The organism is Brevibacillus sp. HB2.2, from assembly GCF_013284275.1.
Classification (GTDB): Bacteria; Bacillota; Bacilli; order Brevibacillales; family Brevibacillaceae; genus Brevibacillus; species Brevibacillus brevis_D.
Window position 1 is genome coordinate 55,190 of record NZ_JABSUV010000010.1, and the last position, 57,671, is coordinate 112,860.

At 47.0% G+C, this 57,671-nt stretch carries 52 protein-coding genes and 2 riboswitches (2 of these 54 running past the window's edge); of the genes, 10 read left to right on the plus strand and 42 right to left on the minus strand.

Annotated features, from left to right (window positions below; all coding sequences use genetic code 11):
* The 6 genes from ribD to HP401_RS09400 form a co-directional block, all read right to left on the minus strand.
* Window positions 1-596: the 5' portion of a bifunctional diaminohydroxyphosphoribosylaminopyrimidine deaminase/5-amino-6-(5-phosphoribosylamino)uracil reductase RibD gene (gene ribD, locus HP401_RS09375; protein WP_173604835.1), read on the minus strand. 511 nt of this gene lie to the left of the window's left edge; only the first 596 of its 1,107 coding nucleotides appear in the window; the start codon lies at window positions 594-596; its stop codon lies beyond the left edge, outside the window.
* Window positions 597-727: 131 nt separating this feature from the next.
* A riboswitch (FMN riboswitch) is annotated at window positions 728-872 on the minus strand.
* A gap of 113 nt (window positions 873-985) precedes the next feature.
* Window positions 986-1,134, minus strand: a riboswitch (FMN riboswitch).
* A gap of 67 nt (window positions 1,135-1,201) precedes the next feature.
* Window positions 1,202-1,870: an HAD family hydrolase gene (locus HP401_RS09380; protein ID WP_173604836.1), complete on the minus strand. Its 669-nt coding sequence runs from the start codon at window positions 1,868-1,870 to the stop codon at window positions 1,202-1,204.
* Between the two features lie 154 nt (window positions 1,871-2,024).
* Window positions 2,025-2,957: a c-type cytochrome gene (locus tag HP401_RS09385; protein WP_173604837.1), complete on the minus strand. Its 933-nt coding sequence runs from the start codon at window positions 2,955-2,957 to the stop codon at window positions 2,025-2,027.
* A gap of 159 nt (window positions 2,958-3,116) precedes the next feature.
* Window positions 3,117-4,496 carry a sigma-54-dependent transcriptional regulator gene (locus HP401_RS09390; RefSeq protein WP_173604838.1) on the minus strand — a complete coding sequence of 460 codons (1,380 nt, stop codon included), beginning with the start codon at window positions 4,494-4,496 and terminating at the stop codon, window positions 3,117-3,119.
* A 7-nt stretch (window positions 4,497-4,503) separates the two neighbouring features.
* Window positions 4,504-6,690 (minus strand): ATP-binding protein, encoded by a 2,187-nt coding sequence (locus HP401_RS09395; protein WP_173604839.1) that lies wholly within the window; start codon window positions 6,688-6,690, stop codon window positions 4,504-4,506.
* Window positions 6,687-7,682, minus strand: a complete 996-nt coding sequence (locus tag HP401_RS09400) for an ABC transporter substrate-binding protein (protein ID WP_173604840.1) — start codon at window positions 7,680-7,682, stop codon at window positions 6,687-6,689. The genes HP401_RS09395 and HP401_RS09400 overlap by 4 nt, the downstream gene beginning before the upstream one ends.
* A gap of 191 nt (window positions 7,683-7,873) precedes the next feature.
* Here HP401_RS09400 and HP401_RS09405 point away from each other — a divergent pair, with 191 nt between their 5' ends.
* Window positions 7,874-8,863: an aldo/keto reductase family protein gene (locus HP401_RS09405; protein ID WP_173604841.1), complete on the plus strand. Its 990-nt coding sequence runs from the start codon at window positions 7,874-7,876 to the stop codon at window positions 8,861-8,863.
* Here HP401_RS09405 and HP401_RS09410 read toward each other — a convergent pair.
* From HP401_RS09410 to HP401_RS09440, 7 genes are all read right to left on the minus strand, one after another.
* Complete coding sequence (locus HP401_RS09410) at window positions 8,860-9,741, minus strand: LysR substrate-binding domain-containing protein (protein WP_173604842.1); 882 nt, start codon at window positions 9,739-9,741, stop codon at window positions 8,860-8,862. The genes HP401_RS09405 and HP401_RS09410 overlap by 4 nt on opposite strands.
* A 207-nt stretch (window positions 9,742-9,948) precedes the next feature.
* Window positions 9,949-10,593: a hypothetical protein gene (locus HP401_RS09415; protein WP_173604843.1), complete on the minus strand. Its 645-nt coding sequence runs from the start codon at window positions 10,591-10,593 to the stop codon at window positions 9,949-9,951.
* A gap of 18 nt (window positions 10,594-10,611) precedes the next feature.
* On the minus strand, window positions 10,612-11,505 hold the full coding sequence (locus HP401_RS29665; RefSeq protein WP_207145698.1) for a hypothetical protein: 894 nt from the start codon (window positions 11,503-11,505) through the stop codon (window positions 10,612-10,614).
* A gap of 262 nt (window positions 11,506-11,767) precedes the next feature.
* A complete protein-coding gene (gene yunB, locus HP401_RS09425) occupies window positions 11,768-12,493 on the minus strand; it encodes a sporulation protein YunB (RefSeq protein WP_064201352.1) in 726 nt (241 codons plus the stop codon).
* A gap of 67 nt (window positions 12,494-12,560) precedes the next feature.
* A complete protein-coding gene (locus HP401_RS09430) occupies window positions 12,561-13,715 on the minus strand; it encodes an MFS transporter (protein WP_173604844.1) in 1,155 nt (384 codons plus the stop codon).
* Window positions 13,716-13,984: 269 nt separating this feature from the next.
* Window positions 13,985-15,895, minus strand: a complete 1,911-nt coding sequence (locus HP401_RS09435; protein ID WP_173604845.1) for a stalk domain-containing protein — start codon at window positions 15,893-15,895, stop codon at window positions 13,985-13,987.
* Window positions 15,896-15,920: 25 nt separating this feature from the next.
* Window positions 15,921-16,955 (minus strand): S1C family serine protease, encoded by a 1,035-nt coding sequence (locus HP401_RS09440; RefSeq protein ID WP_173604846.1) that lies wholly within the window; start codon window positions 16,953-16,955, stop codon window positions 15,921-15,923.
* A 362-nt stretch (window positions 16,956-17,317) separates the two neighbouring features.
* On the opposite strand from HP401_RS09440, the gene HP401_RS09445 reads away from it, so the two are divergent.
* On the plus strand, window positions 17,318-17,797 hold the full coding sequence (locus HP401_RS09445; RefSeq protein WP_173604847.1) for a cysteine dioxygenase: 480 nt from the start codon (window positions 17,318-17,320) through the stop codon (window positions 17,795-17,797).
* A 17-nt stretch (window positions 17,798-17,814) separates the two neighbouring features.
* Here HP401_RS09445 and HP401_RS09450 read toward each other — a convergent pair whose 3' ends face one another.
* Window positions 17,815-19,131 carry a globin-coupled sensor protein gene (locus tag HP401_RS09450; protein WP_015893065.1) on the minus strand — a complete coding sequence of 439 codons (1,317 nt, stop codon included), beginning with the start codon at window positions 19,129-19,131 and terminating at the stop codon, window positions 17,815-17,817.
* Between the two features lie 124 nt (window positions 19,132-19,255).
* Window positions 19,256-20,047: a hypothetical protein gene (locus HP401_RS09455; protein ID WP_173604848.1), complete on the minus strand. Its 792-nt coding sequence runs from the start codon at window positions 20,045-20,047 to the stop codon at window positions 19,256-19,258.
* 389 nt (window positions 20,048-20,436) lie between these two features.
* Here HP401_RS09455 and corA point away from each other — a divergent pair, with 389 nt between their 5' ends.
* Window positions 20,437-21,372 carry a magnesium/cobalt transporter CorA gene (corA, locus tag HP401_RS09460; RefSeq protein WP_064201348.1) on the plus strand — a complete coding sequence of 312 codons (936 nt, stop codon included), beginning with the start codon at window positions 20,437-20,439 and terminating at the stop codon, window positions 21,370-21,372.
* Here the strand turns inward: corA and HP401_RS09465 are convergent, their stop codons facing one another.
* Window positions 21,373-22,467, minus strand: coding sequence for an HD-GYP domain-containing protein (locus HP401_RS09465; RefSeq protein WP_015893069.1), 1,095 nt, complete (start codon window positions 22,465-22,467; stop codon window positions 21,373-21,375).
* A 160-nt stretch (window positions 22,468-22,627) separates the two neighbouring features.
* On the opposite strand from HP401_RS09465, the gene HP401_RS09470 reads away from it, so the two are divergent.
* Window positions 22,628-23,641 carry a DUF2804 domain-containing protein gene (locus HP401_RS09470; RefSeq protein WP_173604849.1) on the plus strand — a complete coding sequence of 338 codons (1,014 nt, stop codon included), beginning with the start codon at window positions 22,628-22,630 and terminating at the stop codon, window positions 23,639-23,641.
* Window positions 23,642-23,713: 72 nt separating this feature from the next.
* Here HP401_RS09470 and HP401_RS09475 read toward each other — a convergent pair whose 3' ends face one another.
* The 5 genes from HP401_RS09475 to HP401_RS09495 all read right to left on the minus strand — a co-directional run bounded on the left by HP401_RS09475 (window position 23,714) and on the right by HP401_RS09495 (window position 27,596).
* Window positions 23,714-24,016: a YunC family protein gene (locus HP401_RS09475; protein WP_015893071.1), complete on the minus strand. Its 303-nt coding sequence runs from the start codon at window positions 24,014-24,016 to the stop codon at window positions 23,714-23,716.
* A 100-nt stretch (window positions 24,017-24,116) separates the two neighbouring features.
* Window positions 24,117-24,356: a DUF6154 family protein gene (locus HP401_RS09480; protein WP_015893072.1), complete on the minus strand. Its 240-nt coding sequence runs from the start codon at window positions 24,354-24,356 to the stop codon at window positions 24,117-24,119.
* Window positions 24,357-24,403: 47 nt separating this feature from the next.
* Window positions 24,404-25,858, minus strand: coding sequence for a bifunctional metallophosphatase/5'-nucleotidase (locus HP401_RS09485; RefSeq protein ID WP_173604850.1), 1,455 nt, complete (start codon window positions 25,856-25,858; stop codon window positions 24,404-24,406).
* Between the two features lie 35 nt (window positions 25,859-25,893).
* Window positions 25,894-26,718, minus strand: coding sequence for a sulfite exporter TauE/SafE family protein (locus tag HP401_RS09490; protein ID WP_015893074.1), 825 nt, complete (start codon window positions 26,716-26,718; stop codon window positions 25,894-25,896).
* Window positions 26,719-26,738: 20 nt separating this feature from the next.
* Window positions 26,739-27,596 carry a DUF72 domain-containing protein gene (locus HP401_RS09495; RefSeq protein WP_173604851.1) on the minus strand — a complete coding sequence of 286 codons (858 nt, stop codon included), beginning with the start codon at window positions 27,594-27,596 and terminating at the stop codon, window positions 26,739-26,741.
* A 52-nt stretch (window positions 27,597-27,648) separates the two neighbouring features.
* On the opposite strand from HP401_RS09495, the gene HP401_RS09500 reads away from it, so the two are divergent.
* Window positions 27,649-28,155, plus strand: a complete 507-nt coding sequence (locus HP401_RS09500) for a M67 family metallopeptidase (RefSeq protein ID WP_173604852.1) — start codon at window positions 27,649-27,651, stop codon at window positions 28,153-28,155.
* Here the strand turns inward: HP401_RS09500 and HP401_RS09505 are convergent.
* A complete protein-coding gene (locus HP401_RS09505) occupies window positions 28,086-29,489 on the minus strand; it encodes an aspartate kinase (protein ID WP_142497054.1) in 1,404 nt (467 codons plus the stop codon). The two genes, HP401_RS09500 and HP401_RS09505, sit on opposite strands and share 70 nt — an antisense overlap.
* A 187-nt stretch (window positions 29,490-29,676) precedes the next feature.
* On the opposite strand from HP401_RS09505, the gene HP401_RS09510 reads away from it, so the two are divergent.
* A complete protein-coding gene (locus HP401_RS09510) occupies window positions 29,677-30,429 on the plus strand; it encodes a polysaccharide deacetylase family protein (RefSeq protein ID WP_015893078.1) in 753 nt (250 codons plus the stop codon).
* 60 nt (window positions 30,430-30,489) lie between these two features.
* Here the strand turns inward: HP401_RS09510 and HP401_RS09515 are convergent, their stop codons facing one another.
* From HP401_RS09515 to HP401_RS09525, 3 genes are all read right to left on the minus strand, one after another.
* Window positions 30,490-32,031, minus strand: a complete 1,542-nt coding sequence (locus HP401_RS09515; protein WP_173604900.1) for a flotillin lipid rafts scaffold protein FloT — start codon at window positions 32,029-32,031, stop codon at window positions 30,490-30,492.
* A complete protein-coding gene (locus HP401_RS09520) occupies window positions 32,031-32,570 on the minus strand; it encodes an NfeD family membrane protein (RefSeq protein ID WP_173604853.1) in 540 nt (179 codons plus the stop codon). Before HP401_RS09520 ends, HP401_RS09515 begins: the two co-directional genes overlap by 1 nt.
* 87 nt (window positions 32,571-32,657) lie before the next feature.
* Complete coding sequence (locus HP401_RS09525; RefSeq protein ID WP_173604854.1) at window positions 32,658-34,094, minus strand: aminotransferase-like domain-containing protein; 1,437 nt, start codon at window positions 34,092-34,094, stop codon at window positions 32,658-32,660.
* A gap of 152 nt (window positions 34,095-34,246) precedes the next feature.
* Here HP401_RS09525 and HP401_RS09530 point away from each other — a divergent pair, with 152 nt between their 5' ends.
* Window positions 34,247-35,188: a DMT family transporter gene (locus HP401_RS09530; protein ID WP_173604855.1), complete on the plus strand. Its 942-nt coding sequence runs from the start codon at window positions 34,247-34,249 to the stop codon at window positions 35,186-35,188.
* Window positions 35,189-35,240: 52 nt separating this feature from the next.
* Here HP401_RS09530 and HP401_RS09535 read toward each other — a convergent pair whose 3' ends face one another.
* The 7 genes from HP401_RS09535 to HP401_RS09565 all read right to left on the minus strand — a co-directional run bounded on the left by HP401_RS09535 (window position 35,241) and on the right by HP401_RS09565 (window position 45,106).
* The gene (locus HP401_RS09535; protein WP_026133939.1) at window positions 35,241-35,705 is read right to left on the minus strand and encodes an NUDIX domain-containing protein; all 465 of its coding nucleotides are present in this window, start codon (window positions 35,703-35,705) and stop codon (window positions 35,241-35,243) included.
* 16 nt (window positions 35,706-35,721) lie between these two features.
* Window positions 35,722-36,258: a suppressor of fused domain protein gene (locus HP401_RS09540; RefSeq protein WP_173604856.1), complete on the minus strand. Its 537-nt coding sequence runs from the start codon at window positions 36,256-36,258 to the stop codon at window positions 35,722-35,724.
* Between the two features lie 243 nt (window positions 36,259-36,501).
* Window positions 36,502-39,549: a cadherin-like beta sandwich domain-containing protein gene (locus HP401_RS09545; RefSeq protein WP_173604857.1), complete on the minus strand. Its 3,048-nt coding sequence runs from the start codon at window positions 39,547-39,549 to the stop codon at window positions 36,502-36,504.
* Between the two features lie 513 nt (window positions 39,550-40,062).
* Window positions 40,063-42,660, minus strand: coding sequence for an ABC transporter permease (locus HP401_RS09550; protein ID WP_173604858.1), 2,598 nt, complete (start codon window positions 42,658-42,660; stop codon window positions 40,063-40,065).
* Complete coding sequence (locus HP401_RS09555) at window positions 42,657-43,340, minus strand: ABC transporter ATP-binding protein (RefSeq protein ID WP_016739677.1); 684 nt, start codon at window positions 43,338-43,340, stop codon at window positions 42,657-42,659. The genes HP401_RS09550 and HP401_RS09555 overlap by 4 nt, the downstream gene beginning before the upstream one ends.
* 85 nt (window positions 43,341-43,425) lie before the next feature.
* Window positions 43,426-44,427, minus strand: a complete 1,002-nt coding sequence (locus HP401_RS09560) for a sensor histidine kinase (RefSeq protein ID WP_173604859.1) — start codon at window positions 44,425-44,427, stop codon at window positions 43,426-43,428.
* Complete coding sequence (locus tag HP401_RS09565) at window positions 44,420-45,106, minus strand: response regulator transcription factor (RefSeq protein WP_173604860.1); 687 nt, start codon at window positions 45,104-45,106, stop codon at window positions 44,420-44,422. Before HP401_RS09565 ends, HP401_RS09560 begins: the two co-directional genes overlap by 8 nt.
* Before the next feature lie 299 nt (window positions 45,107-45,405).
* On the opposite strand from HP401_RS09565, the gene HP401_RS09570 reads away from it, so the two are divergent.
* Window positions 45,406-45,723 carry a hypothetical protein gene (locus tag HP401_RS09570; RefSeq protein ID WP_173604861.1) on the plus strand — a complete coding sequence of 106 codons (318 nt, stop codon included), beginning with the start codon at window positions 45,406-45,408 and terminating at the stop codon, window positions 45,721-45,723.
* A 117-nt stretch (window positions 45,724-45,840) separates the two neighbouring features.
* Here the strand turns inward: HP401_RS09570 and sufB are convergent, their stop codons facing one another.
* From sufB to HP401_RS09610, 8 genes are all read right to left on the minus strand, one after another.
* Complete coding sequence (gene sufB / locus HP401_RS09575; RefSeq protein ID WP_015893091.1) at window positions 45,841-47,238, minus strand: Fe-S cluster assembly protein SufB; 1,398 nt, start codon at window positions 47,236-47,238, stop codon at window positions 45,841-45,843.
* A gap of 39 nt (window positions 47,239-47,277) precedes the next feature.
* Window positions 47,278-47,715: a Fe-S cluster assembly sulfur transfer protein SufU gene (gene sufU / locus HP401_RS09580; protein WP_007726380.1), complete on the minus strand. Its 438-nt coding sequence runs from the start codon at window positions 47,713-47,715 to the stop codon at window positions 47,278-47,280.
* Complete coding sequence (locus tag HP401_RS09585) at window positions 47,702-48,928, minus strand: cysteine desulfurase (RefSeq protein WP_007726378.1); 1,227 nt, start codon at window positions 48,926-48,928, stop codon at window positions 47,702-47,704. The genes sufU and HP401_RS09585 overlap by 14 nt, the downstream gene beginning before the upstream one ends.
* Window positions 48,928-50,226 carry a Fe-S cluster assembly protein SufD gene (gene sufD, locus HP401_RS09590; protein ID WP_173604862.1) on the minus strand — a complete coding sequence of 433 codons (1,299 nt, stop codon included), beginning with the start codon at window positions 50,224-50,226 and terminating at the stop codon, window positions 48,928-48,930. Before sufD ends, HP401_RS09585 begins: the two co-directional genes overlap by 1 nt.
* 21 nt (window positions 50,227-50,247) lie before the next feature.
* A complete protein-coding gene (gene sufC, locus HP401_RS09595) occupies window positions 50,248-51,036 on the minus strand; it encodes a Fe-S cluster assembly ATPase SufC (protein ID WP_015893095.1) in 789 nt (262 codons plus the stop codon).
* Between the two features lie 527 nt (window positions 51,037-51,563).
* A complete protein-coding gene (gene pckA / locus HP401_RS09600) occupies window positions 51,564-53,147 on the minus strand; it encodes a phosphoenolpyruvate carboxykinase (ATP) (protein ID WP_173604863.1) in 1,584 nt (527 codons plus the stop codon).
* Between the two features lie 291 nt (window positions 53,148-53,438).
* On the minus strand, window positions 53,439-54,581 hold the full coding sequence (locus tag HP401_RS09605; RefSeq protein WP_041749625.1) for a M20 peptidase aminoacylase family protein: 1,143 nt from the start codon (window positions 54,579-54,581) through the stop codon (window positions 53,439-53,441).
* 58 nt (window positions 54,582-54,639) lie between these two features.
* Window positions 54,640-54,981: an SCP2 sterol-binding domain-containing protein gene (locus tag HP401_RS09610; protein ID WP_173604901.1), complete on the minus strand. Its 342-nt coding sequence runs from the start codon at window positions 54,979-54,981 to the stop codon at window positions 54,640-54,642.
* A 143-nt stretch (window positions 54,982-55,124) separates the two neighbouring features.
* Here HP401_RS09610 and HP401_RS09615 point away from each other — a divergent pair, with 143 nt between their 5' ends.
* Window positions 55,125-55,316, plus strand: coding sequence for a hypothetical protein (locus tag HP401_RS09615; RefSeq protein WP_173604864.1), 192 nt, complete (start codon window positions 55,125-55,127; stop codon window positions 55,314-55,316).
* 169 nt (window positions 55,317-55,485) lie between these two features.
* Here HP401_RS09615 and HP401_RS09620 read toward each other — a convergent pair whose 3' ends face one another.
* Window positions 55,486-55,878, minus strand: coding sequence for a VOC family protein (locus tag HP401_RS09620; RefSeq protein WP_007726371.1), 393 nt, complete (start codon window positions 55,876-55,878; stop codon window positions 55,486-55,488).
* A gap of 22 nt (window positions 55,879-55,900) precedes the next feature.
* On the minus strand, window positions 55,901-56,341 hold the full coding sequence (locus HP401_RS09625; RefSeq protein ID WP_007726368.1) for a hypothetical protein: 441 nt from the start codon (window positions 56,339-56,341) through the stop codon (window positions 55,901-55,903).
* Between the two features lie 306 nt (window positions 56,342-56,647).
* Between HP401_RS09625 and HP401_RS09630 the strand changes: the two genes are divergently transcribed.
* On the plus strand, window positions 56,648-57,671 hold the start of the coding sequence (locus HP401_RS09630; RefSeq protein ID WP_173604865.1) for a methyl-accepting chemotaxis protein. It continues 1,031 nt past the right edge of the window; 1,024 of the gene's 2,055 nt are visible here — the first part of the coding sequence; it begins with the start codon at window positions 56,648-56,650; its stop codon lies beyond the right edge, outside the window.

Genomic DNA, 57,671 nt, shown 5'->3' on the forward strand with positions numbered 1-57,671 from the left:
AGAATCGTCCCTACCCCAACGAGGATCGCATCGTGCTGCCTGCGCAATTCATGCACCTCTGCCCGAGCCTCTGCACCAGTAATCCATCGACTGTGTCCCGTGAACGAAGCGATTTTCCCATCCAATGTACTGGCCGTCTTTACCGTCACAAATGGACGCCTTGTTTGGATGTAATGGAAAAAGACTTCATTGAGCGCCTTCGCTTCCTCTTCTCTCACGCCCACCGCTACTTCCACTCCTGCTGCCCGCAGCATCTCCATTCCTCTTCCCGCCACCAATGGATTCGGATCGAGCGTCGCTACAACGACACGACGTACAGCAGCTGCAATCAACGCCTCTGCACACGGCGGTGTCTTCCCATAGTGACTGCAAGGCTCCAAGGTCACGTACACGGTCGCACCTTGCGCTTTTTCCCCGGCCATCCGCAGTGCGTGCACCTCAGCATGGGGCTCTCCTGCTCGCAGATGCGCTCCCATTCCGACGATGGTTCCATCTTTCATAATCACAGCTCCGACCATGGGATTCGGACTGGTTTGACCTCGTGCCGATCGTGCCAATTCCAGCGCCAGATCCATGTACTTGCTGTCCTGTTCCATACCGCACTCCTTTCTGTTCCATCATTCCAGCCAAACAACACAAAAAGCCCTTGAAACCTCAAAGCGTTTCAGGGCATAAGGAAAGAAGCCTTACCTCATCCGTTTTCCAAAAAAACAAATGAAGAAAGCAAAAAAATCTTCTTCCATCCGGACTGTACCGTCGGCTCTGGACTTTCACCAGATCAGTCGCTGCAAGTGTGGTCAGCGAGTCGCGGGCTCAGACGTACATACGCCATTACCGCCGGTCAGGAATTTCACCTTGCCCTGAAGATTGTCGCTATGAAGTTTTATGAAAAATAAAAACGCCCATGAATATTATGCTCAGGGCGTTCAGAAAGAAGCCTTGCTTCTACCGTTTTTTGAAAAAAAACAGCGAAACAGGCCGTTCCAAATACCTTCTCCCATCCGGACTGTACCGTCGGCCTTGGATTTGCACCAAGTCAGTCGCTATCAACTGCTTACGATAGCGAGTCGCGGGCTCAGACGTGCGTTCGTCATTACCGCCGGTCGGGAATTGCACCCTACCCTGAAGGCTGGTATTCAGTTAGGCAAAGTATAGCATACTTTTCGCGATAGTCTGTAATCATTTATGGGAGAAGTGCACTTTACCCTTGCTCGCACATTTCGAGGACCGTCAGTAGTTCTTTTAAGTCTCTAATGTATGCCCTTGGCACAACACCATTTCGCTCCATGTCCTGCTCGTTCCCTTGATAGGCAATAAAAGCAACTTGTCCGTCGCACGCCGCCTTACCATCGATCCACGAATCCCCGATCATCGTCCAAGCTGAAACAGGCCAATCCGGCTTGCGGCTGCGAATATAGTGAATGCCCGATGGAGATGGCTTCAAGGTCGTCATCTGCTCGCGGGCGACGATTTCGTCAAAGTAGGAGGCGATCCCCGTCTCGTTCAAAGCCTCCTCCGCAGCGGCATAAGCGTTGTTGGTCAGAATATATAGCTGATAGCGGTTCTTCAATTCTTCTAACACTTCTACCGCGTGCTGCTCCAGCACAGCGCCATGCATCCCTTCCTTCTCGATCGCGGTTACCGCATCCCACATCGCTTGCTCCAGCTCTCTCGTCATTTGCTCTGCTTTTCGCCCGATCTCAATGAGCTGTGATGCCGTATGCTTTTCCCACTCAAGCGTGGGAGAAACGATCCCATTGTCCACCCATAGCTGAAAGATGGCCCGCTTCATCTCTGCGAAGTTGATCCTGGATTGCAATAAGGTATTGTCCATATCGAAAATAATGCCTTTTTGAAAGATTTTACTCATTTTGGGTCTCCTTTTTTGATAATACGCCATGCTGGTTCAAGAATGACGGAATAATCTGGTGGCTGCTCCTCCCATTTTATCAAAAAGAGGACTACCCCTCCGTCATTTTATAACTTTTGGGACAGTCCCCTTTCTGGGGTTCGGTATTGAGTTCCTATTGCTTCTTCTTGGCGCTGTCTACTTCATACGGTACATCCTTTGGAACGCCTCCAGCTGGCCAGTCTTGTGCCTTTTTGACAAAGTCCGGACGCGGCTTGGACAAAATATAGGCAGCTAGGTCCGCTGCTTCTTGATCGGTTAACGAGCCTTGCTTAATACCGCCCATTTCCCCTAGAGGCATATTGCGCTGAATGTAGCCAGCAGCTTTGGAAATACGGGCCATACCTGCACCAATATTGAAGGAGTTATCCCCCCATAGGGCTGGTCCAGAGTTTGGTCCTGTACCTGAACCATCAGCTGCGTGGCATTGTAAACACGATTTTTGAAAGAGGGCTTCTCCATTTGCCACATTCGGTTGAGGTACGCTCTTCATATCATTTTTCTCTATCCACGGGCGCTCTTTAATGCCTACTGGTACATCTGTTGAGATATACGACAGATAGGCTACCATCGCTCTCATTTCATCGCTGTTATAAGGCAATGGCTTTCCGTTCATGCTTCGTTGAAAACAACCATTGATGCGATCTTCAATGGTAACCACTTTGCCAGACCTTGGAATGTACTGGGGATAGACTGCGGTGACACCCGTTAAAGGGGAGGTCGCATCCATTCCGGCATTACCGTGACAGCTAGAGCAGGAGAGCTTATTCCCTGTGTATTCAGGGATCACTGTGCTCGTTTCATTCATTAACTTATGTCCATACTTAATCGATTCTCCCAATGGCCCTTCTGGCACCTTGTCCATACTAGGCGGGGTGTAGGAATCTAGATTGATTGCTCCCGATGCCCCACTCGCTGTTTTATCTTTGGCCTCACTCGCTGTTGAGGTGGGTTGGGCGGTCTGCTGTGTAGCGCAGCCAGCAAAGACCAGCATCGCCACTACAACCATGGACAGCTTCTTCCAGCCTGTCTTCTCTTTTTTGATCATAGGTCTCACTCCTCCATGTTGATCGTGTATTCACTAGGGTAAGAGTAGCAAGAGGCGTGCCAAGCCATAAAAGCAGGAAAACGAACGACTTGGCGCTTCCAAAGAGCAAGAAAAAGAAAAGACCATGCCAAAATGTCATGGTCAGTCCGCGACAAAATGTCACGGTCGCAGCTCATACTCTTCGATTTTTCGATACAGATTACGTACGCTGATCCCCAGCTTCTCAGCTGTCTTGGTCTTGTTCCATTGGGAAACGTCCAGCACATGCTTGATATGTTCTCGCTCTACATTTTTCAGTAAAAATGCCTCTTCCTCGCCCGTTTCTGCTGATGTAGTGAGCTTTCGATCTGACGGGTTGTGTGGTACTGGCTGTTCATGCGGAAAGAGATCCTTGTCGTCAATCTCCTCTCCTTTTGCCAAAACGACAGCGCGTTCGATCATATGAGCCAACTCCCGAACATTCCCCGGGAATGAGTAGGCCAAAAGAGCTGCCTGCGCTTTCACAGAAAGCGGTTTGACCGGATACTTACGCTTGAGGCGATTCAAAAAGAAAGCAGACAGTGGCAAAATGTCCTCTCTTCTCTGCGTGAGAGGTGGAATCGTTATATCCATGACATGCAGCCGGAAATAAAGATCGGATCGAAACGTTCCTTCTTCCACTTTCTTTTCCAGATCCGCATTGGTAGCAGCGATGATCCGCACATCCACCTTGTGCAAAATCGGGCTCCCTATTCGGCGAAATTCACCGGTTTCCAGAAAACGGAGTAGCTTGACCTGCAAAGGAAACGGCAAATCCCCTACTTCATCCAAAAAGAGCGTTCCTTGATGGGCAATCTCTACCAGTCCCTTTTTCTGAGCAGTTGCGCCTGTAAAGGCTCCCTTTTCATGCCCGAACAGTTCACTTTCCAGCATCGTTTCTGGTATTGCTCCCAAATTGATCGGTACGAATGCCTTTGATGCTCTCTCACTATACTCATATATGAGTCTCGCGATGACATCCTTCCCTGTCCCGCTTTCCCCTTTCAAGAGAACGAGAAAATCCGTACTGGCTACTCGCTTGGCAGTAGCTAGGACCTCTTTTAGCTTCGGGCTTTCCGCAACGATTTCAAACGTCGTTTTCCCATTTGTCGATAGCGCTTCTCTCAACTGTTGATTTTCCTCGGTTAACTGCTGTTTTTCGACGGCCTTGGAAATCAAAACCTCCAATTCATTGAGGTTGTAAGGCTTTGTCAAATAATCATAAGCGCCCCGTTTCATTGCTTCGATCGCTGTTTCGATGGTTCCGTGTCCCGTCACAACAATGATTTGAATCGCAGGAGAGGTTTCCTTGCACCATTGCAGAAAGGAGAGACCGTCCATCCCGGGCATTTTCAAATCAAGCAATATGACATGAATCGTTTCGCTGGTTACTAGCTTCTGTGCGCTGACTCCGTCAGATGCTTCCAGCGTGGTATATCCCTTTCTCTTCAATCGACTGGTTAATAGATGGCGGAAATCTGCTTCGTCATCAACAATGAGTATACGTGTGTCAGTGTGCATCTTTTGTTCATTCCCCCTTTGCCGACGGCAGGATGACCGTAACAGTCGTGCCTATGTTTGGCGTACTTTCGATCTCGATTTCTCCGCCTAAATTCGTCACAATCCCATAGCAGACCGATAACCCGAGACCAGTTCCTTTTCCAGGAGGCTTGGTTGTATAAAAGGGCTCCAAAACATGTGGCAAATCTGCTGCGGGTATACCGCATCCATCATCTCTGATCCACAGACGGAGTCTATCAATCGATGGAGAATCCGTTGCTATCTCAATAGTTCCTCGTTCCTCGGTCGCGTACAGCGCATTGGTTAACAAATTGAGCAAAATCTGCTGAAGCTGTCCAGGGGTAGCAAGAAGAAACGGTGCTGAGGCCGACAGAGACTGGTTCACCGTTACCTGTTTGACACGTATTTCATGGGACAGAAGAATGAGAATGTCTGATAGGACTTGATGAATATTTACTGCTTCTACGATAACGGGTGATTTCCCCGAAAAGTGGAGCAATCGGGTCGTGATTTCCTTGCAGCGGTTAATTTGTTTGTCCATCGTGTCCAAGTATTGGGTAAGCTCTCCTGTGTCCTGTAAATCTCGAATATCCTCTTCCACCAGACGGTCTCGCAAGTCTTGTCCATACAACGACAGAATACCTAATGGATTATTAATTTCATGAGCGATGCCCGACGCCAAGAGTCCAATAGCAGCGAGCTTATCTGCTTGTGCGATTGCGGCTTCTAGCTCTCGTTTCTCCGTGATGTCCTCGATAACCTCTAGAAAAGCAGACGACTCTTTCTCCGGATGCAGAGGGAAAACCTGATGGCGATAAGAGCGGACACGTCCATCCGGATCGACTCTAGACGAAATAAGGTCAGTCTGCTTTTCGTTTACCATTTGTCGCGTTCGGAGCATGCAACTATTGCATGAACTGAATTGCTGACCAATCGTCAGGTGGCAGTCTTTCCCTAGGGGATTCGCCGCATCCTGGAACCACGCCGACGCTGTTTGGTTAATCCAGCGAATGCGAAAAGATTCATCTACGAGAATCAGCCCCATCCCCATACCACTGACGACAAGATCAAGCCGTTTCTTTTCATCCAGAAGCTGATTGGTCTTCGTCTCCAGACTCTGTGCCATTTCATTGCAGGACGCTGCTAGTCTGCCAATTTCATCTGAGGTCGTCACTGGTATTCGCACGGATAAGTCGCCACCTGCGATTTTTTGCACAGCGGATTCGATCTTTTCCATTAATCGGCTAAACGAGACAGAAAATACAATGCTAATCCCCAACACGATAAGTGCGATGAATAAGGTCGTAAAAAGCAGAGACTGTTCCAATTTTGAAAAGGCAGCAAACGCCATTTGGCTCGACTGCTCCAGCATAATGACCCAATGTGTGACAGAAGAGCGCATGGCATAGTTGACCATGACATCTCCATTGGAAGCTTGATACGTACGGATAACAGGCTTGTCTGTTCGATCTGGTAGTTTCCAGGGGGGAGGAACCGCTTGTTCATAATAGGTCAAGGAGCCATCAGAAGGCTTGCCCAGCATAAACGGATCTGCAAACCGATCGCTTTTCCCATCTGTGACAAACAAATATGCCTCGTTTTCATATCGAGCTCGCAGCGTGACTTGTTCGAGCAGCTGCTTTACATTGAGCTTTGCGTACATGCCGCCTTTTACACCGTTAGCAGATACATGAGGGATCGCGACCGTTACCAGCAGCTTCCCTTCCGCTGATCGGACAATGCTTCCAATGTAAGACTTTCCCGACTGGATGGTGGGAAGAAGTTGGGTGTCCTGCTCCCTGGTTGTGTCCAGTCTTTGGTGCTTCCAGCGATTCAGCAAAAACTGCGGCTCTCCATCCTGATGAAAAAGCGCGACCTCCTCCATGTAAGGGGAGGTTTTCAATAACGTATTCAACAAAAAATAAGCATCTTCATCGCTAGGGCGCTCATTGAGAAAACGCTGCTGAACCACCTGCATGGATTGGGAAGTATGTAAAAAAAGCATATCCAACTGCGCCAACGTATTTTCCACGTAGATCTGATTGGCTCTGTCTACCTCTTCTCGAACCTTTTCTTTACTGGTATGGAAATTGATTGAACCAAGAATCAGAAAAGGGATGATGGACATGCATAGTCCAAACAGGAGCATCTTTGTCTTCAGTCGATTGATGCGCGGTAGTCTGCTCCTCCTCATTTGTTCTTCACCCCATACCATTCCTGTGCCAGTGACCACTGTTGATCGGTTACGGTAATCGGGAGCTTGGACAGGGAAGTCGCATTGACAACGAATCGCACGTCATCCGGCCATTCGATAGACAGAGCGGTAGGCGGCACTCCATCCAACACCCGCGCCACCATATGAGCAGCCTGCATGCCTTGTGCATGAAAAGAAACGCCGTAAGCGGCATACAAACCAGCCTTCACCTGCTCGGGGTAAGAGCCCATGACAAACAATTGCTTCTCGATCAAAAGAGGCAAGCAATCGGTAATCGCGTCTTCCAGAACATAGCTAGGTAAAGGAAGCATGGCGTCGTATTCTCCTGGAGAGAGCCTACTAAGCAATAGCTCTAAATCTCTTGGGGAAGCAACCTGCTCCACCTGCAAGCGAACACCGAGCAAGGAAGCAGCTGACCTTGCTTCTACGATGGCTTGCTCTGTCGTAGGAGCATGAGAATCGGCAATGATCAGGATGCGCGTGGCGTCAGGCAACAAACGAGTTGTCAGCTCCAACCTTTTCCCAATCACATTCATTTGGCCATTGCTGATTCCACACGTAACCGTCCCCTCTGTCTCAACAAGTGGTAGCTCGACCAATGAAGCAACACCAATAAAAACGATAGGAACCGTCGTTGTCTCCTGTTGAATCAAAAAGGTCTCGTGCGCCCCTGTCGTGACGACGACATCAGGCTTTTTGGATATCAAATCCTGGACAAGGGAGCGCTCCTCTTCAAGAGTTCGAGCCGTATTCAAATAAACAGGCGCATACTGAACACGTACTCCTTCACCGAGACCTAACGATTGTAATCCCGTCTTTAATCCCGCTACTTTATCTTTTCGATCCTCATTGGCAATCACAATTCCTATCGTGTACAGATCGACGTCCTGTTTTTGCTGACAACTGGACCAATCGAGCAGAGTTCCTGCCACTAATATGAGGAGAAAGAGGATTTTCCTTTGTTTCTTCATAGGTATCACATCCATCTCTCATCATAGCGGCAAATGATTGCAGAAAATGTGAATAATTAACAAACCTTGGTCTAGAATACGGAGTGCTCCGAATCATATATTTTTTATATTAATCATGATGATTTTATATATTTTTCATATGTAATGATACTTGTTATAATCTGTTTAATTTTGGAAGGGGGAAGGACTACATGGGATATCGGAGACTTGGCAAAAGCGGCTTATTCGTAAGCGAGATTGCATTGGGAAACTGGATCACCCACGGTGCTCAAGTAGATGACACCACTGCAAAAGCCTGCGTACATGCTGCGTTAGACGCTGGAATCACCACGTTCGATACTGCTGATGTGTATTCGGAGACGAGAGCAGAATCGATATTGGGTGAGTCTTTAAAGGGGATTCGTCGTGAAAGCATTGAGTTGTGCACGAAGGTTTTCCATCCGACCGGTACCGGAAAAAACAATCGGGGTCTCTCCCGCAAACACATCATGGAAGCCTGCCACGCTTCCCTTGGCAGATTGCAAACGGATTACATTGACGTCTATTATGCACACCGTTTTGATCCATCTACATCGCTGGAAGAAACATTTTTGGCCTTTTCCGATTTGATTCGGCAGGGAAAGGTTCTCTATGTAGGCGTAAGTGAATGGACAGCAGAGCAAATAAGACTGGGTGCCGCTTTGGCAAAGGAATATCGTGTTCCTTTCGTAGCCAGTCAACCTCAGTATTCCATGCTGTGGCGTGTGATTGAAGCCGAGGTCATTCCAGCGTGCGAGCGTGAAGGAATCGGACAAATTGTCTGGTCTCCACTGGCGCAAGGCATTCTTTCCGGAAAATATACACCTGACAAGCCAATACCCGAGGGCTCCCGAGCAGCTTCGACCGCCGGATCTCCCTTTTTCGATAAACTGGTCGGACAATGGCTGCAAAAAGAAGTTCTACAGGTAATAGAGCGAATCAAGCCGATCGCACAAGAAGCCGGTTTGACGCTTCCGCAACTTGCCGTTGCATGGGTTCTTCAAAACCAGCATGTATCCTCCGCTATTATTGGCGCCTCGAACCCCGAACAGATCAAAGAAAACGTCAAAGCTGCAGGAGTCAAACTAGATACGCAGATCATGCAGCAAATCAATCACCTATTAGCTAGCGTCGCAGAGTTTGACCCTAAGAAAACGGGCTAAGATGTCGTTTCTTCCATCACATCCAGAAAGTTTGCCAGAACAGGCTCGCTTCTATCTGTTTTCCAAGCGGCATAGAGTGGGACTGGAGGTGGCTCTTCCATAAATGTTCGGAACACCACATCACTGCATTGGAAAACAGATACCGAAGAAGGAACAATGGAAATACCCATACCAGCAGCTACCAGATTAACAATCGTATACATTTGAACAGCTTCCTGCACGACGCGAGGTAAAAATCCATGTTGCCTGCAAAAGTTTAGAATGAAGTCGTGAAAAGAAGTCCCCATCCGATGCGGAAACAAAATAAAGGGCTCGTCCGCCAATGCCTGTACAGAGAGAGCTGGCTGTAAGGCAAGGGGATGATTCTTGGGCAGTACGGCAACAAGTGTTTCGTTGGTAAACAAGCGAAAAGTGATATGGATGGACGGTTCTGCCACACGAAGGAAGCCAATATCAATTTTTCCATCCTCTAAAGCTTTCCGTTGCTCGGCGGATGTCATTTCTAATAGAGATAGCTCCACCTCGGGAAAACGCTCCCGAAATCCCTTTATGACGTTGACCAGCATACCACCCACTGCCGAATCTACAAAGGCAATGGACAAATGTCCAATTTTCCCTTGGCTTGCCCGTCTTGTTCTCGTAACGGCTTGTTCCAACTGGGAAACAATTCTCCTAGATTCCTCCAAAAAAATCGCGCCTGCTGCCGTAAGACGAACCTGTCTCTTGGTCCGCTCCAACAGCTTCACGCCAAGTTCTTCCTCAAGACTTTGAATTTGTTGAGTCAAAGGAGGTTGCGTCATATTCAATTTACTCGCAGCGCGATTGAAATGCAGTTCTTCTGCTACTGCAATAAAGTAGCGTAGTTTTTTCAAGTCCATAGACGCGATTTTCCTTCCTAATAAGTGATCTCGTCAATTCATAGACCCAACCATTTTTACTCGGTAATCGTATTCGTGTCAAACCCTCTCTTTTTCATGTTCCTTCACGACAAAAAGCGACAGCAGTGCACTGTCGCTTTTTCTATTCAGTCATTATGGTGAGCTTGTCAGCGGCTCTTAGCGTTCGATGCCCATTTCCAGCGATGATCAATCAGTAATTGAGCGCAAATATATTCCCTCCGTAGAACAAATCCTTTGGAGTAGCTCAGTGTATTTATCATCACCCGAATATAAAGGTAACGAAAAATCAAAATTTGACCATATACAAATCTTCATATCTTCAAAAATAAAAACGGTAGGGACTTTCTCACGAAGCCCTAATTCAAGGAATAATTCAAAATCATGCAGATTATTTATTTTCATACTCATACTATCAGATGCTTTCAATTCCGAATGAATCTCTTTAACCCTTAATTTTTTATTCTCACTATCTAGAGCAACTGCCGCTATTTCCACGTTTACATTAGGTAATGTTGTTTCAATCCAAACCGAATTGTACGCCCAAAGTTTACGGAATACCTGTTTAAATTTCTCTTCTTCTCTTAGATAGGAATGAATTAAGGTAGGTTTATCATTCGTCATATCAAAAAAGATATTTACCTGTTCAAAAACAGTTTGATTTTTTATTTGCAAGGGGAATCTATCTAGAGTAAAACTTTTTTGTGGGAACCGTTCCGCCACAAGATGGCTATGATCTAAGAGAGCCGTATCACACTCTATATCTTTTTCCATATCCTCTGATGGAGACCATTTCTTTCCCCATATGCCCTCAACTATCTTAGTGATATTCATCAAATTTCCTCCTCAAGCTTATTCTCGAAGGATTTTACCTGTATCATCCAATGTAGCCTTTCGATTACCTTTACTATCTCTAAGTTTCCATGCACTTCCACCATGAGGCTTATTGCCCCGATCTTTTTGAATACTCCAACCGGTTTTTTCATTTTCTCTGGTTTTTCCATCTATTCTCTTATCAAACTGACCTAAATCAACACCATCACCTTTATCATTTAAAAGCCTTTTAGGAATATCATAGTAGTATATTATTCCTTTTGCATAAAGATAGTTAAAAGCTTCTACAATTTCATCAGCCATCGCAGTAAATGAATCTTGAAATGCTTCTATTATTTCGTCAAACTTTGGCTCTATTTCATCCCAATAGTATCCGACAACTGCTCCAGCACCAACAGCAATTAGTACTCCAATAATATCTCCAATAGGTAATGGCCCATCAGCTGCGGCTGCTGCTATACCCCCACCAACTGCCATAAACGAATAGTAGACTGGTCTAGGTAATTTTAATCTATCAAGTTTAGTAGATAGGATATCCAATGGATCGGCTTTTAGCGCTGTTTTATTAGGCATTTTTCCCATTTTATTATTGACTTTCTCAACCTTTCCTATCACTTCCTCATGATAATCTAATAAACTGGAATCACCAGTCTCACTTTGTTTTACCATAAAATCTACAAATTTTTGTTGAGCTTCAGGAGTAAGACTATTAAACACTTTTTTAGCAAGCTCTGCCTCAGATAGTCCTTCTGCAGCTTCCATACTTTTATCTAATTTATATAAAGATTCTATCACATCATTTCTTTTTGCTGAGTTACTTGCATCATGCATCGCCATAGTTGGTGTCAATACATTGAATAGTAAAGCAGTAGTTAAAGAGGATGCTACTAAGATATGCTTTTTCTTTTGCATAAAATTTCTCCTTTTAGTACTCCGGCAAAAGGGTGTAACCTGCATTAACTTGTTCGATTCTATATGCCAGGTACATTTAATAATTTTCCAAATAAAGGTAACATATTTCAATTGTTATAATTTGTCATTTTCTGCGCAATAAAAAAGTTTATATATTCTGATTTTCACAAATTCAAGTGTTGTCCTAGATTAGTGTTTACAATCCATACTGAGTGCACAAAAAAGCGACAGCAACGCGCTGCCGCTTTTTCCTATTCAGCGATTACGGAGTGCTGTTCGGTGTATCACCAGGGATCCGCGGTACATCCGGCTTGCCTTCCGAGTTGTTATACAAATACGTCGGCACATCGCCAATGATCAAGGAATGGGTGATCGGGATTTTCGTCGTGACCGTCTGCTCCTCAGTCGCAAAAGGGATGACGATGCGCAAATCTACCTCCACGAAAATATAAACCGTCGCCAGCACCATGTTGATGCCTGCTTCCTTCAGCTCTGTCTCCAGCTTGGTCTTGACCGAACCAATGGGCACGAAAGTCACTGGCAAATTCGGCCCCATCGATGCCAAAAAGGAGTTTCCTGTAGCTAAACCAAGCGGGATCGTGCGGTCTACTTTTTCTTGCTCGAACTCTTGGAGCTTGTTCTGGACTCTTGCTGTTGTTTCGCCCACGATTCTTGCATATTCCTTGAAGTTGAACTGATACGCCTGAATCTGCCCCTTGTTGTTCTTCTCGATTTTGACAATCTGATTGAAGTCGACGCCTTGCTGCGAAATCCGCTTGGTTACAGCATCTGTGATCGCTTCTTTCGCCAATTGCTCGGCTTTTTGCGTCGCCAGGATTATGAGAGTGGGCTCCAATCGATTTTGCAAAAACACAAGGGTCTGTATCGTCAAAACAAAAAAGATAACCAACGCGATCAAAAACGCTCTCGTACGTGAAAGCGGGTTTCTCCAACGCCGACGGGGTCGAAATACGGCCAATCCCGACACCTCCCAACTGGTACATCCTATGGTTAGAGGGTGGAAAAAAGACTACGTGTATCGAGAGGCCGGATTTCTATTTTTTGGGGGTAAAAGCAAGATACAAGCCAAATCCGATTAGTCCTGCGACAAACATCAATTGGGCAAAGACCAGCATCCCAAATAAAGTGAAGGCACCCACAAAGAATGGAGCCATGAGAAAACCCGCAAAGAACCCGCTTCGACTCAAGAGCCCCTGCACCCCCATCACCTTGCCGCGCAGCTCGTTTTGGGCTTGCTGCAAAAGTGTGCTCTCATACACCTGTGCTGCCCCGGAAAAAAGACCCGCGAAAACCAAGAGCAGAAGCACAAACACAGCATGGTTTGCCGCGAATGCTCCTACAATCCCCACGGAACAAACAGCATAAGTGACAAGCATCCCATTCACCAGCTTTACCCGCAAACGAGCTGCCACATAGGAGCCAATCAAGCCTCCGACACTCATCGCCGTCCACATTAATCCGTGCAGAGTAGCATCACTACCACGCAATTGATCCGCCAAAAAAGGCAACCCGTAATTATACGCAGACGTACTGAGCGATACGAGAAAAGCTAACAGACTAATCGTCAGAAGCACGGGTGTTTCCCGCAAGTAGCGAAGGGTGACACGAAAGCCGCTCGATGCTTTTGACGCAGCTGGCGCATTGTCCCCCTTCTCCTCCCAACGAAGTTTCGTCAGAATCCATGCAGAGAAAAGAAAGCTGGCGGCATCCAAAACGATCACAATCGTATAGCCATAATGATCTGTCAGCCATCCTCCCAGCATGAAGCCTATGATGCCTACCAATGACTCCAGCCTGACCTTCAAGCCATTGACCTGAACCAGTTGCTCACTCCCAAAAATTTGCGGCATGGATGCCTGAAAGCTAATATGAAACAGCGTATACAGCATGCCATTGAGAAAAGCCGCTGCGATTAATACGTACGGCGTCGGATAAAAAGCGATGGCCACAATAGCAAGACCTGCCCCCATGTCGCTTGCGATCATGGTACGCCTTCTGTCCATTCGATCGGCCAATATGCCTGCCAAGGGACTAAACAGCATCCCTCCTAGTTGTCTTGCCACAAAAAAAGCGGTCATCCAATAAGCACTATGTTCAAATGTAAAAATCAACGCGCTACACGCGATCAAATTCATCCGTGATCCCAAGGACGACAACGCATTGACATACAAATACCATTTGTGATTCATCTGCTTCCAAACCTCCCGATCATGACAGGTGGTTTGAATCAACGCCCCCCTCTAGTGGGTGCGTACACTGATTATGGCAGTTGACATGCGCATGCCTCCTCAAAATTGAAATAAGAAGCTCATTTGTCCGGAACATTCTGACGGGGGCGCTTCCCCAAATCGTCCTGTACGGCATTTGCTGCCGCACTTCCATGATAGGTGGTCTATAGGCTAGTTGTCGACAAAAAAACGGCTGCCATCCCGACAGCCGTTCAGCCTTACTTCCTTTATCATTTTGTAAACGTAAGAGAATTCGCTACTTTTTGCAGACGCTCTTCTGCGGCCTTTGTTTTAGCTGAATCCACCAGCGACCAATACAGTAAATACGTACTGTTTCCTTTTTCGATAAAGTAGAGGGTGCGTTCGAAGCCTACGCCCGCTTCGTTTCCTTGGACATGCAGCTTGTGAGCAGGCTTACCTGCCAGCGTCGTCTCTTTATTTTCTTGAAGGGTAAATTTGATTGCTTTGCTCTCCTCAATGTTTTTGATGACGAGATCCTTTACGGCGCTCAATTTACCGGGGATTGCCTGGAAAGTAAAATCTCCACCCAAAAATGCATAATACCGTCCTCCGTTCTCTCCCCCTGTTTCCTGCCAATACTCTGGAATCTCCAGTGAATACGTGGCATTCTTGTCTTTGATGATGACCGTCTTATTCTTGTCGATTTGATCATCATCCGCGATTTGCCCAAGTGATGGATTCATTTTCGAGGGATCGATGGATAAAGACTGCTTGATCGTACGCGTGAGGTCGGTTATTTCCTCCGTAGGCTCATCCTTCATATACGCGATCGTAATCAAATACTTGTACTTGCCTTTCGTGAAAAATAGATATTGATACGTATACCAGGTCGTTCCATCCAAGAAGCTGTATTCCTGTTCCTTTGCGGCCTCGCCTGCAATCGAGGTAGATCCTACTTCTGGACTGACCTTGATATAGTTTTCGTTTATATCTTCCCGATTGCGCTTTTCATGGTCCTTGACCCACTCGTCCAGCGTAAGACCTTGCTCCTTGGAGGTAATCTTGATCTTCATCCACTCTGTACCTGCATCATTAGAGAAGAGCATGTCATCACTGTAGTTCGGAGTCCACTCCGCTGGTACTTTTACTTTTAAGGCAAAGTCATCGTTCTTGTACCAACGGTAGTTTCCTTCCACTGTGGACAAGTCCTTCACTGACTTTTCACCGGTCGGAAAGTCTAGGGTGAAGCTATCTAACAAGCTTTTGTAGACACTGTATTTCGCAGGATTGCGGAAGTCGACCTCGTTCTCTAGCGTGAGCGTAACGTAATAGATGTTGCTCCCTTTTTGATAGGCTCGTTCTTCATTCATACTGCCTTCAGAAGACTTCGTGATCAGACGTGCATACGGCTGTTTTTCATTGGCTATGTATTCTTTTGACAGGATAGAATTTTCCGTCATGTCAGCCAAGCGGGTTAATAATCCGTTGCCTGAAAGATTCTCCGGTTGGTTCGTCTCAATGCTAACATCGAGCCAATAGGTTGCTTCCTTGGCGTCTTTGAACAGGACGTAATTCCCTTGGAAGCTCTGATGCGCTTGAATCATGCCAGTCGGGTACTTCATCGACCAGCCATAATAGCTATCACCAATCTTTGTTTTGCCCACATCACTATCGAGAGAGCTGTCCGCCTTGGGAGCATCTCCTTGCTTTGCCCCCATGATGCTTACGTCTTTTGTCTTGGCATCGATTACAATCGTAAGTCCCAATCCTTGGGTAAGTACCGTGAGCGGCACCATTGTTTTGCCGTTTTTCGTCTCAGGCGATGCGGTCAAGGTCACGGCCTTGCCATTGATCCACACTTCCTTGCTGCCTGGCGCAAGCTTCACACTCTTTGTCTTGTAGATGAGCTCGATCAATTGCTTCTCGTTGTCATACTGAAGCGCAACTCCAAATGCGGAGGTTAACAGACTGAGTGGAACCATCGTCGTTCCTTGCGAGAGATACGGCTCCTCGACTGTGACATCAACACCGTTTACCTTCGCATTACTCGCATTTAATTTAAGCTTTACCTCTACGGTTTGCTCTGCTTGTGTATTTTCTGCCCAAGCTACCTGACTTGTTGTCAATGAGACAGCCAGCATTGTTGCTGCACAAAGGACCTTCCAATTCTTCTTAGCCATGACGCTCTCCCCATTTCCTTTTCCTCTACGAATGCTTGGTAAATTGCACTTTACGTTTAACCATATCGCCACCAGACTGCACCATGAGTTCTACGGTTTGACCTGGCAAGTATTTTTTTAGCAGCTCATTGAATTCAACCAATGTACTGAACGGAGCTTGGTTGATGGAATAAATGACGTCCCCCACTTGAAAGCCTGCCTTTGCCGCCGGTGAGCCCGGCTCAATACGTGTAATGCGCAACGGCTCTTTCGTCGGAAGTCCGACCACAGCTGCCCAGCTCTCCTCCAATTCTGCACCCCAGTAAGGACGATTTACTTTACCATATGTAAAAAAGTGGTTCATAACGTATTGCGCTGTATCTGCGGGGATCGCAAAGCTGAGATTATCGATTCCTACTGAAACGAATTTCATCGAATTAATCCCGACGACCTCGCCCTTTACATTGACGAGTGGTCCCCCACTATTGCCCGGATTGATAGAAGCATCTGTCTGGATCAAGCGATATGTCGAGCTGACCGACCGATTTGCCCCACTGATAATACCCAGCGTGGCTGAATTGCGTAACGAAACAGAGATCGGTGTCCCGATCGCTATCACTGGCTCTCCTACACGGATCGCATAATTGGATGCGAATTTTGCCGGCTGCAAGCCCGTTGCCTGAATCTTCACCAGAGCCAAGTCGCTCTCTTCATCCATATTCGTAACGGTTCCACCGTATTGTTTGCCGTCTACCGTAATGACTGTGAGATTGCGCATATCCTTTACGACATGGGCGTTCGTCAATATCCAGCCGTCCGCTTTTACAATAACACCCGTCCCATGAGCGAGATTAAAACGGTTATCTCTACCGCTCTCATTCCCCTCCGGTTTCCCAACTATCGCTACTACACTCGCAGAAACACGCGCTACTACCCCCGGAATATCCGCTTCCACGATGGATGCGTACGAAGTCTTTGATACAACTGGGACGTTTCCTTGAGCATATGCCCCTTGCGATGCTACAACTGTGAACATGAGCATGAGCATGCCTTTAGCTAGTAGCCCTTTCTTCCTCTCCATTTACAAATCCCCCAATGAAATCCAAGTCCATACAAAAAGAAAAGAGGCGCTCTTTATTCTAAAGCGTCCCCTGATCAAACAAACGACTCTTCATTTACAATGTGATAATAATAAATAATTCCCTGTGTCGAAACAAGTCAACCTTTTCGACAAACATCGACACAGGTGGTGAGTGTACTAATTGTCGATAGCACAAAAAAGACGCTTTTTCTCTAAAAGCGCCTTAAACTAAAGTAATCCTGTTGATTTACAATGCAATAATAATGGTAAATAATTCCCTTTCGGACAAGCTCAGGCTATCACTTCTCTTGAAATTTAATCATATGGTGTAGGGAGTATGACTTTCGTTTGGGAGGTTATTTATGAATCTGGAACGTCTGGAACAAGCATTTGGCTCCCTTGTTTCGCCTACTCCTGCCCAGCTTAGACACGCTCTCGTATCCCTGTCTCCTTGCATGGAACAACTCGGTCCATACATCCCGGAGCCGCTAAACCTCCCTTATGGGCGCAAAGTATTATTCTCCACGCCACATGTAGAAGTGGTCTTGATCCATCTGCCGACAGAACAAGAATCCATTCCGCATAATCACGGTGATTCTTTTGGATGGGAATTGGTAGTCTCAGGTACGTTAACGAATATGATTTATGTCCAAACGAGTAATGAAAATGAAGTTCTACGAGCACAAACAACTCATGTCAGCACGGGTGAATACTATTTTGTTGAGCCTGGGGAGATTCATGCCATTCGCAACAACGGACAAAGTCCGGTTGTTTCCATAAACGTTTACAGTCCTCCATTACGTAATTGTCGCCAATATTGCCCCTTTGAACCGACAACGTAATCCTGATCTTTGTTTTTCTACAGGTTTTCTGTTATTTCCGATAGCTCATCCGCAGAGCTGGCAACCTGTGCCACTGCTTGGTTCATATCTTCCATGACTTTGAAGAAGTTTTCCAGCTCCCGCTGAATTCGTGAGCTCTGTTCTTTACTGTCTGAGACAGCGCTCATGATTCCTTCAAAAAAGGCATTCGTCTCGTTTGCTACCGCAGTGCTCGATTGGACCAGCGCTTGAATTTCTACCACGACAGACGAGAGAACCACTGTCTGTTGGTTCGTCTTTTCGATCAGCTCACGCACACCAAATACTGACTTTTTCGTCTGTTCTGCCAACTTGCGTACCTCATCGGCTACGACAGCAAATCCGCGTCCCTGTTCGCCAGCCCGTGCTGCTTCAATGGCAGCATTTAAAGCCAAGAGATTCGTCTGCTCAGCAATCGCCGTCACGACCTCGACAATCCCTTGGATTTTTTCGGCGTTTTTCTCCATCGCGTTCATTTCTTCCGAGATTTGCTTGACGCTGCTCTGAATCAAGCACATTTGTTCCTGTTGTTTTTCCAGCTTTTCTTTGCCTTCACGGGACAGATCTTGTGCTTTCGTGGAAAAGCCCGTTCCATTTTCAGCAAAACGAAGCACTTCTCTCGACTGTTCTGTCAGTTGCACCACAGACGCGCTGTTTTCTTCTGATACCGCTGCCAGCTCATGTGCGGAATTGGTCAGGAGGATTCGCAGCTCGTCCTTTTTGTCTTGATCCGCTCGCCGTGCCTTTTCATGCTCGTTTTCATATTCCTCCAGCACAATTTGCTGTTCGATGCTGAGAATCTTCGTGACGGCCGTGATGGCTTGTACGAACTCGTCCTTGTCCGCGATGTTTTTTTGCAAGAGATCAATCAAGGAGACTAGCATGTTTTGGAATGCACTCAAGTACCATTTTGGTTCCAAGCCAATTCGCATATGAATAACCGCGATTCTACTGCGCTGTTCAATGTAGGCGCTGTCGATGCGTCCGCTAAACATTTCGCAGATATGGCGCTTCAACGTTAGTTTCAACCGTTCAATCGTGCTGTTTTGGTCTACAATTTTCATTAAAAGCGGTTCATTTTCAATACTGGCATAAAAGTAATCAATAATAGCCTCAATATTTTGAATGATAAGTGGTTGAAGTGCTTTCACAATGCTCAGTTCTTCTTCGGTCAGGTTGATCATTGCTAGTTGCTTCGCGAGTGTACTTTTCCCTACAATCTGCACTTCCCCCTTTTCCTTCACCCCCTGAAAAAAAGATTCACTTTTTCCTTTCCCTTTTAATCCAAAAAAGGTGGAAAACGGACATGTGCTCATAGCCTGAACTCCTTTTATCTGAGTACATATATCTCTGGAATATCCTTTCAATTATATACCTCTTTACAAACGGGTGTAAACCGCCCACCTTGACAATGGGCGGTTGAATGAGCCTTGCTAACGCCTACATTTCCGCTTTCCTCACGACTGCCCGTTGCAGCTTCCAGCTTGTTTTGTCCCACTTCCAATACGACTCCACATACGCGATCGTATCGGCGTTGGCAACACCGCTAACTCTCTGCTCCCCTTTTAATTCACAGATGCCATCGCGGTTCTCATCGATGGGCTTGAGTACGCTGAAGGTGTTAGGCAATACCTCTACTGGAGAAACCAGCTTCCCGTTCTTGTAGACACCATTTTCTTCATAGATTTTTTTGCGATCAGACAAATCGAGAACGACAGTCTCCCCCGTCTCCTTGATCGTCAACGTCACTTTGTAATGATCCTGATAGGAGCCCGAAATCGTCAAGGGTTGCGGAACAGGCAGAATCGCCGGCTTATTGTTCTTGTCTGCGAACAAATAAAACTCAGACGTCCCTGCACTGCCCCCAGTCGGCGCCTGAAGTAAAATTTGTTGCACACCCCCTCCGGTAAAATCACAAAAGAACATCTCCGGCTGATAGGCGCCATACGGTGTTGTAAAAAAGGTTGTTTTTTTCGCAACGGGGTCTTGAACCATGATTTTTAAGTGTTCGAAGTAAGGACTGTCTGCTGCAAATCTCTTTCCTAGCAGCGTTATAAGATCTGGCTTACCATCGCCTGTCACATCCTCCCGTTTAATCTGGATTTCCTCAAACACAGTCGGAGGAGGCTGTACGTCTCTCGCCTCTAAGGCAAGAGCAGATTGTCCCCACCCGGCTCCTGTCAACATCCATACGATACAACCAATCATACCTGCCCTCTTGCTTGTCCACATGTCGACATCCACCTTTACATCTGCTCAGCTTATCTGTAGTATGCAAAAAATGGCTTTGGTCATACCGTCCTACACGGTAAAATAAGTGAGAGGGAATGTAGAAAGTAAGGAACACTATGGCAATAAAACGTGCGGACGTTCGCATGAGTACGAATCAAAAGGAATTACCAGCACTAGCCGCAGCGGGAAAGCGGACGAGTTGACGTTCATACATATAGGATGAAGGCTTTCATCGAGGAGGCGAACTTGCATGACGACTCCCAAGCAAGAGCGCATATCAAAGGCTCCGCCTAGCCGCCGAGCACTTCGCTCTGCTTATGAACTGATTCTCACACAAATCTGGCCCCGTCTACCCGCCGCAACCGAATCCACTTGCAGGAGAATCGAACATGAAGATCAGACTCGTACAAAACGGAATCATCACTGAGATAGAAGACATCGAAGAGGCTGCTACTCCACCTGTGAACGGGTTTTACTGGATTCATGCCACGCCATTCGATTTGGATATTTTACAGCCGCTGTTCGGACTGCATCATCTGGCTGTGGAGGACTGTATCGACGAGGAAGAACAGCGGCCCAAGCTGCAAAACTACGAGGATCATTACTTTATGGTCATCAATGGCATTACCTTCCACAATCATGATATCTTCTTGCGTGAAATCAATATTTTTCTGGGTAGCAGCACCATCATCACCGTAACGAAGCAGGAGGCCCCTGAATTCACTACCATGCTTTCGATCATCCGGGAAAAGGAAGTCAATCGCCCCGATGCATTTCTCTACTACCTGGTCGATCAAATTGTCGATCTTTATTTTGATGTGACCGAAAAAATTGAAGACCTGCTTGAAGATCTGGAAGAACAAATTTTGATGCACACGAAAAAATCCCATCTGGATCAAATTATCGGGCTGCGCAGTGAAATCCTGTACGCCCGTAAAATGCTCGTTCCCCAGCGGGATTTGATTGACGCCCTACATAAAAAAGAACTCCCGCTCATTCAACCTTATCTGCGGAAGTACTTTGGCGATATTGTAGACGATGCCAGCAAAATTGTAGAGAGCTTTGAAGCTTTTCGCGAGCTCATCGGGAACTTGCGCGAAGCGTATCAAGCGGCGCTTGCTGGCAGAGCCAACGATATTATGCGTGTTTTTACCGCCTTGACAACGATTTTTATGCCGTTGACGATTGTGACCGGTATATACGGGATGAACTTTGATGTGATGCCTGAGCTGCGTTCACCCTACGGCTACTACATCGTGCTGGGATGTATGGCGGCTATCGGCACGACGATGTTTATCATTTTTAAAAAGAAAGACTGGCTCTGATTATACCAAATCGCCACAGGCGATGATCATGAGCGTCAGCATTTTGGACAAGTCACACTCATAGGGATGCTCGATATCCCGACCGTCCTCATCCACCAGAATTCTGACGATCGGACGGCTCGGCATTCCTTTGTTCGAATCGACAACAACACCAGACAGACCATTGTTCAGGGTGACGGTCAGACCAACAGGGTAGAGTGCAATCGTATTTCGCAAAGCCTCTACATAGACTTGGTCAAACAGTTTGCCTGAACCGGAGTAGAGCACCTCCATCGCTTCGTGAGGAAGCATTCCGCGACGGTATACCCGATGCGACGTCAGGGCATCGAATACATCAGCCACAGCCATCAAGCGACCAAACGGATGAATCTCTTCTTTTTTCAGGTGCCGTGGATAGCCTGTGCCATCCCAGCGCTCGTGATGCTGAAAAGCACAGTGGGCTGCAAGCAACGGGATGTCGTCTTGCCGACGAAGCATTTCAAAGCCGATCTCCGTGTGTCTTTTCATAATTTCAAATTCTTCTTGCGTCAGGCGGCCCGGTTTTTTCAAAATGTTGTCTGGGATATGCACTTTACCGATGTCGTGGAGCATACCGCCAATACTAATCTCCAACACATCTTTTTCCGAACAGCCGGTATTGATGGCAAGAGCTGTGCTATACAAGGCAACGTTAAATGAGTGCGTGAATATGTAATTGTCGAAGGCGCAAGCATCTGCCAATAAATTTATGGCTGAATCACTGTTGTTCAATTCATCCGCAACGATTTGCATGACATCACGCAGCTTACGTCCCAAACCCTTGTCCGAAAAAAGCTGCTGCCATTTGTCCGGGACTTGATGAACAGTTCGGAATGTATCGTGAATCATGGACATTGCTTGTCTGCGAGTATTTTCGGAAATGACTGTCTCCACGATGATATCATCGGTGCGCTTGTCTTGGATGTAGAGACTGTTCACGTTTTTGGTTTTGAGTCGATCTATCATTCGTTGGGTTAGTTCTACTCCGGCCCCAACGAGAATCGTTCCATTCTCTGTATAGATGGAACGAGCCAGTTTATCACCCGGCTGGCATTTTTGAATGGATTTCAGTCGCATTTCCTTTCCTTCGCCTTTCCTCAGGGTATCCCTATTATAGCGTGATTCGACTTGATTCTACATGAAATTTTTTCTAGATTTTCATTTCATGTCTATTGAGGAAAGATGCTTAGGACGAGTTTGTCTGAAAGAATCCTTGTTTGTCAAGGGAGATGATCATATGCCGCTTATCGAAAAAGAATTAACGCAGCCTCTTTCATTATGTGACCAGGATGGCCGCTTGCTTCCCGAAGCGGTTGGCTGGTCCCGTTATCCGTTGCATGACTGCCAATTTAATGGGCATTGGCTTCGCCGGAAAAAATGGAATTTTTGGTTTATCACCGCGCCTGAATGTGCGATGTCGATTGCGATGGTCAATCTGGATTACGCTGGCATTGTCTTTGTCCATTTTATTGATCTAACGACAGGAGAGACCGCGGACAGTGCCGTTACGGTTCCTTTTGGTGTAGGGATTCGGCTTGGTGCCACTGTAGATAATCCTTGCCATTTTGCGAGTCGCAAGCTCTCCGTCTCCTTTCACCCAGAAGCCAGCGGAACGAGCGTACAAGCGACTGCCATTTGTCCCGGTGATAAGCCTCTCTCGCTCGACATCGTGATTGATTCGCCAGGCGAGTCCTTAAATGTCGTGATTCCGTGGAGTGCGGAGCGCTTTCAGTTCACATCGAAGCAAACGGCCCGGCCTGTGCACGGCACCATTGCCTATAACGGGAAAACCTATTTGCTCGATCGACAGAATGCTTTTGCCAGTTTGGATTTTGGACGTGGCGTTTGGCCGTATCACACTCGCTGGAACTGGACGACCTGCTCTTTCCGTCACGCGGAAGGTGTCGCAGGCTTTAACTTTGGCAAAGGCTGGACGGACGGAACAGGTATGACGGAAAATGGCTTGATGATCGATGGTGTCCTCTACAAACTGAGTGAACAAATGCGTTTTTCCTACGATCCCGACAACCGGATGCTCCCTTGGACGATTGCGAGCGAAGAATCGTCTGCCGTACGCCTTACCTTTACACCACTCTTTGCTCGAACCGAGCACAAAAATTTTGCGTTGGTGCGGACCACTCTGCATCAAGTAATCGGCCGATATGACGGGACACTCTCAACACCTGATGGAAAAACGGTTGTGGTGCAAAACAAGATCGGAATCTGTGAAGAACAAAATGCCCGTTGGTAAAACAGGAGCGAGAAAACTAAAAAACCTTTGTCATCGGACAAAGGTTTTTCTATAGGCAAACCATTTGTTGTTTTACAACATTTTCACGACAGCTTCCCGCCCAATCATCCCAGCAGTAATCCCCTTCTCCTCCGCCGTCGTCGTCACGGACTCCAGCGGTGCATCCAGCAATTCCTGTATGGTCTTGACCCCAACCGCACGACCAGCAAGAATTTCTCTCGCTGCTAGCCTTTCGTTTAATAGCCCAACATCCAGCGCCCCACACATGATGTAGCCATGATCGGTCGTTACAGCCAATAGCGTCGTCTTAGGCAAACGAACGGTGACAGCAATAGCCGTCCCCTCTGGAAAGTGGATTGGCACTACCTCGACCATCAAGATTCCTCCCTTTTCTCTCCTGTCTGTTAGCGTTACCATCCTATGACATTTAGCAGAGAAAGGTGAGGTTTTGATGAGGGAGCTCCCTGATCGAATTTTAATGCATAATGCTTGTCGGAAAGTGCTCATCCTCCATCGCGACTTTCCGTTTCATGACTTCAATCATATACGTTGCGAGCATGTGAAATAGCTCTTCTTCGTCCATTTCCTCAACCAAGTCCAACAAATCATCCCGAGACTGCTCAGCGAGAATGCCGACGACAACCGCTGTAATGTCCTCTTCATCGCCATTAAAATGTCCTCTGTACAGCTCGTATACCTCATCAATGAAGCGCATCGCTCGTCTCCTCCCGTTTTTCGATAGCATTCCCGAAAAAACGGTCTCTACGATTGGTTTTTTGACGCGGACGATATCTTTTCCCAACGAGGAAGAAACGCATTTTGCAGCATCTGCTGGTCTTTTATCGTGGTGGCGAGCACTTCACGTAGCATCTCAGGTAAGAAAAACGTAAGCTCACTGCCGAGCAGCAACTCGGGAAACATGCGATTGTACATAAACATATCGATCGTCCCGACTCGATACAGACGCTCGCGATCAAGCGGTTGCCCGTTGACTTCAATCTGGATAATTTGCGGCTGGTCATCCTCACTGTAGCGGATGTGCAATCCGTCCACGCACATCCAGCCTTCTATTTTGCCGCGAAAACCGTACCCGCGCAGCTCCCGCTGAATCATTTCCGGTTGAATGGCTTGCTCCAGAACAGTGGTGAGCTGTGCGCCTGTAATCGTGATCGCACAGGGATTGATCGGGTGTGGCATACTGTGCAGCAAATCGGCAAAAGACAAGCTGCCCCGAGCCAAATCTGCAAGCAACAGGCCGCCATTTGCCATGCCGATCTCAGCACCCGTCCATTTGCGAATACTTGCTGCGATGAAGGAACCATAGGGGGTCTCCTCCGTCCAGCCTATATGCAGGTCTTGCTCCAGTTGCGCAATCGGCTGAAACAAACGATTTTCTGCCCATACTTTTTCACTCTCAATGAACTGGCTCAATGATTCGTCTACCTGATACTGTTCTGTGTGAAAAAGCTCTGCGCGCACGTCTTTGATGCCATTTTGAGTCCTGTCCCAGACGAACTCCACATGACCGACATACTCGCCAAATCGCCCGGCTTGTGTGATCAATGTACCGCTTATGCGTTCTCCATGAGGCAGCGCCCGGTGAGAATGTCCGCCCAAAATGATATCTAGGCCATCGACTTCACTAGCCAGCACACAATCTGTCTGATAGCCGAGATGCGAAAGCAAAATGACAACATCCACTACCGAGCGCAGCGCCGCGATCTGCTCTCGCAAAATCGGGATCGGTTCCTTGATCTCCCAGCCCATACTTTGATAAGAGGGACCAAAGGGAATCGTCATTCCCAAGATAGCCAGCCGCAGCTCGCCTACGGTATGAATAGCGTATGGTACAGCCCAAGACGGGACAGAATTGGTTGTCGGTTCAAACAGATTGCCTGTAATGATCGTGAAGCGTGCATCTATGTACAGTTCATTCAGCTTGTCTTTTGGGAGTGTGATGCCTTCGTTGTTTCCGATCGTCGCGTATTGAATCTCGCTTCGGTTCATGATCTCGACATTTGTTTTCCCAAAGCTCGCTTCCGATCGGATATCCATTCGATCCATATGGTCTCCAATATCGACCGTCAGCACATGCTCTCCCCTGCCCTCCCACTCTTCTCGGTGTATGCTTAGGCAGGTTGCAATTCGCGGCATCGTATCAAAATGGCTGTGCAAGTCATTCGTGTGCAAAATATGTAAGGTACAGGTGTCAGCCACGGCTTTCCCCTCCCTCTCGTCTCATTATCCAAAAATCATCCAAAAATCGCTTCTCCGATCATTTGTATGGCAATTCCCAATATCAGAACACGCAAAAACAGCACGATGGTACGACCCTTCATTTTACTGGCAATAATTGCTCCGAGCTTTCCGCCCGCCCATGCTCCTGGTGCGAGCATCGCTGCATACAGCCAGTGCACGTTGTCGTGGAAGATATTCGTGATTGACCCAACCACCGCTGATAAAAAGATGACCAGCATGGACGTAGCCGTAGCAATGTGTGGCGGGAAGCGAAACAAAATCATCATGGCTGGAACCATCAGGATGCCGCCACCCACGCCAAATAGCGAAGAGGTAATCCCGACAAAGAAGGCAATCGTAATCACGGACCATTTGCTATACCCGTACACGTATTCATTTCCTTCGTTGTCAACGAAGTGGCGTTGGACTTCCCACTTAATGCTGCGTGGCTTGATTTTGTCTTTGACCATCAATACGACAAACATGCAGAGCTGAAACAAGCCAAACAGCAGCGAAAATCCCTCCACTGCTAGTAATGTATTAAGATACACGCCCACAATAGCACCTGGGGCACTCCCAATAAAGAAGAGCAGAGCACTCTGCTTATCTACTTTTTTTTGCTTGAGATAAGAAAGAGAAGAAGAAAGGGCGGTTACCGCAATCACGATTAGCGAAGTCGCCGCTGCTACTTGCGGGTTCATCGATCCAGGCGTGTACCAGTTCGCAAAATAAAGCAGAGCAGGTACGAAAAAAATCCCACCACCCAGACCCGCGATACTGCCAATGACACCAGCCACGACTCCAATGATGACAAACAAGATGGCAATTACTGCAAGCATGAAACTCCCCTTCTTTCTAGCTACGTGGAGAACAGGTCCATCTGACGAGGATTCAGACCAGAAGGTGCAAGGCCAAGCATCTCCGAAAACTGCTTCGCATTCGCTGCTGCATCTCCTCCAGAGTTATTGTTGAACAAAATGCAGACTTCATCCGCTTCCTGTTCGAGCAGTCTGATGTGTTCAACCCACTCTGCAAGCTCTGTCTCACTGTATCGATATAAATAACGGACATCTCGCCAATTTTGTCCCTCTCCGGGATCTCGCCAACCCGCTTTGTTGCGCCCATGAAAGCGAACCAACGCCAACGATGGCTTCGTCACGGCAGGAACAATCGGGACCGAGCCTTTCCCGACTTGCGGTTCGTCACATACGACATGTGTCGCTTCGATCTTGCGCAAGAAATCAAGCGTTCGTTCCGAATACCGTGATTCAAACCAGCTTTGATGGCGAAACTCTACCGCAAACGGATACGCCTGCATGGCTTGGCGGCAAGCAGTCACATACTGGACATGCTCCCGGGTACAATCGAACCACGGCGGAAACTGAAACAGCAATGCTTTGAGCTTGCCTGCCTCCACGACAGGCTGAATGCTCTCCTCAAACTGACGAAACAATTCCCGTCTGCTTCCCGAAGCGTCCCCTCGTTGATGTCCCGTCATCCCTTGATGAGGCTTGACGATAAAGCCAAATCGTTCAGGTGTATCCTTCACCCACGATTCGTAATTTCGCTGTGGTAAAATAGCGTAAAAAGAACTATCCACCTCTACAATTGGAAAGTGGCTGGCATATACAGACAGCTTGTCTCGATTGCGCACACCTTGTACGTACAATTCGTGCTGATCTCCCCAGCCGCAAACTCCCACTTGTATCGTAGTCATCGAATGCTAACCTCCAAATCATAGCCGAATAGAGAAGAAGGACGAAAGCCGAATGAAAAATCCCGCTTGGTTGGGTGACCCCTTTGCGATTAAGAATAACAAAATATTCCTAACGAAAAAAGTAGCGAAACGCCTCCTGGCCGAAGCACAAGAGGCGTTTCCTTATGAGTATTCTGCTTTGCTCGCAGGTCATGGAGCAACGATTACTGCCTATGTACCGATGCCAAACTCACCTGCCAAGCATGTGTTCGCTTGGGATGGGACAACGTTTCTTCAAGCCTTGCAGCACATCCGCAAGAACAATCTTCAATGGTTAGGTGTCTTGCATACACACCCCCATACACCGCCAATCCCTTCTGCACGCGACATTGCTGGCTGGCATTATCCTACGCTTAGCTATTGGATTGTGGGACTCGCATCCGCCCAGCCAGCATGGCGTGTTTATCAATGGGTACAGGATGGAAATAGCGGGTCATTTGAAGCACGTGACTACACACTGATAGAAGCGGCTTGTGACGATGAGGAAACCACTGGTTCTTCTCCCCCAAAAAACTCTTGATACAAAGCAATCACAGCACGGTCTGCCTCTTCGGCCTTCACCCCAAACATCATGCTTACTTCCGATGAACCCTGATTGATCATTTCCAAATTGATTTTCGCAGAAGCCAAAGCCGTAGTGGCTCTCGCCGTTGTCCCCACAGATTGACGCATGCCCTCCCCGACAATCATGACGAGCGCAAGACTATGCTGAACAGCGACATCATCAGCGAACAGCTCCCGGCGGATGCGCTCTACAATCCGCTGTTCCTTCTCTTCCGTGAGATCGCGCTCGCGCAGAATGACGGAAATGTTATCAATCCCAGATGGGGTATGCTCATACGAAAGCTCTTCCTCCTCCAAAATTTGCAGCAGCTTGCGACCAAAGCCAATTTCGCGGTTCATCAAATACTTACTGACGTAAATGCTGCAAAAGCCGCCGTCACTTGCAATCCCCGACACTCCGTTTGTAGCAGCTCCTCGCTCGGCCACAATCATCGTACCAGGTGCAGACGGATTGTTCGTATTCTTGATGCATACGGGTATATCTGCTTGATACGCGGGAATCAACGCTTCCTCGTGGAATACACTAAAACCGGAATAGGACAGCTCCCTCATCTCTCGGTACGTAATCTCTGTCACTTTTTTCGGATTGGCAATGAGGTTTGGATTGACCACATAAACAGAGTCCACATCGGTAAAATTCTCGTAGACTTCTGCCTCAACTGCCGCAGCCAAAATCGAGCCCGTAATATCCGAGCCACCTCGTGAAAAAGTAACCAGATCACCGGCGCGCGAATAACCAAAGAAGCCAGGGAAAATGACGATTCCCTCCCGCTCTCGCAATGTCGCCAATTTGGCATACGCTTCAGGGAGAATATGCGCATTGCTCGCTTCATCCGTAACCAGCATTCCTGCATCCTTTGGATTGATGTAGGTCGCCACCTCACCCAAGCTCTGCAAATAACGAGCAACAACCTTGGCGCATGTATCCTCTCCGGCAGCTTTGACTGCATCCATGAATCTTTCCGTGGACAAGCCCGCCTTGTTTGCGAGAACCTCCTCGAGCTCCGCTTCGATCGCTTGACCGATCTCGGCAGAAAGCCCGAGATCTGCTACGATCTCCCGATAGCGCAAGAAAATGGCTTGTTTCGCTTCCTCTGTCGGTTCCCCAGCCAAAGATCGCTCCGCATAGGCAATTAACAAATCAGTAACCTTCGTGTCTTCCTTGTTCCGTTTCCCAGGTGCCGATACAACAATCAATCGTCTATCCCGATCCGCCATAACAATTTGGCATACTTTTTTTATTTGCTCAGCATTCGCCAGAGAAGTTCCCCCGAATTTTGCCACCTTCATGATTGATTCCTCCACCCAACTCTCACGTCTTATGTTCTTACTAGCTTAATTTATCCACACAAAAAGAACAAGTGTCTTTTCCACAAAGACACACAGGAATATTCATCAAGATTTGTCGCATAGTAACGATGAGTACCTCATCACGTACAGCCACCTAGCACGAAAGTCTCTGCAACGAGGTGAACGAATGAAAAAGCATATCCTCTTTTTCCCCCTTTTGCTAGCTGTCATTCTGGCTCCTTCCTTCAACGAGACAGCCAATGCCATTCGGGGAAAAAATCGCGAGTATTACGAAACAAGAGGAGATATCGTTTGGGAAGTGCCGACAGAGAGCAAGGTGATTGCCCTTACCTTTGACGATGGTCCAGATCAGGTATACACTCCTCAGATCGCAGCGCTTTTGAAGCAGTATCAAGCGAAATCCACCTTTTTTGTCGTAGGCAATCGTGTGAGCGAGTACCCGGAAATTGTCAAATCTCTCGCGAATGATCAACATGAGATTGCCAATCACACTTACAGTCATCCAGATATTCGAAAGCTGTCAGCGAAACGACTGTTAGAAGAGGTGCAAAAAACGCAGGAGACGATTTATTCGGCAACAGGGGTTCGTCCCACCCTCTTTCGCCCTCCAGGGGGATATTATGACGAGACCGTCGTCGATACAGCCAAGCAAGCTGGTTTTCTCGTGATCATGTGGTCCTGGCATCAAGATACACGTGATTGGAGCGATCCCGGTGTAAAAAAAATCGTCAACAAGGTTTTGAACAACGCTCGGAATGGAGACATCGTGCTATTTCATGATTACGGAGGCAATCGAAGACAGACCGTACAAGCCCTCGAGCAAATATTGCCTGAACTGAAAAATAGAGGGTATAAGTTTGTCACGGTCAGTGAATTGTTGAGAGGATATGGACGTGCGAAGCAGGTAGACTATCCTTAATTTTTTCCAATGAAAAAGTGCCCCTAGCACTAAGGGGCACTTCTTCTCTAATCGATTTGATTATTTCGTTTCGTTCTCCATAATAGAATCCGTCTCTACCTGAACTTTTACGGGTACAGGCTGTTGTTTCGTAGGCACGGCATCATCCTTTTTCATAAAGTCTGCGATCATTTTGTTCATATCCAATCCGGATACGTCTTTCAGCATCTCAGGAAGTTGGGCCATCAGCTTCGTAACATTCCCACTCAGACGATTGACGCCATCTCCCTGACCGCCTCCCGCATCCACGATCGTTACTTTGTCGATCGCCTTCATCGGCTCGGCAATTTTCTCAGCCAGCTCAGGAAGCATTTTCGCAATAATATCGAGAACAGCCGCATGACCGAATTTTTCAAATGCTTCAGCCAGCTTCTCTTTCCCTTCTGCTTCGGCTTCGAGCTTGAGTCGCGTGACTTCTGCCTCAGCGCTACCACGAGCTCTTTCAGCCTCGGCAATCGCCAAGCCTTCCAGACGCTTCTGCTCGGCATTTGCTTTTGCCTCAGCTTCAATGCGGTACTTGATCGCGTCTGCTTCTCTCAGCTTCTTCGCTTTTTCCGCTTCTGCCGCCTGTTCCACTGAGTAGCGGTCAGCGTCCGCCTTTTTCTTCACTTCCGCATCATATTGCTTTTCGCGGCGGAGAATTTCTTTTTCCTCCAGCTCAATTTCCTTCTGCTTGCGGACGAGATCGACCTTCATCTCTTCTTCTGTCACCTGCTGCTTGGCGACAGCTTCTTGCAGCTTGTAGGCTTGGTCCGCACTCGCCTTCGCTTTGTCCTGCTCTTGCTTAAACGCCGCTACCTTCAGCTCTTTTTCCTTTTCAGCTTCGGCAATGTTCGTTTCCTTCAGCAGCTCTGCCTTGCGTGCCTCTTCCTCTGCCTGTGCCTGCTTGATCCGCGCTTCTTTGTCCGCATCTGCCTGTGAGATGGTCGCATCGCGCTTCACTGCAGCGATTTGCGGTATTCCAAGCGCAGCTAAGTAGCCGTTTTTGTCCCGGACATCCTTGATGGTGAAGCTGACAACGGACAGCCCCATTTTTTTCAAATCTTTTGTTGCTACAGCTTGCACCTCTTGTGCGAATCGCTCACGGTTTTTGTAAATTTCCTCTACCGTCATACTGCCGAGGATTGCCCGCAAATAGCCTTCGAGGACTTCCTGTGCTTCTCCGCGCAGCGCCTCGTCACTCTTGCCCATAAATTGCTCGGATGCGGTCGCGATATCTTCAATCGAGCCGCCTACCTTGATGATTGCAACGCCATCTGCCATGACAGGAACGCCCTGCTCGGTGTACACCTCAGGAGTCGATACGTCCAGCTTATGAGACAGAAGACTCAGAAAGTTTGCTTGTTGAAAAATAGGGAGGATAAATGCGCCGCCTCCGCGGACGATCTTCATCTTGCGCCCGGATTCGTCACTGAGTACGTTTTTCGAGCCGAGATAGCTACCCGTCACGATCATGGCTTCATCTGCACCCACTGTTTTGTAACGGGCCCAAAAAGCAATACCCAACACGAGAAAGACTGCGACGACAACACCTACTATGGTCAAAACGCCAGGATCTAACATCATTTCCCATCTCCTTCGCCAGATTCAGTGTAAAAGGGGATCACATACAAGACATGGTCACGGACCTCGACTACGACGACACGGGCTCCTTGCGGGATAATCTGGCCCTCAAGACTCGCTGCCATATGGTAAGTGGTTCCACTAATCATCGGCAGCAGAACCTCTCCCAGGCCTTCTGCAGGGATCGTCGTCCCGACTTCGCCCAGCTTCCCTCCTAGTTGACTCATGGAATAGCTCGTGGAATTTTCCGCATGGCTCATCGGCTTTACCCACAGGAAGTAAGAAACAAGAGCCAAAGCGATACCAATGACAGCTGCCAGCGTCAACACGACAAACGCACCGAGAGAAGTGTACCGAGATAACAGATACCCCGCTCCGCCAAAGGCAGTCATGCCGCTGACCAACAAAATGGGCTGTGCAAAAGGCAGATGCAGATGTCCCAGCCAATCCGAGAGCGCATCGCCAAACAACAGTGAGATGAGCGTGTAGAGTAGACCAAGTACAAGGCAGACTATGTAGACGGTTTCAAGTACGCCCACGACTGTCCCCCCTTTCTAAAATTGCCTCTATAGTGCATACGAGTGAGGTGGAAAATAGTTTCATAAATAAGGAATTAATCCCTTTTCTTATCGCCTTTTCTGCTGAAGAACTCTTTGGATGCGTCGAACTCCTTCCTCGATGTTCGCCGGGCATTCCCACGAATAGGTCAGACGCAGCCACCCCGCTTCCGCTCCATAGACGCTGCCGGGTGTAAAAACAACGCCCTCTCTGATCGCATCATCCAGCAATTCTTTTTCATCCCTGGGAGCAAGCAACCGACACCAAATATGATAGCTGCCACCCGGCTCATTCCATACCGCGTAATCGGAGAGATGCTTGTGCATAGCGCGTACTATCGTTTGTTGTTGCTCCAACAAGTAACGAGACATCCGCTCCTGCTGATTGTTCCAGCTCTTTCGCTCAACAAATCGCCGGGCGAATTGCTGGGAGACGCTGCTCGTGCCAAAATCCATTTGCTGCTTGGCATTGGCTAGTCTTTCTACGACAGATCTTGGTCCCACCAGCCAGCCAATTCGCAAGCCTGGCGCAATCGTTTTCGAAAGACTCCCGACGTACAGAACAGCCCCCGTCTTATCGATGGCTTTAATCGGCTTGGGCGGTGTAGGGCTTCCAGCCAGTGTAAGCGCCCCGTAAGCGTCGTCCTCTACGAGTGGCAGGCGCAGCTCCTGACAAATATCGAGCAGCTCGGATCGCCGTGCCTTGCTTAAAATCGTCCCGGTTGGATTATGATAGGTCGGGTTCACGAAAACCATGCGAATGCGATGCTCCCGATGCAATTCGTAGACAGCCTCGGGTACAATTCCGTTCTCATCCATCGGCAAGCGATATAAACGCAGGCCAGCTGAACTAAATAAGGGCAAGGAATACGAATAAGAGGGTCCCTCCATTGCGATTGCATCTCCAGGATTCAAGAGACATAGTGTAATGAGATGCAATGCCTGCTGCGCCCCTGACGTCACCAAGATTTCATCGGGGGAAGCGTGAATGCCGTAGTTTTCTTGCAGATGCACAGCCAGTGCCTCACGCAGACGTGGCTCCCCCTTTGGATGCGCGTAGCCCAGCTCAAGCCTGATCCCGTTTTCTTCCCCCGGCGTCGTTGGTATCAAAGACGGGATCATCGTCGTTGCCAATTCTGCCTTTGCCAGATTGATGATCGAGGAATCGAAGCACGCATCCTGAATGCGTTTTGCGAGTGGATAGGCTGGCAAGAATGCCCCGCCATTCGTGTAGGTGTACCAGTTTGGCATTTGTTTGACGCCCCACAGATCACGACTGACCCAAGTCCCGCTCCCTTGCCACGATTGTAAAATACCTTTTGCCCGCAATTCTTCGTACGCTGCCGATACCGTCCCACGATTGACGCCAAAGCGTCGTGCCAACACTCTTTCAGGCGGCAGAGATGTACCTGGGGACAGCACTCCTAGCACAATCTGTCGTTCCAGCTCTTTGGCGATTTGTATATAGATCGGAACTCCCGCATCTTTGTCCGGCTTCCATTCCATCCTGATCCGTCCTCCACACTTCCTGTTTTCATTTTCCTCCCTTTCGACAAATTGGCTTACTGATCCTGCTGCCAATTGGCTCTACCGTTTATACTCGGTCGCCTCTAAGATGAAACAACACAAACTTTTAATCGACAAAGGATGGGATTCGGATGAGCACACAGCTTCCTATCGAGAAGCAAGTCCTACCAAAAGAGCAGCCAATCACTCCTGACCAGCTGCATACAGAGAAAATGGGCTTGCTATATGGCTTCATCGGGGTGCTTAGCTTCAGCTTGACCTTGCCTGTAACGAAGATGGTTGTTACCGTACTCTCTCCCCTCTCGGCAGGGCTGGGACGAGCGTTGATCGCGGCTGTACTGGCTGCTTTGGTGCTCCTACTAAAACGAGTTCCGTTTCCTACCTGGCAAGAGACCAAGAAACTGTTTCTCGTATCCGCCGGAGTAGTAGCAGGCTTCCCGTTTTTCTCGTCGTGGGCGATGGAGAGAGTACCCGCTACGCATGGCGCAGTCATCATCGCACTATTGCCATTGGCCACAGCTGGCGCAGCGATATTTTTTTCAGGAGAACGCCCCACCCGGAAGTATTGGATTTCTAGTGTGATCGCCTGCGTGACGATTCTCGCCTACGCGATCAGTTCTGGCTTTGGTGCCCTCCAATGGGCGGATCTCGCCTTGCTCGGGGCGGTCATCAGTGCGGCTATCGGATACGCTGTCGGCGGTGAGCTTTCCAAGACAATGGGTGGCTGGCAGGTCATCAGTTGGTCGTTGATCTTTGCCTTTCCGTTTCTCGTCGTTCCGCTCACAGGTCCTCTGCTCACTGACTTAAAACAAGCCACTTGGCCTGTCTGGCTCGGTTTTGGCTATATTAGCGTTATTAGTATGTTCCTCGGTTTTTTCGCGTGGTATCACGGCCTGGCAATCGGCGGCGTCTCCAAGGTCAGTCAAATTCAATACCTTCAACCCTTTTTATCAATCATCGCAGCCTGGCTCCTCCTGTCAGAGCCATTGACACCCGGCGCTGTTCTCTCCGCTGTCATTGTCGTGTTGGCTGTCGCAAAAGGAAGAAAAGCTTCCGTACAGCAAAAAGCGTAAGAAAAAGAAACATCGCTCCTCTTCACTAGGAAAAGGGCGGTGTCTCTTGTTTTTATTCTGCTCGGCTCAGCATATTTCCCAAGTACATCGGTTGATAAGTGGGATCAGACAAGACTTGCTTGACTTGATCCGGGCGTGTTTTGTGGTCGTTCGGCAGTTGTTTCCACTCGTCTAGCGTGACCCAGCCAGCCCATTCGATCTCTTCATCGACAATACCACCTGGCGTTGGGTTTGTCTCTTCACCGACGAGCTTCGCCAGAACTCCTACTCCGACTGTATGCTTTCCGTTCCCTTCCTGATCGATCCGATCGTCTATCCAGATCAATCGCTCCATCTCCACGAGGAGTCCGGTCTCTTCCATCACTTCTCTTTTCGCCGCGTCTGGAATCGCCTCTAAATATTCTACGATTCCCCCTGGCAGGTTGTAAAAGATGCCTCGTTGTGTCTGCTCACGGATGAGGAGGACTTTCCCTTCGTGTTCAACTACTACGGTGACTCTCAAGCGAATCGCTGACATTTCGCTCGCTCCCTTCTCAGATGGCAGGCGTACGCGTAACATTCAGGGAATCGACACCGGAGTGCGCTAACCATTCCTGTAATGCTATAAGTCCATATTGTTCCAAAAACTTTGCTTCAGAATCCGCGATGGCATGAAGCATCATGAACCTGATTACGTCCTTGCCGTTTGTATAATATTCAAGTCCAGCCTCTTCATAATAGGCAGGGGTCAGTACCATATGATTCAAAACCGATTTTTCCACGATTGTATCCCCAAGCGAAAAGACGCTTCCAGACTCCAAGCGAGTAGATTGACTCTCCCACTGACGAATTACCTGGGCTGCTATTCTTGCCAAATGTGTGATCATTCTCTGCTCAAACTGATAGGAATAGGCGAGGTACTCTGTAGCCCCCATCTCGTGCAGCTCAAGTGTGGCGTACGTCCACCATCCTCGCTTGCGCGTAGCCGGATAGACCGCAATCAGGATATCCGCATCCTCGGATTGATACAGATCGCCTTGACTCCCAAAAAAGCGGTGGCAATGATCCATTAATTGCTTTACCACTATCATATGTGCAACCCCGCTCCAGTAAGTATGAAAACCTTTACAACTACCTATTCATAGAAGAGCAACAGCGCATTTGTAAAAGGTTTGTGCTCGCCCGAAAAAGCATGCCTGGATACGTAGGCATACTTCGTTGATGGTAGGCAGCGTTATCTTGTATATACGAACATTTTATCATTGTGCGGGGTGAATGTACATGTTTGAACACGCACAAAAAGCCCCCGGTTATCCCGAGGGCATTGTTCTTGTTTATTTCGTGACTTTCACCAAAACCGTCATGCTTTTTCCTTGGTACTTCACCTTGAGCTTCGTTGTTCCTTTTGCATGTCCTGTAATGACACCATTTTCTACGGTGGCAATCTCCTCGTCTTCACTGGACCATACCGCTTCGTCTGTTATGTCTTTTTTCGATTGATCCCGGTAGTAAACGGTCGCCGTGATCTCTTGCTCTTCTCCTTCAGCAATCGTGACAGATCGATTACTGATGATAAGTCGACTGATCAGCTCCGCACCGCCCACATAAACTGTCAGCTTGGATATTTTTCCGGCATACTTGGCTGAAATGACGGTCACACCCGGCGCAAGCCCAATGATTCCTCCGTTCTCATTGACCGTTGCCACCTCTGGCTCACTGCTCTCCCAAAATGCCTGTTCCGTAACATCTTCCGTTTTCCGGTCGGATAACGTAGCGGAAAGTGTTAGCTGCTCCTCTTCCTCCACGTCCAAGCTCAAGCTACTTGGGGAGAGTTTTAGTCTGTTTACATATACATCCGAGACAACGACTGGAATGGTGAGCTCTTCGTCTAGAAACGAAATCGTAATCATTGCTTCGCCTTTGTTTTTGCCAGCTTTGATTACACCTTTTGTGGCAATCGCTACTTCTTCTTCGCTCGTTTCATATCGGACATCTTTGTTTTTGGTAATGTCCTCCTTCGTGCCATCGGCATAAATCGCATACAGCTTAATCGAAGAGGATTTTCCTGGCTTCAACAGGATGTTTTTATCCGATACGCGCAGTCCGATCAATCTCTTTTCGCCTTCCCGAGCAACTTTTACCCGAATCGTCGCCGTCTTGCCTTGGTCAACGGTCGTCACGGTAATCGTTGCCCTCCCAGCCGCGAGAGGAGTAACCACACCTTGATCGTCGACGGACGCTACTTCTGGATTACTGCTACTCCACTTCACGCTCTGATTCGTTGCATACGCAGGTGTTATGGTTGCGCGTAATGTAACCGTTTCTCCACCTTCCGTTACGTACAACTCCTCTTGGTCGAGGCTCACGTCTGCTACTGGATAGTAGGATGGCGGTGGCGGTGGAGGCGGTGGAGGCGGTGGCGTCACGGATTGTCTTTGGACTTCAATCGTGTACGTCTTCGTTGTGCCATCTCCTGCTGTCACCACAATCGTAATCTCGTTCGTACCTGTTTTCAGAGAAATGAGGGCGCTTGCCTCCCCGCTTTTGACAGAAGAACCGTTGACGGTTACGGTTGCCTTTGAATCAGCCACAGTCGGTGTCACGGTCAAGCTCGCTGTGCTGTTCCCGACTGTCTGCGTGTAGTTCGTTTGGGCTGCATGGAATGTTTCATTGAAAGGGCCGCTGCTCAGTACTAAGTTACTTAGATCAGCATTGGTCGAATCCCGAATCTGATTCACTTCAACCGTGTATGTCTTCGTATTGCCATTCTCTGCTGTCACTACAATCGTAATCATATTACTCCCTGCATTCAGGGTAATAGCAGGGCTTGCATCTCCACTCCTTACCAAATGACCATTGACTGTAATGGTTGACTTCGAGTCAGTAGTAGTCGGCGTAACACTCACGTTTGTAACGCTTTGACCAACATTTTGCGTGTAGTCCGTCTTCTCCGAATCAAATGTTTCAATCAAAGGCCCCGAATTCAAGTTGAGGCTGCTCAAATCAGCGTTATTGGATACGATTTTTACAGATGTATCTACATAACCAGTAGCGCTTACCGTGATCGTATGCCCGACAGCTGTCAGCTCATTGGCTTGAATCGTAATTTTCCCTGGAGCAGCCGTGTACGCAAGCTGCTTGTTCGTTTCATCTTTGACCGCCGTAATGTTTTCACGCCATGTCGGATCATCTCTGTAGGTGATGTCGATCGCATTGGCTACATCATTACTTGTTGCGGTTGTGGAAAGTACAGGAGGAGGTATAGATACCATTTTGTATACGGTGGAATCCCCTGAAGAATCTGTAGCAACTACATAAGGAAAACCACCTACGATCGTTAAAGAAACAGCATTCGCATCTGTTGTAGTAAAAGCCTCGTTGCCTACTGTCTCCCATTGGCCAATATACTTCTTCACTGTTGCTTTTCCGCTATTACTGTCTATATACGCTACATAGGGAATATCGTCTTTGACAGCCATGGACAATGCATGTGTCCCTTGATCCTTTTCAGATGTACCAGGACCGCTTAAGGAGGAGCTCTTCTTACCCGGAGTGTCACGGTACACCACGATGGACTTATCATTCTGATCCACTATTGCCATATAAGTAGAATCACTGTCATCACTAGCAGCAAAAGTTATCGGGGTATGTGATGAAATCGAATAATCCTCTTCAAAATTCCACAATGGATTATAACCATCCGTTCCATTTAAACTGAATACTTGAATAGAATTCGGCCATACATGCGCTACGTGAAGTTTTCCGTTTTGATTCGCTAGCGCAATATTCGCTATGGCCTTTCCCGAATTGTAATTGTTCAACATCACTTTCCAGTCATTTCCTTGTAATTCTTTAACGGTTGCTTTAACGCCTACCAACCCTCCATTGACTTTATTTGCATATGACAGGTATATTTTCCCGCTTATACTAATCAGAGATGGAAGGACTTCATTCGATGCATTGATCTCTGTCCCTACTGTTTTCCAGCTACCTCCTTCATATTTCTTCACCACGACACTTTCATTATGTATATATGCCACATAAGGTTCTCCGTTTGAAACAGCTAAAGACGGGTACCGAATTTGACTTTCGGAAAAACCTTCGTCCCCAACCGACTCCCAGTCAGTTCCGTTGTATTTCTTCACGGTTGTCTTTCCGCCTTGGTTAGAATCCGCATAGGCGATATACAAAGTTTCATTTGCGTTCAAGAGAGTCGCATATTGCGCACCTTCTATTCCCAACTTGCTAACTTGAGACCAATTATTATCTGTACTTGCAGCATACGCCGTGCTTCCAGCGAACAGAGCATGTCCTGCCAAGCTGCCAATCGCCATCATCAGTCCCAAGACGACCATCATCACTTTTTTACAGAATGAAACCATCCATTCTCCCTCCTTCTTAAACCTTTTCTTACCATCATATAATTAGGACAATTCAATGATTATAGCAGAATGTCTATTCATTCGTCGTCTAACTAAAGTTAATGGCAAGTAACGAATATTACCTATTTACGTAATAAAACGTGAAGGAGTGAATTCCGCATGACCGACTTCGTATCACTCATATTGATAGCACTCCCCCTGCTTAGTTGGGGTTTTATCGTAAATTCCCAGTCACTTCGTAAAAGATGGCTATATGTACTGTTCACATTCATCATTTTTTGGGGGATTGTCGGATTAGATTATTACTTTGACCCTCCATCCCCTCACTATGAGTAATCTATGAATAGAGGGATTTCTTTTGCCCGATCTCATGGTCGGGTTTTCATTTTTTCCTCGCTGTGCTTGATCCACTATATTAATAAAAAATACGTATCTGAACGAATCAGACACGTATTTACACGTTACAAAACAATTATCCGATAGAATCTTCTACCTCGAACTTTCATGCTTCGATCAAATGTTTTCGTTCTTCAACGAGGTAACGATACTGTATTCTTTGTATTTTCTATTTGCATAAAAGATCGTCGTCCCCACAATAAAAAACACACCTACCCCTGCAATGATAAGATCCGCCCAAGGCACCGTAAAAGCGAATTCAAAATTACGACTAAGGCTCTTGTAGATGAAAAACATTACGCATAAACTAATCGGTAAACCGTAAATAAGCGACTTCATTCCATAAAAGAATCCTTCGAAGCGTAGCATTTTCTTCATGCCCTTTGGCGTCATACCAATGGAAGCCAACATCGCAAATTCACGTTTTCTCAAGGCCATCCCTGTCGAAATCGTGTTGATAATATTTGCCATACAAATGAGTCCGATGAGAACCACAAACCCATAAAGGAATACGGATGTGACTGTGGCGCGATTCATTGCATCCTTACGCTCCTCAATCAGATTGTTCGTATAGACATGTACATCTGGATATTTGTTAATAATCGGGTTTATTTCATTTTCCAATGCCGCAGACTGCTCTGTTGTAAATTGAACTTCGCTGGTAACTTGCTCAGACAGCATAGCGTTACCTCGTTCTCGGAACTTGTCAAAGCCTCGTTCAGAAACAACAAATGTAACCGTAAAAGCATATTCCTGGTATCGTAGCATAAAAGGTGGATGTTTATCCGTGATAGAAGCAATTCGGACTTTAGCTCCTTCATTCAAAGTGAGAGGTAGTTCTGATCCCTCTTGGACTGTTAGTTGAGAGATATCTGTAAAATTATGTTCTTCTTTCAAGGTGAACCGATTAACAAGTATGGCAGAAATCTCGTCACCTTCCAATTTCTTTGCATCAATCCCCGCGGATTGCAGGTACGCTGCAAAAGAGGCCTCATCAAGAGAAACAATGTCAGCAGACATAAAGTATTTCCCATCAGGATTAAGAGTATGGCGACTGGAGATGTCTGTGGTAACCTCGTTTTCGTTGAGGATTAGATCAGCACCGATAAGTTGGGTCTTCACTTTTGTTGTTGCGTTCTTGACGGACATCAATTCATTTGTTAATGACCTTACTCTTTCCAGATCGGCTCCCCTTGCGTTTACTGACAAATCATATGGTAGCGGTGCTTGTGCCATATTATAGGACTTATCCATATACAACGAAAAAGAAGAAGCTGCTAGGTAAAGGATTACACTGATCGCAAGAGAAAAGACAGTTGAGCGATAGTGATGTTTATTCCTTTTCAGATTTTTTAATCCTAGTTCCGCTTCAAATCCAAACAACTTCCGGGTCATATTGGATGTACGAACATCTTTTCCTTTTATCTCGATATCCTTTGTCTGGCGGATTGCAGTTATCGGTGTAATTTTCGATGCCCTCACTGCTGGTAACCATGCAGAAATGAGCAATGTCAAAATGGAAAACAAAACGACCGCAATCATACTGTACGGCTCTATCACAAAACGTATCGGTTCACTAACGAAAAGCATTTTTTGAATGAATGGATTGAGCAAATGGAGAGTAACACCAATGCCAATGGACCCAAAAAACAACCCAGCTGGAATCGCTATGACCCCGATCACAGCAGCTTCAAAAAATACGGAAGCCCTTTTTTGTTGTTTGGTTGCCCCTACGCTAGATAACATCCCTAAAGTGCGGCTACGCTCTGAAAGCGAGATCGCAAACGCGTTGTAGATGAGTGAGACAGATCCAATCAGAATGATAATTCCAACGGAAAGAACTGCCAGGTACATCGTGTTAAGAAAGTGGGAATCATTCGAAATCCCCGAATAAAGCAACAGGTCCCGATTGTACTTGATTTTTACTCCATTCGATTTAACTTGATCATTTACTCCGCTTACCTTACTAGCAATCGCGTCACTCGTTTCGTAAATGTCATTCCCTAAACCTTTAAAATCCTTATATTCAACACTTACCGTGTAGGGAGAACCCTCCTCTAAATTCCCCTCGGAAAGACCGCTAAATGCACGGTATGCAGCCATTACTTCCTGCTCTTTAGCTGGTGCTTGAACAATCCCAGTAATCGTGTATGTTTTCGTCTTTGTAGGCGTAAAGACTTCCTTTGATTGGTAGACATCATTGTCGCCCAACGTCTCGCTCTGCCCATCTACATTCAAGCTACGATCACCAAAATTTAAAGTGACTACATCTCCAACCTTCAAGCTTACACCTGCGGTTCGAAGATACTCCGATGAAAGTGCCAGTTCATTTTCATTCTGAGGCAACCGCCCATTAATTAGGCTCACCCCTACGACATCGTGATTACTGTGTCCCGTAATATACAAATAGGGCTTCACGCTGTTTGGAGAGTTAGAAAGTCGTGCAAATCCGAGCTTCTGGTCAATATCGTATCTTTCAATGGCTTCCGTATTTGTAATAACCGCAACATCTTCTCCTGTAACATTGAGAAAAGCTGCCTGCCATTTACCAGAGTAGGTAATTGCGTTTCTTTGCATCATATCCATGAAAGAACTACTAATCGAAAATACTGCTGTAAGCATTGCGACAGAAATGACAACCCCAATGATTGTCACAAGGGTACGGCTCTTATTCTTCTTCATATAACGTAAGGTGAGTTGATTTACGATATTCATCGCCGGATCACCTCATCTCTAGAAATCCTGCCATCCGAAATGCCAATGATACGGTCCGCTTGCAAGGCAATGTTTTCGTCATGTGTAATAACAATCAGAGTTTGATGCCGTTCTTTGTGTAATTTTTTCAAGAGCTTCACAATCTCAGCACTGTTTTTGCTGTCCAAATTCCCCGTAGGCTCGTCAGCCAATACAATGGCGGGACTACTAATCAAGGCACGGCCAATAGACGCACGCTGCTGCTGTCCCCCAGAAAGCTGGTTTGGCAGATGCTTTAATCGCTGTTGAAGGCCTAGAGTCTCTACGATACCGGAAAAGATATCTTGATTTACTTCTCTACCGTCCAACAGCAATGGCAAGGTAATATTTTCTTCCACAGTAAGGACAGGGATCAAATTGTAGAATTGATAGATAAGCCCAATCTGTCTGCGTCTGAAGATGGCCAGTGCCGTTTCATCCATCGCGTACATATCAGTCTGGTCAACGATCACTTTACCGGATGTGGGCGTATCAACGCCCCCCAGAATATGCAAAAGGGTAGACTTACCTGAACCAGAAGGTCCAATGATCGCCACAAACTCCCCCTTTTGTACGGAAAATGAGATATCGTTCAGTGCAGTAACAGCTGTTTCGCCATCACCATACGTTTTTGACAGGTTCTCTACTCGCAAAATCTCCATCATGATCCTCCCAGATAAGTTATTACGTTTAGAATAGCTGCCAAACATGTCTCGTCGGTGACATTCATTCTTACAATTTTGTCATCTAAATGATTTGCTTGTAAAATTTGATTTTGAATGTTGTGCCTACACCCATCTGGCTTTCCATAAACACATCGGCGTTTTGACTTTGCAAGATTGTTTTAGACATGGCTAGCCCTATTCCAATACTATCCGCTCCCGCATTCTTCCCTTTATAAAATCGTTCAAAAATGTGTGGAGCATCTTCCGGGCTAATCCCCTCGCCACTATCGGAAATGACAATTTGTGTAAACAAGGGTGTTTCCTCACACGAAATGGCAATACGTCCCCCAACTGGCGTATGCTCAATCCCGTTTTTCATTACGTTCAAAATGGCTTCTACCGTCCAGTTTTCATCTCCATACACGAAAAGGTCTTCTTTACAGGAAAAAGAGAGCTCCTGATTTTTTAATTCCATCGGGACAAGGAGCGGTTCTAATGCCTTGTTTATCATTTTTTTGACAGATACGAGTTCCTTCTTGAAAATAACGCTCTGCACTTCGATTTTGGACAGCTTGAGTAATGAAGTCACGAGCCATTCAATACGCTTCAACTGATTGATAATCTTGCCCAAGAACTCCTCCCTCTTGTCTTTTGGCAGACTCGGGTTGTTTAACAAATCAGCCATGACAAACATGGAGGTAAGTGGCGTTTTTAGTTGATGGGAGATGTTCGAAAGAGTATCTGCCAAGTACTGTTTTTCCTTTTTCAGATGAGTAGACTGCTCGGACAATGTTAATGTGACTTTATAAATATCATTTTTCAGAATGCTCAATTCACCCTCAACGTTATCCCTAATATCCATCGTGGGTTGGCCTGAATATACAGAAGCCAAATAATAAGCGAGCTTACTGATGTCCTGATAACGTTTGCGGGTAAACACGAAAAAAGTGGAAAGGAGCAGAAATACCATAGCAACTCCCACAATCCCCGCTTTCCAGTCAATCATCCAAAGAATTGCGATCCCCATGATGGAAATAACCATGCTATACATACATAGCTTCTGTATTTCTTTATTTTTAAACATGACTTCCACTCATTCGATAGCCAAGACCGCGAACGGTTTCTATCACTTTGGGATTCTGGCTATCATCCTCCAACTTTTCTCGAAGCCGCTTAATGTAAACCGATAGGGTATTGTCATTGATAAAGTTACCATCTAGATCCCAAATACCCTCTAACAACTGATTTCTGGACAGAACTTGCCCTCTATTATTTATGAATGCCAACAGTAAACGGTATTCTAAAGCAGTCAGCATCACTTCCTCAGTTCCTTTGTACACTTTAGCCAGTTTTGTATTTACGACTACATTTCCAATCCTCACTTTGTCAGACAGGTTGGGCTCTTTTTGGTAATGTCGAAGGGATGATTTCATTCGGCTAATTAGCTCCCGGATACGAAACGGCTTTGTGATATAGTCGTCTGCTCCCATATCTAACCCCCGAACCACATTGATTTCATCATCACACGCCGTCAAGAAGATGACAGGGGCATCCTGATTTTCTTTTACATATTCGCAAATCTCATAGCCATTACCATCTGGCAAAGTCAGATCGAGTAAATATAGATCAAAACGTTGCTGTTTAATTGCTTCGAATGCAGTTTGTTTCCCTTCGCAAAGAACTACTTCATAGCCCTCACTGGAAAGCGAATAGTGCAAGCCCTCTGCAATGGTCTTGTCATCTTCCACTACTAAAACCTTCATGGTTCATCCTCCCTCTATCAGCTATAACTATTGCGATCAGCAACTCTTGTATTTCCCCAGTCAATTTTATCGGTGCTTATTACGAACATGATTGGTATTAGCTTAATTTACTTAATTGGTAAGGTACATTGCAAGGTGGACGAACGGAATAACATGAAAATGATAACAAGCAAAAAAAACGCCTTCTATAATGGGAGGACGGGTGACCTTGATATCTATCCAATTGGTATTGTTACTTTTTCTATCTCCTCTCGTCTTGTTTATTAGTAATTCCACTTTTTAGGAGGAACCAGGCACTTATGAAAAACAAGACAGCTTGTCTCGTCCTTTCTATCAGTCAAAGTATCTATGCCATTTTCTTATTGGCTTGGGCAATTTCTGTTTTTTTTACCATTGTGCTTTTACCGGAAGATGAATATGATACGGGAGCGCCAGGGGTGTTCTATACAATCCTATCGTATCCGCTTGTACTACTTGCCTCAGCGTTGGGCAGCTGGTACTACTATCACAAGTTGAAATTCAAAACGAGTTACGCACTCAATGCCATTCCTTTACTTTGGGTCATTCCGATGGGATTATTTATGATCTTATTATGGAAATTCGGTTTGTCCTCGTAAAAATAGTCCTCTGGCGGATTAGCGCCAGAGGACTTACCCATTTCTCCTCATAAAGCAAGGGTACAAAAAAAACGTGTCTGAACGAATCAGACACGTATTTACACGTTATCGAAACAATTATCCGATAGAACCTTCCATCTCAAACTTAATGAGACGGTTCATCTCTACCGCGTACTCCATCGGCAATTCTTTTGTGAATGGCTCGATGAAGCCCATTACGATCATCTCAGTTGCTTCTGCTTCTGACAAACCGCGGCTCATCAGGTAGAAGAGTTGATCCTCGGATACCTTGGATACAGTCGCCTCGTGCTCAAGCGTGATGCTGTCGTTCATGATCTCGTTGTACGGGATCGTGTCGGACGTGGACAGTTTATCCAGAATCAGCGTATCGCACTTGATGTTGGACTTGGAGCCTTCCGACTTGCGTCCAAACTGCGACAGACCACGGTAGGTTACTTTTCCGCCATCACGGGAAATCGACTTGGAAATGATCGTCGACGTGCAATCTGGCGCCAGGTGAATCATTTTCGCACCTGCGTCTTGGTGTTGTCCTTTTCCTGCTACTGCAATGGAAAGAACGGTACCTTTCGCGCGAGGTCCTTTCATGATAACAGCTGGGTATTTCATCGTCAGCTTGGAACCGATGTTACCATCGATCCATTCCATGTTCGCATCCGCGTATGCAACCGCACGTTTCGTAACGAGGTTGTATACGTTGTTGGACCAGTTTTGGATCGTGGTGTAACGGCAGCGAGCGCGTTCTTTTACGATGATTTCTACAACAGCGGAGTGCAAGGAATCCGTGCTGTAGATTGGAGCTGTACAGCCCTCTACATAGTGAACAAAGGAATCTTCATCAGCGATGATCAGCGTACGCTCGAATTGACCCATGTTCTCGGAGTTGATGCGGAAGTATGCTTGCAGTGGAGTTTCTACTTTTACGCCTTTTGGTACGTAAATGAAGGAACCACCGGACCATACTGCCGAGTTCAGTGCAGAAAACTTGTTGTCTGCTGGAGGAATCACTGTCGCGAAGTATTCTTTCACGATTTCTGGGTGAAGCTTCACCGCAGAATCCATGTCGCAGAAGAGAACTCCCAGTTTTTCCAGGTCTTCCTGCATGTTGTGGTAAACTACCTCAGATTCATACTGGGCAGATACACCTGCGAGGAACTTTTGCTCTGCTTCTGGAATACCCAGCTTGTCAAAGGTTGCCTTGATTTCTTCTGGCACCTCATCCCAGCTACGGCCTTGCTTTTCAGAAGGCTTTACGTAGTAGGTGATGCTGTCAAAATCGAGGTCGTCCAGATCGCCGCCCCATTTTGGCATCGGCATGCTGTTGAAGATGTCCAATGCTTTTAGACGGAATTCCAGCATCCATGCTGGCTCATCCTTGATCTTCGAAATTTCTTCGACGATCTCGCGAGTCAAACCCTTTTTGGTACGGAATACAGAAACGTCCTTATCGTGAAAGCCGTACTGATACTCCTGTATTTCTGGGCCTTTAACAGCCATCGTTGCTCACTCCTTCGTGTTCATGTCCCTTACCTATCCCTATTCCTGCTCCGCCTGTTTGACACCTTGCTCCAATGCTTTCCAAGCCAATGTCGCACACTTGATTCGCGCTGGGAACTTGGCTACGCCAGACAAAGCTTCGATATCACCAAGATCAATCGAGTCATCGATTTCTTTGCCTTGCATCATATCGGAGAATTTTTGCGACAGCTCCAGTGCTTCTGCTACTGGCTTGCCTTTGACAGCATCCGTCATCATGGAAGCAGATGACATACTGATTGAGCAGCCTTCACCGAGAAACTTCGCGTCCACCACTTTGCCGTCCTCCACTTTCAAGGAGAGCGAGATGCTGTCGCCACAGGTCGGGTTATTCAAATTCACAATGAGTCCGTCGGATTCTTCCAGCTTGCCGCGGTTGCGCGGTTTCTGGTAGTGATCCATAATGACGCGGCGGTATAAATCATCAAGAGAAGACATTGCCGAAATACTCCTTCGTCTTCTTCAAGCCCGCGATCAGCACATCTACTTCTTCTTCTGTGTTGTACAGGTAGAAGCTTGCCCGAGCGGTAGCCGTCACATTCAGCCAACGCATCAGCGGTTGTGCGCAGTGATGACCGGCACGAACTGCGATTCCGTAACTGTCCAGCACGGTCGCCAGGTCATGCGGATGTACTGTATCCAGGTTGAATGTAATTAAACAACTGCGGTCCTGCTGTGGGCCGTAAATCTTCAATCCTTCTATCTCGCGCATTTGTTCCATCGCGTACTTGACGAGATGTTTTTCATGACGCTCGATATTGTCCATACCGATCTCTTCCAAAAAGTCGATCGCTGCTCCCAATCCGATAGCTCCTGCGATGATCGGAGTTCCTCCTTCAAATTTCCAAGGAAGCTCCTTCCACGTGGAATCGTACATATCCACGTAGTCGATCATTTCTCCGCCGAACTCCATCGGCTCCACACGCTCTAGCACCTCACGCTTGCCGTACAGGACACCTACACCTGTCGGACCTGCCATCTTGTGGGCTGAAAACGTATAAAAATCGCAATCCAAATCCTGGACGTCGATTTTCTTGTGTGGAGCACCCTGCGCTCCATCAACAAACAAAAGTGCGCCATGCTGATGAGCGATTTGGGCAATTTCCTTGATTGGAGTAGTATCCCCCAATACATTGGAAACATGGTGAATCGCAACGAGTTTGGTATTGTCCGTAATCGTTTCCTTGACCGCTTCCAGAGTAACGGTTCCGTCCTCTGCCAGCGGAATGAACTTAAAGGTCGCTCCGGTCGCCTTGGCTGCCTGCTGCCATGGAATGAAATTGGCGTGATGCTCCACCAATGTGGTCACGATTTCATCTCCCGGCCCCAGGTACTTGCGAGCATAGCCGTACGCTACCGTATTACAAGCAGAGGTCGTACCACGCGTAAAGACGATTTCTGCGGCTTCACGGGCGTTGATGAAGGCGCGTACTTTTTCACGCGCGCCTTCGTACCCGTCTGTCGCTATGTTACCCAAGGTGTGCACGCCACGGTGCACATTGGAGTTATACTCCCTGTAGTATTTATCCATCGCCTCGATAACCTGAATCGGTTTTTGAGAGGTTGCACCATTATCCAAATAAACGAGCGGATGTCCGTTTACTTCTTGGTGTAGGATGGGAAAATATTTCCGAAGCTCCTTGGCGTTCATTAGCCTAACTTCCTTTCAAGCGCCTGACGGAGTCTGTTTCTCACTTCTTCTACTGGAATCTCAGCAACAACTGGCTCCAGGAAGCCGAGAATAATCAGACGTTCTGCGCCTTGACGGGAAATACCACGAGACATCAAGTAGAAGATAGACTCTTCACTAAAACGTCCTACCGAAGCTGCGTGACCCGCTTTAACGTCATCCTCGTCGATCAATAGGATCGGGTTGGCATCACCGCGAGATTTATCGCTCAGCATCAGGATGTTTTCCGCCTGTACGCCGTTTGCCTTTTCAGCGCCTTTTTCGATTTTCGTGATACCGTTTAGGATACTCACTGCTTCATCCGTCATAACAGCCTTGCTCACCATGTCAGACTCTGTGTGCGTGCCGATATGCTGAACTTGGGAAGTGAGGTTTTGGCGTTGGGAACCAGTACCTACTGAAATGGATTTGGTCTCTGCAATCGAAGCAGTTCCCTTGAGGATAGTGGTGTTATTAGCAACGGTGTTGCCATCGTTCATCTCACCCAAAATCCATTCCATTTTTCCATCGCGCTCAACAGTTGCACGACGGAAGCTGTAGTCGTGAACGTCTACAGACAAAGAACGTACAGAAGCTACTTGCACAGATGCGCCCGCGCCTACATATACTTCAACTAGGCTGTTCGCAACCATGCTTTTGCCTTCGCCAGATACATAAGTATCCACGTAGGTTACTTTGCTGTTCGCTTCTGCCACGATCAAAACATGTGGAGCCAGCAGAGCGTTGTCGCCTGCGATTTCATACACAGCTTGCAGAGGAACATCTACTTCCACGTTTTTCGGAACGTAGAGGAAAACGCCACCATTCACTACTGCCGTATGCAGCGCAGTCAGCTTGTGCTCATCAAGTGCGATCACGTTCAGCAAATACTTTTGCACAAGATCGCCATGTGTTTGCAGAGCATCAGCAAAGGTCGTGAAGATCACGCCTTGCGCCTTCAACTCATCGGATACTGCTTGAAAAACGGTAGAAGCATTTTTTTGTACCAACAGGTTTTTCACGCTGTCGACATCGATTTGTGCTTTTACCAAATCGCTGAGTTCATTCGCCGCTGCCACCTTTGTAGTGGTTTGGAACGGATCGAAATCAACGGTATTCCATTTATCAATCTTCGTTTTCTCCAAGGCAGGGAGCGCCAGCTCTCCCGCCGCCTTCAGTCCAGCGAGGCGCTTTTCCAGGAACCAGGCAGGCTCCTGATTAGCTTTGGAGTACTGGGTGATCGCCTCGGAATCGAAGCGTAGCTGTACATCCACACTCATTTCACTGCTGCCTCCTTCATCCTACACGTTGGCGTTTACGGTTTCGTCCTCGATGCCGAGCTCTTCCTTGATCCAATCGTAGCCTTCTGCCTCCAGGCGTTCAGCCAGCTCAGGACCACCGGACTTCACGATACGACCTTGCATCATGACGTGTACGAAGTCAGGCTTTACATAGTTCAGCAAACGCTGGTAGTGCGTAATAATCAAGAATCCGCGGTCTGCGGAGCGCATTTCGTTTACACCGTTCGCTACGATTTTCAATGCGTCGATGTCCAAACCGGAGTCGATCTCATCCAAAATACAGATAGCTGGCTCCAAGAGCATCATTTGCAGAATCTCGTTACGCTTTTTCTCACCACCAGAGAAACCTTCGTTCAGGTAACGGTGGGAGAAAGACTCATCCATTTCCAGCGTGTTCATCTTTTTGTCCATCTCACGGATGAATTTCATCAGGGAGATTTCGTTTCCTTCACCACGGCGCGCGTTGATTGCGGAACGCAGGAAGTCAGAGTTGGTTACACCGCTGATTTCGGACGGGTATTGCATCGCCAGGAACAGACCTGCACGTGCGCGCTCGTCTACTGCCATTTCCAACAAGTCTTCGTCATTGATCAGCACTTCGCCATCGGTTACCTCATATTTTGGGTGACCCATCAGCGTGGATGCCAATGTCGATTTACCGGTACCATTTGGTCCCATGATCGCGTGCACTTCGCCGCCCTTGATCTCCAAATTCAGGCCTTTGAGGATCTCTTTGTCCTCGATCTTGGCGCGAAGGTTTTTTATTTGCAAATGCGGTACTGCTGTCATCTGAATTCCCTCCATACACGTCAAAAGTGAGTTGGTAAATTCTCAATCCATTCTCAATAACTATCTTATAATAAGAATAATTATAAATCAAGGAATGAAACATATCTGTATTTTTTATATCATTATATTTAGAAAGTCTGTTTTTGCGCATAAATCCTTCCTAAATATTCTTGCCTCCGCAGCATTTTTCCCTTTGTTACTTTTGGACATACATTTCCGTCTAAATTGCAGGTGCTTTTTGTAAAAAACACCAATGGATAACTCGAAATGAAAGGATCATTTTGAAAAAGAGTAACAAGAAACTTATGTATCGCTATCACTCTATGGAAGGGGTCCCTTCGGAAGCTTACCTGACTCTATTCCGACAGTCAAATGGAAAAGTTGTACTAATCCATACTTCGAAAGTATTCGATGGCAACAAGTATCGGATAAGCTCAAAACCGTCGGTCATACGCTGACGGTTTTTGCTGTTTTCACGAAGAAAAAACGGATAGACCTTATCGTCTACCCGTTTCTTTTCTGTTCGATTACTTTACTTTAGGACCTGCATTTGCAATATCTGCTGCATTCGGGAATTTCTTCTCGAAGTTCTCAATGAAGCGTGCAGCCAGATCAGCTGCTTGCTTGTCGTAATCTTCCTTGTTTGCCCATGTATTGCGTGGTTGCAGAACTTCAGCAGGAACGTTCGGGCAAGATGTCGGCACTTGTACCCCGAAAATCTCATCAGCTACATAGTCTACCTTTTCCAGCTCACCGTTCAATGCTGCTGTTACCATCGCACGCGTGTAGGACAGCTTCATACGTTGTCCAACACCTACCGGGCCACCAGTCCAACCAGTGTTCACCAGGTATACTTGAACCTTGCGCTCGTCAATCTTCTTACCGAGCATTTCTGCATATACGACAGGATGCAGTGGCAAGAATGGAGAACCGAAGCAAGTAGAAAACTCTGTTTGCGGAGCAGTTACGCCACGCTCTGTACCTGCCATTTTGCTAGTGTAGCCAGACAGGAAGTGGTACATAGCTTGCTCTTTATTCAGCTTGGAGATTGGAGGCAATACACCGAACGAATCGGCTGTCAAAAAGACGATAACATTTGGTTGCCCGCCTACGCCTGGAATAACAGCACCCGGAATTGCTTCCACTGGGTACGCAGCGCGTGTATTCTCTGTATATTTGGTGCTATCGTAGTCTGCTACACGAGTCGCTTCGTTTACGTCTACATTTTCAAGTACGGTACCGAACTTGATTGCTTTCCAGATTTGCGGTTCGCCTTCTTCAGACAGCTTGACGCATTTTGCATAGCATCCGCCTTCGATATTGAACACGCCATTGTCAGACCAGCCGTGCTCATCGTCACCGATCAAGAAACGGTCCGGGTCAGCAGACAGCGTTGTTTTTCCTGTGCCGGACAATCCGAAGAACAGGGCAACGTCTCCGTCTTTGCCTACGTTTGCAGAGCAGTGCATCGGGAGTACGTTGCGCTCTGGAAGCAGCATGTTCATTACGCTGAAGATCGACTTTTTCATTTCGCCAGCATACTCAGTGCCACCGATCAACACTGTCTTTTGCTCAAAGCTCAATACGATGAAAGTCTCGGAGTTCGTTCCGTGTACCGCAGGATTTGCCTTGAAATTAGGTGCATAGATAACCGTGAATTCTGATTCGTGCGCAGCCAGTTCTTCTTCAGACGGACGGATGAACAGCTGACGTGCAAACAGGTTATGCCATGCGAATTCGTTCACTACGCGGATTGGTAGGCGATAGGTTGTATCTGCCCCCGCAAAGCCATCGAAGATAAACAGTTCATCTTTGGATTGTAAGTATTGGAGCACGTCTTGTTGAAGTGCTTGGAATTTTTCAGTACTGATCGGTTGGTTAACCGGACCCCAGTTGATTTTATCGTGTACGGAAGCTTCGTCCACCACAAATTTGTCCTTTGGCGAACGGCCGGTAAACTTCCCTGTTAGCGCATTGAGCGCCCCCTTGTCGGTCAAAATCCCTTCGCCACGCTTTACTGCCATCTCAACAAGATTAGCTACAGGCAAGTTATGATACACTTTCGTAGCTCCAAGAATGTCAGTAAGCTTTTGAACCGTATTGGTTTCCATGTGTGAACGATCTCCTTCCCAAAATGTGTATCATTTATTGTGACTTTCTAATTGTCGCTCGATTTGTAATTAGTATATCACATTTAGCTAAATAAGCTACATAATTTTATAATCTCTCATGGAGAATGTGTGAATAACCCTCCTCATGCGTATTATTCCCCAACAGCAGTATTTTGTCCACAAACCAACCAGTCTATCGACTATTCGTGAGGTACGTAGAGACATTTGCCCACAAAAAGAGCAACACCAAGAGTTTACTCTCTTAGTGTTGCTCTCACAAGGCATAAAGATTTACGTATTTTCAAACGTTTTCACAACTGTCTGACACAAAATCGCCACACCCTTTTCCAATGCCGAGCGGTCAAAATGCATCAGCGGATGATGCAGCCCTGGTACCAAATCACATCCGAGAGCCAGCATCGTCGCCTTGATATGAGGACGCTCCACCGTATAGTAGTGGAAATCCTCCGCTCCTGGACTGACAGGTGCCGCTCGCAAATTCTCTTGACCGAGCACATCTATAATCGCCTGCTCCATAAATGCCTTCGCTTGCTCATCGACCTCTGCCGCTACCATGCGCGACCCGGCCTCTACCTCTATCCGTGCCTGAAAAGACATCGCGACTCCGTCGATCATTTGACGAACTCGATTCACCAGGTCATCCATCGCCTGATTCGTCTGCGCTCGCAGATCGAGGGCAAAACGTGCTTTGTCCGGAATAATGTTGTAGCTCTCTCCACCGGCTTGCAGCATCGTCATTTTGACGGTGGTAGGCACCATCGGATTGATATGTACTTGACCGAGCCCTGAAATAATCGCTCCCGCTACTTCAATCGCATTGATTCCAAGATGTGGTCTCGCTCCGTGCGCAGCAACTCCTGTGATTTCCCCGTAGAGAAACATGGCTGCACCGTTGTAGATAGCGGGTCCTGCGGTTCCATTTGCCATCTCCTGAATCGGTCTTAAGTGAACACCGTACAAATAATCGATGTCATCGACGACACCCTTCTCCACCAGCTTCAATGCTCCCGTTCCTTTTTCTTCTGCTGGTTGGAACAAAATTTTTAACGTTCCCGGCGGTTGATATCCAGCGGCAACTAATGCTTCTACCGTTTCCACGATCAGCGTCATATGGGCGTCATGGCCGCAGGAATGATTCGCACGCCACTCACCGTTCACTTCCTGCCACAGAGCATCGATATCTGTGCGCAAGCCAACAACTGGCTTCCCTTCGCCCCATTCAGCCACTAAACCTGTACAATCGTCAAAAGTCGTAACACGCAGTCCCAAGGCGCGCATGCGCTCCGCCAAATAACGAGTCGTTTCTACTTCCTTCCAGCTTATCTCCGGATTCTCATGCAGATGACGGAATGTTTCGGCAATAGCATCTTTACGTGCGGCAACCGTCTGTTGCAACGACATAACAGTAGACATTAAAGCGCCTCCTCCAAAACCGTTTCTTCCTATTATATCACAATGCCCATTAGACAGTTCACCGACAGGTCAGTCGCAAAATGGCATCGAGCTTCAATTGGTCGCGCAATGGCCCTGCGATTTGCACCTTTTCTTTGGCTAGAACATAGACGAGCTCATCACCGCCAAACAGCATCTGCATTTGTTTCTCCGCTCCCCTGATAATCAGATCGGCAGGCTGCTCTTCTGTCCATACATCCCAGGATGCAACGCCTTTTGCTATCGTCAATTGCCACTGTGATGGTGAATCATCCACTACAATTCTGATCCTGCGCTCCCATCCTTCTGTAATGAATTGCAGGTGTGCTTTTCCTTGCAGTCTTTCGCCCAGTTCAAAAAGCAGTCTGCCCATTCCGATCATCTGCACGCCACCCCTCTCTTCTCAATTGGGTTCGGGGCCTGTTTGGTCGAATCCTTTGGCGAGGCGTGAGAGTCACTGTCGGCTGTTGTCAGGGTAGCTATCTTTTTCTCGACATTGTAAGAAAGATTTTTAGAGAATTATTTTTGAGTCAACATAGTGGAGGAGAAGAAAAAGCACAGGTCTCTTCGACTCTGACACGCCCGCAAGGGGGGATTTACTGTCCGTCTCCACTGCAAAAGAGGACCGTCGAGCCAAAGCCACCCTACGGGCGGACGTTTCTCAAGGAAGAAGTGTTCGACAAGCGTGGTCCTCTTTTTGCAGTTCCGACTGAGTAGGCGTTGTCAAGGTCTACGAGCCCTGTGCTTTTTCTTCTCACTGGCTTTGCTGGTTCATCGGTACTTTTTAAAACACTAAAATAGATCATCCACAACCTTTTTCCGCACCACAGCAGTAAGATAGCAAAAACAAAAAGCATCTGCTTTACGCAGATGCTTTTTGCAAATACTACTCATCAAACTCGTCTTTATCGAGTCGCACCTCAAGGTGGTGACCATCGGGTGTCTCAAAATACAAATTATAGCTGGTAGGCTGTGTAATGGGGCCACGATAGCAAATATTCTCTGCCTCCAGCTTATCAACCAGATAGTCCAGCTCAGCACGGCTTTGCACAGAGAAGGCGAGATGATCGACTTGCCCTACGCCGCCTTTCCCAGCTTCCCCGCCATGAGGATGAAGACCGATCCGTGTGTATGTGCCAATTTGAAAGTAGACAGGTGCTCCTTCCGTCATATTCTCTTCCGGGATAGGGACTTCCAAAATGTCCTTAAAAAAACGAGCTACCTTCACAACATCACTACAATTCAATGCGATGTGGTGAACGGCTTTCAAATGAAACATTCACACTGCCTCCCACGTCAACTCAGGTCATGCGCTCTTGTGCGACATTAGCTTTTCTTTTATTGTACTGCTTCAATCGCTCGCTTAACCGTCTTAAACGAATCATCAATGCTTCCCGCCAATCGTCATCCTGCAACTCCTTGGCGATCCCGAGCAGATCCAGCGAAATATCGATCTGCTGCTTTAACACTTCGGCGAAGCTGGCTGCTTCATCCGTCATGGTACAATTCTCAAACAACTCGGATGTATTGTCAACACTCACAAAATCAGCAAAATCCACTTCTGGAGCCTGATCTCCCTGAGCATATTCTACTAAAATTTCGTATTCTCCCTCAATACCAGGATGAACCTCAATTCTGTCACATACAGGACAAAACATGATCGGGACATTGTGTACAAGCGTTTTATAATGACGGACTGAGCCTACTGAACCTACCATTCCAGCACCACAACAAAAACTCATATAGTCTCCCTCCCTATTCACCAAATGAACACGTCCATGTCCGTTTTTTGGTCGAAACTTTTGTCTGTATCCGCATTGTAGCTTATATGCCCACTAACACTCCACCCGCAAATGCTACCAATAAATAAATCGAAGTAAGATTTGGTTTATCCATTTTACTCGATTTGCTTAGATTCATGCAACATTTTCTGATTAGTATGAATATTTTCCCTCATTTGCCTAAATCCATCATAAAAGCTAGTCTTAATCTATCCGATAATAAGGAATAATAATCATTTTAGTAAAATTCAAAAGGAGAGCGGTTTCATGCTTCGTTTCAAAAGTCTTCGTGCTCGAACCCTGACCATTACCCTGCCTGTCATTATCTTGACACTTTTGCTTGTCGTGGGCATCGGTTTCTGGTTCTCTGTCGACCAACTGAATCGGGAAATTGAAGACAAACTCAATAATCAGCTAGATATGGTCGGCAGTAATGTAGAAAAGCAATTGGAAGCCCATAGCAAGGTAACGTTGAGTATGGCTCGCTTTATTGAAATGGGTCCTATTACAAATTCGCTGGAGCAGTTAAATTCCCTGCTGTCCAAGACTGTTCTCATTAATGATACGACGGTTGGAATGGGAATTTTCATGGAACCTTACGCTTTTGACCCGAACAAGAAACTCGTTGCTACTTATGGGGCTAAGACAGACGGCAAGGTTAACATTACAGGTGAGTACAGTAGTGATTCCTACAACTATCCAAATCAAGACTGGTACAAGGTCGGTATTTCAACCAAGAAGGAAACCGATTATTCCGAGCCGTACTTTGACGAGGTTTCCAAGGTCTCCATGTTGACGGTAGTCGCTCCTTTTTACACGCCGGATAAAAAGCTTCTGGGTGTGGCCACAGACGATATTACACTCAGTGACGTGGAAAAGCTCGTCTCCAGTACAAAAGTAGGCGAAACAGGCTGGGCCTTTTTGGTGGATCAAAAAGGGAGATACCTCGCCCATCCTCAAGCAGACAAGCTAATGAATCATTCCGTTCAATCTGACGAGAATGCCTCCTTGGCAGCAATTGGTCCTTCTCTGCTAGAAGAGAAGTCAGGAATGAAGACGTTTACCGATGAAAACGGCACCAATCGTGTTTATTTTCAAGAGCTTGGAGATACAAACTGGACAATCGCTCTTGTGATGCCAGAAAAAGAAATTGCCGATCCACTCTATGATTTGTTCTTTGAGCTTTGTACGGTGAGTCTGATCGGTCTGTTGATTATGATTGCTGTCATTTATTACTTCAGCAAATACTTGACCAAACAAATCGATCGCGCCAACCAGCTGGCGCATGGCC

Coding starts and splice junctions, on each gene's coding strand:
- HP401_RS09490 (WP_015893074.1), bottom strand. CDS start 26,718: ATGCTTGCAGTAATTGCCATCTTGTTTGTCATCATTGGAGTCGTGGCT.
- HP401_RS09380 (WP_173604836.1), bottom strand. CDS start 1,870: ATGAGTAAAATCTTTCAAAAAGGCATTATTTTCGATATGGACAATACC.
- sufD (WP_173604862.1), bottom strand. CDS start 50,226: ATGAGTGTGGATGTACAGCTACGCTTCGATTCCGAGGCGATCACCCAG.
- HP401_RS09620 (WP_007726371.1), bottom strand. CDS start 55,878: ATGTTTCATTTGAAAGCCGTTCACCACATCGCATTGAATTGTAGTGAT.
- HP401_RS09450 (WP_015893065.1), bottom strand. CDS start 19,131: ATGAGCACATGTCCGTTTTCCACCTTTTTTGGATTAAAAGGGAAAGGA.
- HP401_RS09410 (WP_173604842.1), bottom strand. CDS start 9,741: ATGGACTTGAAAAAACTACGCTACTTTATTGCAGTAGCAGAAGAACTG.
- HP401_RS09610 (WP_173604901.1), bottom strand. CDS start 54,981: ATGATCGGAATGGGCAGACTGCTTTTTGAACTGGGCGAAAGACTGCAA.
- HP401_RS09545 (WP_173604857.1), bottom strand. CDS start 39,549: ATGGTTTCATTCTGTAAAAAAGTGATGATGGTCGTCTTGGGACTGATG.
- HP401_RS09560 (WP_173604859.1), bottom strand. CDS start 44,427: ATGTTTAAAAATAAAGAAATACAGAAGCTATGTATGTATAGCATGGTT.
- HP401_RS09400 (WP_173604840.1), bottom strand. CDS start 7,682: ATGAAGAAACAAAGGAAAATCCTCTTTCTCCTCATATTAGTGGCAGGA.
- HP401_RS09510 (WP_015893078.1), top strand. CDS start 29,677: ATGAAAAAGCATATCCTCTTTTTCCCCCTTTTGCTAGCTGTCATTCTG.
- corA (WP_064201348.1), top strand. CDS start 20,437: ATGAAGATCAGACTCGTACAAAACGGAATCATCACTGAGATAGAAGAC.
- HP401_RS09390 (WP_173604838.1), bottom strand. CDS start 4,496: ATGCACACTGACACACGTATACTCATTGTTGATGACGAAGCAGATTTC.
- HP401_RS09385 (WP_173604837.1), bottom strand. CDS start 2,957: ATGATCAAAAAAGAGAAGACAGGCTGGAAGAAGCTGTCCATGGTTGTA.
- sufU (WP_007726380.1), bottom strand. CDS start 47,715: ATGTCTTCTCTTGATGATTTATACCGCCGCGTCATTATGGATCACTAC.
- HP401_RS09555 (WP_016739677.1), bottom strand. CDS start 43,340: ATGGAGATTTTGCGAGTAGAGAACCTGTCAAAAACGTATGGTGATGGC.
- HP401_RS09500 (WP_173604852.1), top strand. CDS start 27,649: ATGAAAAATCCCGCTTGGTTGGGTGACCCCTTTGCGATTAAGAATAAC.
- HP401_RS09565 (WP_173604860.1), bottom strand. CDS start 45,106: ATGAAGGTTTTAGTAGTGGAAGATGACAAGACCATTGCAGAGGGCTTG.
- HP401_RS09455 (WP_173604848.1), bottom strand. CDS start 20,047: ATGTGGACAAGCAAGAGGGCAGGTATGATTGGTTGTATCGTATGGATG.
- HP401_RS09435 (WP_173604845.1), bottom strand. CDS start 15,895: ATGGCTAAGAAGAATTGGAAGGTCCTTTGTGCAGCAACAATGCTGGCT.
- sufB (WP_015893091.1), bottom strand. CDS start 47,238: ATGGCTGTTAAAGGCCCAGAAATACAGGAGTATCAGTACGGCTTTCAC.
- HP401_RS09405 (WP_173604841.1), top strand. CDS start 7,874: ATGGGATATCGGAGACTTGGCAAAAGCGGCTTATTCGTAAGCGAGATT.
- pckA (WP_173604863.1), bottom strand. CDS start 53,147: ATGGAAACCAATACGGTTCAAAAGCTTACTGACATTCTTGGAGCTACG.
- HP401_RS09515 (WP_173604900.1), bottom strand. CDS start 32,031: ATGTTAGATCCTGGCGTTTTGACCATAGTAGGTGTTGTCGTCGCAGTC.
- HP401_RS09540 (WP_173604856.1), bottom strand. CDS start 36,258: ATGATAGTGGTAAAGCAATTAATGGATCATTGCCACCGCTTTTTTGGG.
- HP401_RS09535 (WP_026133939.1), bottom strand. CDS start 35,705: ATGTCAGCGATTCGCTTGAGAGTCACCGTAGTAGTTGAACACGAAGGG.
- HP401_RS09395 (WP_173604839.1), bottom strand. CDS start 6,690: ATGAGGAGGAGCAGACTACCGCGCATCAATCGACTGAAGACAAAGATG.
- HP401_RS09505 (WP_142497054.1), bottom strand. CDS start 29,489: ATGAAGGTGGCAAAATTCGGGGGAACTTCTCTGGCGAATGCTGAGCAA.
- HP401_RS29665 (WP_207145698.1), bottom strand. CDS start 11,505: ATGCAAAAGAAAAAGCATATCTTAGTAGCATCCTCTTTAACTACTGCT.
- HP401_RS09430 (WP_173604844.1), bottom strand. CDS start 13,715: ATGAATCACAAATGGTATTTGTATGTCAATGCGTTGTCGTCCTTGGGA.
- HP401_RS09445 (WP_173604847.1), top strand. CDS start 17,318: ATGAATCTGGAACGTCTGGAACAAGCATTTGGCTCCCTTGTTTCGCCT.
- HP401_RS09605 (WP_041749625.1), bottom strand. CDS start 54,581: ATGTCTACTGTTATGTCGTTGCAACAGACGGTTGCCGCACGTAAAGAT.
- HP401_RS09530 (WP_173604855.1), top strand. CDS start 34,247: ATGAGCACACAGCTTCCTATCGAGAAGCAAGTCCTACCAAAAGAGCAG.
- HP401_RS09525 (WP_173604854.1), bottom strand. CDS start 34,094: ATGGAATGGAAGCCGGACAAAGATGCGGGAGTTCCGATCTATATACAA.
- HP401_RS09480 (WP_015893072.1), bottom strand. CDS start 24,356: ATGCGCTTCATTGATGAGGTATACGAGCTGTACAGAGGACATTTTAAT.
- HP401_RS09475 (WP_015893071.1), bottom strand. CDS start 24,016: ATGGTCGAGGTAGTGCCAATCCACTTTCCAGAGGGGACGGCTATTGCT.
- HP401_RS09570 (WP_173604861.1), top strand. CDS start 45,406: ATGAAAAACAAGACAGCTTGTCTCGTCCTTTCTATCAGTCAAAGTATC.
- HP401_RS09495 (WP_173604851.1), bottom strand. CDS start 27,596: ATGACTACGATACAAGTGGGAGTTTGCGGCTGGGGAGATCAGCACGAA.
- HP401_RS09415 (WP_173604843.1), bottom strand. CDS start 10,593: ATGAATATCACTAAGATAGTTGAGGGCATATGGGGAAAGAAATGGTCT.
- HP401_RS09440 (WP_173604846.1), bottom strand. CDS start 16,955: ATGGAGAGGAAGAAAGGGCTACTAGCTAAAGGCATGCTCATGCTCATG.
- HP401_RS09470 (WP_173604849.1), top strand. CDS start 22,628: ATGCCGCTTATCGAAAAAGAATTAACGCAGCCTCTTTCATTATGTGAC.
- HP401_RS09550 (WP_173604858.1), bottom strand. CDS start 42,660: ATGAATATCGTAAATCAACTCACCTTACGTTATATGAAGAAGAATAAG.
- HP401_RS09585 (WP_007726378.1), bottom strand. CDS start 48,928: ATGAACGCCAAGGAGCTTCGGAAATATTTTCCCATCCTACACCAAGAA.
- HP401_RS09625 (WP_007726368.1), bottom strand. CDS start 56,341: ATGAGTTTTTGTTGTGGTGCTGGAATGGTAGGTTCAGTAGGCTCAGTC.
- HP401_RS09465 (WP_015893069.1), bottom strand. CDS start 22,467: ATGCGACTGAAATCCATTCAAAAATGCCAGCCGGGTGATAAACTGGCT.
- sufC (WP_015893095.1), bottom strand. CDS start 51,036: ATGACAGCAGTACCGCATTTGCAAATAAAAAACCTTCGCGCCAAGATC.